General features: G+C 64.9%; 47 protein-coding genes and 1 riboswitch (2 of these 48 cut by a window edge). Of the genes, 17 read left to right on the top strand and 30 right to left on the bottom strand.

The window, feature by feature from the left end:
* From BM193_RS21230 to BM193_RS21210, 6 genes are all read right to left on the bottom strand, one after another.
* Positions 1 to 108: the 5' end (the start) of an MbnB/TglH/ChrH family RiPP precursor modification enzyme gene (locus BM193_RS21230; RefSeq protein WP_175533377.1), read on the bottom strand. 750 nt of this gene lie to the left of the window's left edge; only the first 108 of its 858 coding nucleotides appear in the window; the start codon lies at positions 106 to 108; its stop codon lies beyond the left edge, outside the window.
* Complete coding sequence (locus tag BM193_RS28860) at positions 98 to 1,021, bottom strand: TIGR04222 domain-containing membrane protein (protein WP_175533376.1); 924 nt, start codon at positions 1,019 to 1,021, stop codon at positions 98 to 100. Before BM193_RS28860 ends, BM193_RS21230 begins: the two co-directional genes overlap by 11 nt.
* Positions 1,018 to 1,746 (bottom strand): nucleotidyltransferase domain-containing protein, encoded by a 729-nt coding sequence (locus tag BM193_RS29300; RefSeq protein ID WP_175533375.1) that lies wholly within the window; start codon positions 1,744 to 1,746, stop codon positions 1,018 to 1,020. Before BM193_RS29300 ends, BM193_RS28860 begins: the two co-directional genes overlap by 4 nt.
* Positions 1,747 to 1,862: 116 nt before the next feature.
* Positions 1,863 to 2,705, bottom strand: a complete 843-nt coding sequence (gene serB, locus BM193_RS21220; protein WP_092800511.1) for a phosphoserine phosphatase SerB — start codon at positions 2,703 to 2,705, stop codon at positions 1,863 to 1,865.
* A 55-nt stretch (positions 2,706 to 2,760) separates the two neighbouring features.
* Positions 2,761 to 6,204 (bottom strand): transcription-repair coupling factor, encoded by a 3,444-nt coding sequence (mfd, locus tag BM193_RS21215; RefSeq protein ID WP_092800068.1) that lies wholly within the window; start codon positions 6,202 to 6,204, stop codon positions 2,761 to 2,763.
* A gap of 231 nt (positions 6,205 to 6,435) precedes the next feature.
* The gene (locus BM193_RS21210) at positions 6,436 to 7,371 is read right to left on the bottom strand and encodes a 5'-nucleotidase (protein WP_092800070.1); all 936 of its coding nucleotides are present in this window, start codon (positions 7,369 to 7,371) and stop codon (positions 6,436 to 6,438) included.
* Between the two features lie 341 nt (positions 7,372 to 7,712).
* On the opposite strand from BM193_RS21210, the gene BM193_RS21205 reads away from it, so the two are divergent.
* Complete coding sequence (locus tag BM193_RS21205; protein WP_092800072.1) at positions 7,713 to 9,452, top strand: methyl-accepting chemotaxis protein; 1,740 nt, start codon at positions 7,713 to 7,715, stop codon at positions 9,450 to 9,452.
* 99 nt (positions 9,453 to 9,551) lie between these two features.
* Here the strand turns inward: BM193_RS21205 and BM193_RS28850 are convergent, their stop codons facing one another.
* The gene (locus BM193_RS28850; RefSeq protein ID WP_175533365.1) at positions 9,552 to 9,896 is read right to left on the bottom strand and encodes a hypothetical protein; all 345 of its coding nucleotides are present in this window, start codon (positions 9,894 to 9,896) and stop codon (positions 9,552 to 9,554) included.
* On the opposite strand from BM193_RS28850, the gene BM193_RS29295 reads away from it, so the two are divergent.
* From BM193_RS29295 to BM193_RS21190, 3 genes are all read left to right on the top strand, one after another.
* Positions 9,868 to 11,412 (top strand): methyl-accepting chemotaxis protein, encoded by a 1,545-nt coding sequence (locus BM193_RS29295; RefSeq protein WP_302847662.1) that lies wholly within the window; start codon positions 9,868 to 9,870, stop codon positions 11,410 to 11,412. The genes BM193_RS28850 and BM193_RS29295 overlap by 29 nt on opposite strands.
* A gap of 8 nt (positions 11,413 to 11,420) precedes the next feature.
* On the top strand, positions 11,421 to 13,403 hold the full coding sequence (locus BM193_RS21195) for a putative bifunctional diguanylate cyclase/phosphodiesterase (RefSeq protein ID WP_254786350.1): 1,983 nt from the start codon (positions 11,421 to 11,423) through the stop codon (positions 13,401 to 13,403).
* A 111-nt stretch (positions 13,404 to 13,514) separates the two neighbouring features.
* Entirely contained in the window at positions 13,515 to 16,292 is a 2,778-nt protein-coding gene (locus BM193_RS21190; RefSeq protein ID WP_092800075.1) for an ATP-binding protein, read from the top strand.
* A 3-nt stretch (positions 16,293 to 16,295) separates the two neighbouring features.
* On the opposite strand, the gene BM193_RS21185 is transcribed toward BM193_RS21190, so the two are convergent.
* Positions 16,296 to 17,216 carry a lipase secretion chaperone gene (locus BM193_RS21185; protein ID WP_092800077.1) on the bottom strand — a complete coding sequence of 307 codons (921 nt, stop codon included), beginning with the start codon at positions 17,214 to 17,216 and terminating at the stop codon, positions 16,296 to 16,298.
* A 10-nt stretch (positions 17,217 to 17,226) separates the two neighbouring features.
* Positions 17,227 to 18,141: a lipase family alpha/beta hydrolase gene (locus tag BM193_RS21180; protein ID WP_092800079.1), complete on the bottom strand. Its 915-nt coding sequence runs from the start codon at positions 18,139 to 18,141 to the stop codon at positions 17,227 to 17,229.
* A 363-nt stretch (positions 18,142 to 18,504) separates the two neighbouring features.
* Between BM193_RS21180 and BM193_RS21175 the strand changes: the two genes are divergently transcribed.
* The gene (locus tag BM193_RS21175) at positions 18,505 to 19,158 is read left to right on the top strand and encodes a TetR/AcrR family transcriptional regulator (RefSeq protein WP_254786349.1); all 654 of its coding nucleotides are present in this window, start codon (positions 18,505 to 18,507) and stop codon (positions 19,156 to 19,158) included.
* Positions 19,159 to 19,244: 86 nt separating this feature from the next.
* On the opposite strand, the gene BM193_RS21170 is transcribed toward BM193_RS21175, so the two are convergent.
* Positions 19,245 to 21,569, bottom strand: a complete 2,325-nt coding sequence (locus BM193_RS21170) for a penicillin-binding protein 1A (RefSeq protein ID WP_254786348.1) — start codon at positions 21,567 to 21,569, stop codon at positions 19,245 to 19,247.
* A 384-nt stretch (positions 21,570 to 21,953) separates the two neighbouring features.
* Between BM193_RS21170 and BM193_RS21165 the strand changes: the two genes are divergently transcribed.
* Positions 21,954 to 24,215, top strand: a complete 2,262-nt coding sequence (locus BM193_RS21165; protein WP_092800085.1) for an OPT family oligopeptide transporter — start codon at positions 21,954 to 21,956, stop codon at positions 24,213 to 24,215.
* 170 nt (positions 24,216 to 24,385) lie between these two features.
* Positions 24,386 to 27,217, top strand: coding sequence for a heparin/heparin-sulfate lyase HepB (hepB, locus tag BM193_RS21160; RefSeq protein ID WP_175533374.1), 2,832 nt, complete (start codon positions 24,386 to 24,388; stop codon positions 27,215 to 27,217).
* Between the two features lie 16 nt (positions 27,218 to 27,233).
* Here the strand turns inward: hepB and BM193_RS21155 are convergent, their stop codons facing one another.
* Entirely contained in the window at positions 27,234 to 28,181 is a 948-nt protein-coding gene (locus BM193_RS21155) for an AAC(3) family N-acetyltransferase (protein WP_092800089.1), read from the bottom strand.
* On the bottom strand, positions 28,174 to 29,355 hold the full coding sequence (locus BM193_RS21150; protein WP_139229971.1) for a prenyltransferase/squalene oxidase repeat-containing protein: 1,182 nt from the start codon (positions 29,353 to 29,355) through the stop codon (positions 28,174 to 28,176). Before BM193_RS21150 ends, BM193_RS21155 begins: the two co-directional genes overlap by 8 nt.
* Before the next feature lie 123 nt (positions 29,356 to 29,478).
* Between BM193_RS21150 and BM193_RS21145 the strand changes: the two genes are divergently transcribed.
* Positions 29,479 to 29,739 carry a hypothetical protein gene (locus BM193_RS21145; protein WP_139176253.1) on the top strand — a complete coding sequence of 87 codons (261 nt, stop codon included), beginning with the start codon at positions 29,479 to 29,481 and terminating at the stop codon, positions 29,737 to 29,739.
* An 8-nt stretch (positions 29,740 to 29,747) separates the two neighbouring features.
* On the opposite strand, the gene BM193_RS21140 is transcribed toward BM193_RS21145, so the two are convergent.
* The 4 genes from BM193_RS21140 to BM193_RS21125 form a co-directional block, all read right to left on the bottom strand.
* Positions 29,748 to 30,131: a hypothetical protein gene (locus tag BM193_RS21140; RefSeq protein ID WP_092800095.1), complete on the bottom strand. Its 384-nt coding sequence runs from the start codon at positions 30,129 to 30,131 to the stop codon at positions 29,748 to 29,750.
* A gap of 13 nt (positions 30,132 to 30,144) precedes the next feature.
* Complete coding sequence (locus BM193_RS21135; RefSeq protein WP_092800097.1) at positions 30,145 to 31,848, bottom strand: hypothetical protein; 1,704 nt, start codon at positions 31,846 to 31,848, stop codon at positions 30,145 to 30,147.
* A gap of 12 nt (positions 31,849 to 31,860) precedes the next feature.
* Entirely contained in the window at positions 31,861 to 32,538 is a 678-nt protein-coding gene (locus BM193_RS21130) for a UPF0149 family protein (RefSeq protein ID WP_092800099.1), read from the bottom strand.
* A gap of 131 nt (positions 32,539 to 32,669) precedes the next feature.
* Positions 32,670 to 34,175 carry a peptide MFS transporter gene (locus BM193_RS21125; RefSeq protein WP_092800101.1) on the bottom strand — a complete coding sequence of 502 codons (1,506 nt, stop codon included), beginning with the start codon at positions 34,173 to 34,175 and terminating at the stop codon, positions 32,670 to 32,672.
* Positions 34,176 to 34,488: 313 nt separating this feature from the next.
* On the opposite strand from BM193_RS21125, the gene ppnN reads away from it, so the two are divergent.
* Entirely contained in the window at positions 34,489 to 35,859 is a 1,371-nt protein-coding gene (ppnN, locus tag BM193_RS21120) for a nucleotide 5'-monophosphate nucleosidase PpnN (protein WP_092800103.1), read from the top strand.
* 243 nt (positions 35,860 to 36,102) lie between these two features.
* On the opposite strand, the gene lysS is transcribed toward ppnN, so the two are convergent.
* The 4 genes from lysS to BM193_RS28510 all read right to left on the bottom strand — a co-directional run bounded on the left by lysS (position 36,103) and on the right by BM193_RS28510 (position 39,662).
* Positions 36,103 to 37,632 carry a lysine--tRNA ligase gene (gene lysS, locus BM193_RS21115; protein ID WP_092800105.1) on the bottom strand — a complete coding sequence of 510 codons (1,530 nt, stop codon included), beginning with the start codon at positions 37,630 to 37,632 and terminating at the stop codon, positions 36,103 to 36,105.
* A gap of 18 nt (positions 37,633 to 37,650) precedes the next feature.
* Positions 37,651 to 38,352, bottom strand: coding sequence for an HAD family hydrolase (locus BM193_RS21110; protein WP_092800107.1), 702 nt, complete (start codon positions 38,350 to 38,352; stop codon positions 37,651 to 37,653).
* Positions 38,353 to 38,354: 2 nt separating this feature from the next.
* A protein-coding gene (prfB, locus tag BM193_RS21105; protein WP_139176255.1) for a peptide chain release factor 2 occupies positions 38,355 to 39,459 on the bottom strand; the annotation gives its coding sequence in 2 pieces (ribosomal slippage) (positions 38,355 to 39,377 and positions 39,379 to 39,459; 1,104 coding nt in all).
* 14 nt (positions 39,460 to 39,473) lie between these two features.
* Entirely contained in the window at positions 39,474 to 39,662 is a 189-nt protein-coding gene (locus tag BM193_RS28510) for a hypothetical protein (RefSeq protein WP_139176257.1), read from the bottom strand.
* On the opposite strand from BM193_RS28510, the gene BM193_RS21100 reads away from it, so the two are divergent.
* Positions 39,661 to 41,706, top strand: a complete 2,046-nt coding sequence (locus tag BM193_RS21100; RefSeq protein WP_092800109.1) for a bifunctional 2',3'-cyclic-nucleotide 2'-phosphodiesterase/3'-nucleotidase — start codon at positions 39,661 to 39,663, stop codon at positions 41,704 to 41,706. The two genes, BM193_RS28510 and BM193_RS21100, sit on opposite strands and share 2 nt — an antisense overlap.
* The gene (locus tag BM193_RS21095; RefSeq protein WP_092800111.1) at positions 41,703 to 42,197 is read left to right on the top strand and encodes a tetratricopeptide repeat protein; all 495 of its coding nucleotides are present in this window, start codon (positions 41,703 to 41,705) and stop codon (positions 42,195 to 42,197) included. Before BM193_RS21100 ends, BM193_RS21095 begins: the two co-directional genes overlap by 4 nt.
* A 413-nt stretch (positions 42,198 to 42,610) precedes the next feature.
* Here BM193_RS21095 and BM193_RS28845 read toward each other — a convergent pair whose 3' ends face one another.
* Complete coding sequence (locus BM193_RS28845; protein ID WP_175533373.1) at positions 42,611 to 42,952, bottom strand: hypothetical protein; 342 nt, start codon at positions 42,950 to 42,952, stop codon at positions 42,611 to 42,613.
* Positions 42,953 to 43,087: 135 nt separating this feature from the next.
* Here BM193_RS28845 and BM193_RS21090 point away from each other — a divergent pair, with 135 nt between their 5' ends.
* Positions 43,088 to 45,586, top strand: coding sequence for a heparinase II/III domain-containing protein (locus BM193_RS21090; protein WP_175533372.1), 2,499 nt, complete (start codon positions 43,088 to 43,090; stop codon positions 45,584 to 45,586).
* A gap of 21 nt (positions 45,587 to 45,607) precedes the next feature.
* Here BM193_RS21090 and BM193_RS21085 read toward each other — a convergent pair whose 3' ends face one another.
* Positions 45,608 to 46,021, bottom strand: coding sequence for a hypothetical protein (locus BM193_RS21085; protein ID WP_092800116.1), 414 nt, complete (start codon positions 46,019 to 46,021; stop codon positions 45,608 to 45,610).
* A 24-nt stretch (positions 46,022 to 46,045) separates the two neighbouring features.
* Positions 46,046 to 46,954 (bottom strand): hypothetical protein, encoded by a 909-nt coding sequence (locus BM193_RS21080; RefSeq protein WP_092800118.1) that lies wholly within the window; start codon positions 46,952 to 46,954, stop codon positions 46,046 to 46,048.
* A 27-nt stretch (positions 46,955 to 46,981) separates the two neighbouring features.
* Here BM193_RS21080 and BM193_RS28505 point away from each other — a divergent pair, with 27 nt between their 5' ends.
* From BM193_RS28505 to BM193_RS21060, 5 genes are all read left to right on the top strand, one after another.
* Entirely contained in the window at positions 46,982 to 47,233 is a 252-nt protein-coding gene (locus BM193_RS28505; protein WP_139176259.1) for a hypothetical protein, read from the top strand.
* Between the two features lie 88 nt (positions 47,234 to 47,321).
* Positions 47,322 to 48,479 (top strand): ABC transporter substrate-binding protein, encoded by a 1,158-nt coding sequence (locus BM193_RS21075; protein WP_092800120.1) that lies wholly within the window; start codon positions 47,322 to 47,324, stop codon positions 48,477 to 48,479.
* Between the two features lie 85 nt (positions 48,480 to 48,564).
* Positions 48,565 to 49,455, top strand: a complete 891-nt coding sequence (locus BM193_RS21070) for a branched-chain amino acid ABC transporter permease (RefSeq protein WP_092800122.1) — start codon at positions 48,565 to 48,567, stop codon at positions 49,453 to 49,455.
* A 7-nt stretch (positions 49,456 to 49,462) separates the two neighbouring features.
* Positions 49,463 to 51,406: a branched-chain amino acid ABC transporter ATP-binding protein/permease gene (locus BM193_RS21065; protein WP_092800124.1), complete on the top strand. Its 1,944-nt coding sequence runs from the start codon at positions 49,463 to 49,465 to the stop codon at positions 51,404 to 51,406.
* Positions 51,407 to 51,416: 10 nt separating this feature from the next.
* Complete coding sequence (locus BM193_RS21060) at positions 51,417 to 52,139, top strand: ABC transporter ATP-binding protein (RefSeq protein ID WP_092800125.1); 723 nt, start codon at positions 51,417 to 51,419, stop codon at positions 52,137 to 52,139.
* A 111-nt stretch (positions 52,140 to 52,250) separates the two neighbouring features.
* Here the strand turns inward: BM193_RS21060 and BM193_RS21055 are convergent, their stop codons facing one another.
* The 7 genes from BM193_RS21055 to fos form a co-directional block, all read right to left on the bottom strand.
* Positions 52,251 to 52,574, bottom strand: a complete 324-nt coding sequence (locus BM193_RS21055) for a type II toxin-antitoxin system RelE/ParE family toxin (RefSeq protein ID WP_092800127.1) — start codon at positions 52,572 to 52,574, stop codon at positions 52,251 to 52,253.
* Between the two features lie 8 nt (positions 52,575 to 52,582).
* Positions 52,583 to 52,855: a type II toxin-antitoxin system Phd/YefM family antitoxin gene (locus BM193_RS21050; protein ID WP_092800517.1), complete on the bottom strand. Its 273-nt coding sequence runs from the start codon at positions 52,853 to 52,855 to the stop codon at positions 52,583 to 52,585.
* Positions 52,856 to 52,957: 102 nt separating this feature from the next.
* Positions 52,958 to 53,278: a DUF2288 domain-containing protein gene (locus BM193_RS21045; RefSeq protein ID WP_092800129.1), complete on the bottom strand. Its 321-nt coding sequence runs from the start codon at positions 53,276 to 53,278 to the stop codon at positions 52,958 to 52,960.
* A gap of 41 nt (positions 53,279 to 53,319) precedes the next feature.
* The gene (locus BM193_RS21040) at positions 53,320 to 54,030 is read right to left on the bottom strand and encodes an RES family NAD+ phosphorylase (protein ID WP_254786347.1); all 711 of its coding nucleotides are present in this window, start codon (positions 54,028 to 54,030) and stop codon (positions 53,320 to 53,322) included.
* Positions 54,027 to 54,464, bottom strand: a complete 438-nt coding sequence (locus BM193_RS21035; RefSeq protein ID WP_092800131.1) for an MbcA/ParS/Xre antitoxin family protein — start codon at positions 54,462 to 54,464, stop codon at positions 54,027 to 54,029. Before BM193_RS21035 ends, BM193_RS21040 begins: the two co-directional genes overlap by 4 nt.
* Positions 54,465 to 54,594: 130 nt before the next feature.
* The gene (locus BM193_RS21030; RefSeq protein ID WP_092800523.1) at positions 54,595 to 57,222 is read right to left on the bottom strand and encodes a S53 family peptidase; all 2,628 of its coding nucleotides are present in this window, start codon (positions 57,220 to 57,222) and stop codon (positions 54,595 to 54,597) included.
* Between the two features lie 83 nt (positions 57,223 to 57,305).
* Positions 57,306 to 57,392, bottom strand: a riboswitch (cyclic di-GMP riboswitch).
* 274 nt (positions 57,393 to 57,666) lie between these two features.
* A protein-coding gene (gene fos / locus BM193_RS21025; protein WP_092800133.1) for a fosfomycin resistance glutathione transferase crosses the window boundary here: on the bottom strand, positions 57,667 to 57,671 show its 3' portion. 409 nt of this gene lie beyond the right edge of the window; only the last 5 of its 414 coding nucleotides appear in the window; its start codon lies beyond the right edge, outside the window — the gene reads right to left on this strand; it ends in the stop codon at positions 57,667 to 57,669.

Below are 57,671 nucleotides of genomic sequence, written 5' to 3'. Positions count from 1 at the left end.
CATTTCCAGCACGTCGATGTGCGCCAGGTTGGACAGGATGCCGCTGGCCAGTTCGCCGCGCCAGCCGAGACCCACGCGGTCGCGCGCGGCGCCGCTGCTAGCTGCCACAGCCGCCACCGCCGCAACCGCCACAGCCGCTGCCGCACGACGAGCCGCCGCCGTCGCCGCCCGATGACGAGCCGCCCGCGTCGCCCGTGCTGCTGGACGACGCGTCGCCGCCCGGGCTTTGCCGGGGCGCCGGGTACAGCGCGGCGACAAACGCATACACGGACAAGGGCAGGGCGCCGATGCCGAAGATGGCGGCCAGCAGGGCCATGTCGGCGCTGCCATCACCCGCCCGCAGGCGCGACGACCGCATGTTCAGCCGGCCAAACAGCATGCGCAGGTCGGTCAGCAGCCGCTGCGCGCTCCAGCTGGGCGCGCGCGTGAGCAGGCTGCGCAAGGCCAGCAGGAAGACGGCCAGCAGCACGGCCAGGAACAGGAGGTTGTCATGGCCGTTGCCGATGGCGACGATGGCCTTGATGGCGGCCACCGCCAGCAGCAGGTAGTGCGCGATCCTGGTGATGCGCTCGCGCCGGCGCAGCAGCGGCGGGCCGACCAGCAATTCCTGCTGCGTCAAGGACTCCTGATAGGCGCGGCACGCCGGCAGCTTGTCTGCCTGCACGGCCAGTTCTTTGCTGTGGCCCTGGCGGCCCAGGTACAGCCGCAGCACGTCGCGTTCGATGTCGTGGCTGGCGAAGCGCAGGCTGTCGGCGCTGGCCGCTTCCAGCAGCGGGCCGTCGGCGCGCAGCAAGCCGCGGTCGACCAGCACGATGGCGGCGATCTTCACGGCTTCGAGGGCGCCGCCGCGCAGGAAGGCGATGCGGTACGGGTCGTCGGCGAGCGACAGGCGGGCGTGCGGATTGCGCAATTCCTGGCGGATCAGCAGCTCGCGCACGCCGTAGTACACGAGCGCGCCGAAGATCAGGTAGGCAAGCAGGAACCACGGCCCGCTCCAGTCGAACGGATTGACGCCGTTCACCGCATCTGCTCCGCGTGCTCGCGCAGGCGCTCGGTCATCGCCATCAGGCTGGTGAAGGCGGGCAGGGCTTGCCCCGGCGCCAGGCGTGCCGTCTCGCGCGCCGCCGACATGGCTTGCAGGGCAGCGTGCAGGGCCGGTTCGCCCAGCCGGTCGACAAACGCTTCGAGCGCCTGCTTGCCGGACAGTGGCGCCCGGCCTTCCAGTTGCGCCAGCGACGCGGCGGCCGCGCGCAAGGGGCCTGCCGCGTCGGCGATGGCGCCGGCCAGCTGTTCCTCGTTCAGGCTGAGGAGCAGGTAGCGTTCGCGCATGCGCACCTGCTGGTTCAGCAGCACTTGCCGCAGGCGCCGCAGCATGGCCTCGCGGCTGGTGCGCAGGCTGGCGAAAGGATCGTTGCCCAGCAGGACCCGGTGGCGCGCGATGATATCGGCGAACTTGACGGCGAAGGCATCGGCCGCATCCGTCAATTCGCTCTCCAGCAGGAACATCACCTGCAAGTCGATGGCGGCATGCGCCATGCGCAAGGGGCCGCGCAGCGCATCGGCCGTGGCCGGCGCAAAGCGCTTGAGCAGCAACAGCAGGTTGACGTCGGACGTGGCGCGCAGCTGGCCGTCCGCGGCCGAGCCAAACAGCACGGCGGCGGCCAGGTCGGCGCCGAAGGCCGTTTGCGCGGCGGCGACGAATACATCCAGGTGGCGTTGTATCTCTTCTGGCAGCGGTGGCGGCATGGGGCTACTTTCACGGTGGGCTGGCTGGGCGGTCACAAGTTTGCAATATAGCAAAAATATGCCGCCCTGCGCGCACCGCCTGGCGCCGCCTCAGGCCACCTCAGGCCGGCGCCAGGTCAGCGCAATACGTTCAGCAGGCCATCGAGGCCGACAAAGTTCAGCGCCACGTCCGCCTGCGAGCGCACCACGGGCTTGGCGCGGAAGGCCACCGACAGGCCGGCGATGCCCATCATCTTCAAATCGTTGGCGCCATCGCCCATGACGATGGCCTCGGACGGGGAAATGCCCATCTCCTTGCACACGCGCTCCACCGTGCGCTGCTTTTCCTCGGCGTCGACGATGCCGCCCAACACCCGGCCCGTCAGCTTGCCGTCGACGATTTCCAGCTCGTTGGCGTGCGTGTAGTCCAGGCCCAGGCGCGCTTTCAGGCGCTCGGTGAAGAAAGTAAAACCGCCCGATACCAGCAGCGTTTTCAGGCCGGCCTTTTGTACCGCCGCCAGCATGGTTTCCGCGCCGGGCGAGAGTTTTAAACGTTCGTCGTAGACGCGCTGCAGGGCCGATGCATCGAGGCCTTCGAGCAGGGCCACGCGCTGCTGCAGGCTGGAGCTGAAATCGAGTTCGCCGCGCATGGCCGCTTCCGTGATGGCCGCCACCTGCGGCTTCAGGCCCTGCATGTCGGCGATTTCATCGATGCACTCGATGGTGATCAGGGTCGAATCCATGTCCATCGCCACCAGCTTGAACTCGCTCAGATCGCGCTGGCCCATCATGTAGGTGGCGTCCAGCTGCGCCGCCTGCGCCGCCACTTCGATGGTGGGGCGCAACGCGGGCGAATAGGCGATCTGTTCGCAGCGCACGGCGTTCGGTCCCAGGCGCGTGATGGAGGTGGGCGCGGCCAGCGCGGCGATGCGCTCGAGGCGGGCGCTATCGCCGTCCAGGCCCTGCAGGATCAGATTCATGGTGATGGTCTTGGTATTGGTCATGGGTCAGCCCTGCATAGATGATATGAATAGTCTAAACCGTCAATTGCTTGATGGTGGTCTTGATCTGCGTCACGCGCGCGGCCAGGTCCGGCATGGCGGCCGTGATTTTCAGCTTGTCCTGGCCATGCAGCTTGATGTGGCGGTTCTTCTGGATCAGGTCGATGATGCGCATCGGGTCGATGGGCGGCTTGGCCATGAATTGCAGCGTGGCCGCTTCGCCATGCACGTCGATCTTGACGATGCCCACGGTTTTCGCCGCGATGCGCAGGCGGTGCGTCTCGATTAGCGCCTTCACGGGATCGGGCAGCTTGCCGAAGCGGTCGATCAGCTCTTCCTGGATATCGTCGATTTTCTCTTGCGTGGCGCAGTTGGCCAGGCGTTTGTAGATCGACAGGCGCTCGTGCACGTCGCCGCAGAAATCGGCCGGCAGCAGGGCCGGCACGTGCAGGTTGATCTCGGTGGTCGAGGCCAGCGGCGCCGCCAGGTCCGGCTCCTTGCCGGCCTTCAGCGAGCGCACGGCTTCGTTGAGCATGTCCGAATACAGCTGGAAGCCGATCTCCGTCATCTCGCCCGACTGGCTCTCGCCCAGCACCTCGCCGGCGCCGCGGATTTCCAGGTCGTGCATGGCCAGGTAAAAGCCGCTGCCCAGTTCTTCCATCTGCTGGATGGCGTCCAGGCGGCGCTGCGCCAGTTTCGTCAGGCCTTGCACGTCGTGCACCAGCAGGTAGGCGTAGGCCTGGTGATGCGAACGTCCCACCCTGCCGCGCAGCTGGTGCAGCTGCGCCAGGCCGAACTTGTCGGCGCGGTGCATGATGATGGTGTTCGCCGTCGGCACGTCGATGCCCGTTTCAATGATCGTCGTGCACAGCAAAATATTGAAGCGCTGGGCGACGAAGTCGCGCATGACCTTTTCCAGGTCGCGCTCGTGCATCTGGCCGTGCGCCACGGCGATGCGCGCCTCGGGCAGTAGCTCCGTCAGCATGGCCAGGCGGTTCTGGATGGTTTCCACTTCGTTGTGCAGGAAGTAGATCTGGCCGCCCCGTTTGAGTTCGCGCAGGCAGGCCTCGCGGATGATGGCTTCGCCTTCGCTGCGCACGAACGTCTTGATGGCCAGGCGCTTTTGCGGCGCCGTGGCGATGATGGAAAAGTCGCGCAAGCCTTCCAGCGCCATGCCCAGGGTGCGCGGGATCGGCGTGGCCGTCAGGGTCAGCACGTCCACTTCCGCGCGCAGTGCCTTCAAGGCTTCCTTCTGGCGCACGCCGAAGCGGTGTTCCTCGTCGATGATGACCAGGCCCAGGCGGGTAAACTTCACGTCGTCCGACAGCAGCTTGTGCGTGCCGATGACGATGTCGATGGTGCCGTCGGCCATGCCCTTGAACGCCTGCGTGATCTCCTTGCCGGTGCGGAAGCGCGACAGCTCGGCGATGCGCACGGGCCAGTCGGCGAAGCGGTCGGCGAAGGTTTGCGCATGCTGCTCGGCCAGCAGGGTGGTGGGCGCCAGGATGGCCGCCTGCTTGCCGCCCATGACGGCGATGAAGGCGGCGCGCAGGGCCACTTCCGTCTTGCCGAAGCCGACGTCGCCGCACACCAGGCGGTCCATCGGTTTGCCGGACGTCATGTCCTTGATGACGTTGTGGATGGCCTCGGCCTGGTCCGGCGTCTCGTCGAAGCCGAAGCTGTCGGCGAAGCGCTGGTAGTCGTGCGACGAGAATTCAAACGCATGGCCCTGGCGCAGCGCGCGGCGCGCGTACAGGTTGAGCAGCTCGGCGGCCGTGTCGCGCACCTGTTCTGCCGCGCGTTTTTTCGCTTTTTCCCACTGGCCCGAACCGAGCGAGTGCAGCGGCGCGTCCTCCGGCGACGCGCCCGAATAGCGCGAAATCACATGCAGCTGCGAGACGGGCACGTACAGCTTGGTGTCCTTGGCGTACTCGAGGTGCAGAAATTCCGTCTCGCCTTCGCCCAGGTCCATGCTGGTCAGGCCCATGTAGCGCCCGATGCCGTGGTTGATGTGCACCACGGGGTCGCCGATCTTCAGCTCCGACAGGTCGCGCACCATCGACTCGACCTGCGTCACGCCTTCCTGCTTCCTGGTGCCGACCCGGCGGCCGGAACCGGCATACAGCTCCGTCTCCGTGATGAAGGCCAGATTGCCGTCCGGTGTAAACAGTTCGAAACCCGCATGCAGCGGCGCCACGCCCAGCATCAGCTTGGCGTCGGACTGCAAGAAGCCGTCGCAGCCTTCCACCGGCGTCAGGTGCAGGTCGTATTCCGTGAAGTACTGCTGCAGGGTTTCGCGGCGGCCGTTCGTTTCGGCGCAGATCATCACGCGGCGCCCAGGCTGCAGCAGGTAGCTGCGCAGGTTGGCCAGCGGATCGTCGGCGCGGCGGTTGACGGCGATGTTCGGAATCGGCGCCGACAGCTCGGACGCCAGTGCATCGTTCGACTTGGCGATCGCCAGGCGCGGATACGGCTTGGCCAGGCCGAAGAACTGCTCGTCGGACAGGAACAGCGCTTCGGGCGGCAGGATCGGCCGCTCGCGGTCCGCCTTCAAAAAGCGGTAGCGCGACTGCGTATCGGTCCAGAAGCGGCCGATGGCGGCGTCGATGTCGCCCACCAGGGCCAGCGCGGCATCTTCAGGCAGGTAGTCGAACAGGGTCGCCGTCTGCTCGAAGAACAGGGGCAGATAATATTCGATGCCGGCCGAGGCGATGCCGCTGCTGATGTCCTTGTACACCACCGAGCGCGAGGGATCGCCCTCGAACTGTTCGCGCCAGCGGTTGCGGAAGGTGGTGCGCGCCGCTTCGTCCATGGGGAATTCGCGGCCCGGCAGCAGCCGCACTTCGTGCACGGGATACAGCGAGCGCTGGGTGTCGGCGTCAAACGTGCGGATGGTCTCGATGGTGTCGCCGAACAGGTCCAGCCGGTAGGGCAGGGCGGAACCCATGGGGAACAGGTCGAGCAGGCCGCCGCGCACCGAGTATTCGCCGGGCGACATCACTTGCGAGACGTGGCTGTAGCCGGCCAGGGTCAGCTGCGACTTCAGGCGCGCCTCGTCGAGCTTTTCGCCCTTCTTGAAGAAGAAGGTGTAGGCGGCCAGGAACGACGGCGGCGCCAGGCGCACGAGCGCCGTGGTGGCCGGCACGATCAGCACGTCGCACTGGCGCGTCTGGATTTCGTGCAGGGTGGCCAGGCGCTCGGAAACGAGGTCCTGGTGCGGCGAAAACGCGTCGTAGGGCAGGGTTTCCCAGTCCGGCAGCAGGTGGCAGCGCAATGCCTTCCCGCCAAACCACGGTATTTCATCGAGCAGGCGCTGGCCGTCGCTGGCTTGCGCCACGACCACGGCCAGCATCTGCCCGCGCGCCTTCAATTCCAGAGCGGCCAGTGCCAGGGCATAGGCGTCGGATGAACCATACAGGGCGGGCAGCGCGAAGCGGCTGCCGGGTTTGGGGAGGGATTTTCTTAAGTCTAAGGACATGCAGGCGACGACGCTAGTGGCAGAGGCAGTTGAATGGAACAGCTGTGGTACGCGCCGCGCCGCCAGTGACGGCGCTGACAGGCGAGATTATAGACCATCGCCCCCATCTCCGCGCTTGGGAAAACCGTCGCGAGCGGCAGCGAGGCCCGGCGCGCCCTGGTGCTCAGGGAGCGCAACCGTGCCTGACTACGGTGCGCATCGCAGGCCGCAAGGCGCGACGCGCAGCAGGTTTTATCCTGCGCGCACATTGGCGATGCCGAACGGGACATGCACCATCGGTATCGTGCCGCCCACGGATTTCAAATGGCTCAGCTGGTCGTCGAAGAAGATATGCGGCTTGAACACGGCCAGCACGCGCGACTTGTCCATGCCGCCCAGGAAAAACGTCTCGTCGGCCGCCACGCCCCAGCTTTTCAGGGTCGTCACGACGCGCTCGTGCGAGGGCGCGTTGCGCGCCGTGATGATGGCGATGCGCAGGATCTTCCGGTAGGCGGGATCCTTCCGCTGGGCTTTTTCTTCCAGGCGCTGCATGGCGGCCAGCTTCTGGAACAGGCCGGCCAGCGGGCCGGGACGGTGCGGCGTGCCCACGTTCAGGGTTTCGTGGGCGTGGAATTCATCGACGTCGTTATTGCGCTTGAAGACGGTTTCCGCCTCGTCGTCGGCGATCACGCCGTCGAAGTCGAAGGCCACGCGCAGTTCCTCGTCGCTTTCATCGTCTTCCGTGCGCGATGGCAGCACCAGCCCGGCCGGATAGTCGCAGGCCAGGGCGCTGCGCACGTCGTCTTCATTCGCGCTGAGGAACAGCGAGGCGTTGAAGGCGGGCAGGTAGGGATACGGCGGCTTGCCCGTCATGAAGGCGGCGCGCGAGATATCCAGGCCGTAGTGGGCGATCGAATGCATGACGCGCAAGCCCGTTTCCGGCGAATTGCGCGAAAACAGCACCACTTCCACGGGCGACTGGCGCGGATAGTGCTTGTTGATGGCCAGGAAACGGCGGATGAAGGGGAATGCCACGCCGCGCGGCAGCACCGTATCGATATGCGTTTCCTGGTACTTGCGGTATTCCTCGGGGCCGCTGTCGAGGTAGACCTGATGCGATTCGGACAGGTCGAACAGCGCGCTGGACGCGACGCCGATCACCAGTTTGTGTTCGATAGGATAAGCCATGGTGTGCCTGTTGTTTGCTTGTTGACCATCTTATACGACTATTAACTGCGCAGCCAATAGCGGCATGCGGCATTTTTTTTGCACCAAATGGGGGAAACCGCCCGTTCTTGTCGGCAGTTTTACAACGGCCGCCACAGTAAAGAAATAAATCTTGTTTTGTATCAAGTATGTATCAGCCAGAAACATATTTTTCCTCTATGCTTCTTATTATGAAATCTCGCCAATTGTAACGAAGCGTACGCCCCATCCCCGCCACCTTTATACAAGTGTCAGCTGTTTTACTCGAACATGCCAGCCTCAACCTCGCCAGCAGTCGTCGTGACTTTATAAGGGACCTAGCCATGTTTAAGAATTTACTGATCAAATGGAAGCTGGCGACGCTCGTCGCCGTGATGATGCTGGCCTTGCTGGTGGTGGGCATCAGCGGCTATACGGGCATCGCCACCGTGGGCGGCGCCGTCAATGAAATCGGCGTGGTGCGCCTGCCCTCGATCCAGGGCTTGCTGATGATAAACGAAGGCCAGACGGCCGTCGCCGCCGCCACCCTGACGGCGGCCATCTATGAAAACAACTACCAGTCGCAAGACAAGTTCGCCGAAGCGCTGCAGCTGCGCACCAGGGCCTGGAACAATATCGAGGCGGGCCGCAAGCTGTACGAGCCGCTGCCGCAAACGCCGCAGGAAGCCGTGCTGTGGCAGCGCTTCCAGGGCGAGTGGGCGGCGTGGAAGGTCGATGACGACAAGGTGCGGGCCATCCTGCGCCAGCTGGCCGATAACCGCGACGAGCCGCGCCAGAAAGAGCTGTTCGTCGCGTTCTACAAGCAGTACCAGGATTCGCGCATCCCGTTCGGCAAGGCCGAGGCCACGCTCAACGAGATCATCAAGCTCAATAACGGCGTGGCCGATGCCAGCGTCAAGGAGGGCGGCGCCGCCGTGATCCGCTCGGAAAGCCTGATGGTCATCCTGGGCTTGCTGGCTTCGGCCATGGGCATCGGCTGCGCCGCCTACATCACGCGCGCCATCACGCAGCCCATCAATTCAGCCGTGAAAGTGGCGCAGACGGTGGCCTCGGGCGACCTGACCAGCCACATCGAAGTGCATACGACGGAAGAAACGGGCCAGCTGCTGCAGGCCCTGAAGGACATGAACACCAGCCTGGTGAACATCGTCGGCCAGGTGCGCGGCGGCACGGAGACCATCGCCACGGCGTCGTCGCAGATCGCCAGCGGCAACCTGGACCTGTCTTCGCGCACGGAAGAGCAGGCCAGTTCGCTGGAAGAGACGGCGTCGTCGATGGAGGAACTGACGTCGACCGTGCGGCAAAACGCCGACAATGCCCAGCAGGCCAACCAGCTGGCGCTCTCCGCCTCGGGCGTGGCCGTGAAGGGCGGCGAGGTGGTGGGCAAGGTGGTGCAGACCATGGATGCCATCAACGATTCCTCGCGCAAGATCGTCGACATCATTTCCGTCATCGACGGCATCGCCTTCCAGACGAATATCCTGGCCCTGAACGCGGCCGTGGAAGCGGCGCGCGCGGGCGAGCAGGGACGCGGCTTCGCCGTCGTCGCCACGGAAGTGCGCAACCTGGCGCAACGCTCGGCGGCGGCGGCCAAGGAAATCAAGACCCTGATCGGCGACTCCGTGGTGGCGGTGGACGCGGGCAGCAAGCTGGTGGCCGAGGCGGGCAGCACGATGGCCGAAATCGTCTCCAGCGTGCAGCGCGTGACGGACATCATGGCGGAAATCAGCCTGGCGACGCAGGAGCAAAGCTCGGGCATCGACCAGATCAACCAGGCCATCGGCCAGATGGACCAGGTGACGCAGCAGAACGCGGCCCTGGTGGAGGAGGCGGCCGCCGCGGCCGAATCCTTGCAGGAGCAGTCGGGCCAGCTGGCCGAGGTGGTCAGCGTCTTCAAGCTCGATGGCGCGCAGGTGGTGCGCGCGGTGGCCAGCCAGGCGCGCCGGGCCGCGCCCGCCCATCCTGCCCGTCCTGTCACGCCAGTCAAGGCGCGGCCCGTGCTGCGCGCCGTGCCGTCGACGCGCAAGAGCGCGCCGCGCGAGGACGAGTGGGAAGTATTCTGATGCGTTAACCATGCAAGGGGAGTTCCCCCGACGCAAAACGGCCGCCTGCTGCGGCCGTTTTGCGTGGCGCGCCGCCCGGTGTATTGTGGTTTCTACTTACTAAAAAAACAGTGTTATAAAAATAGCTGTTTTGCCATCTAAGCAAATCTTTGCAAAACTTAACGCGACATTGCCTGTGAGATAACTCACACTGGCCGCCGTAGCACCCCAAGCTCCCGCCTCTGCCTTGTCCAGGCTGACCCCTCCGCCCGCTGCGCCCGGCCTTCCATGGCCGCTGGCGGCGCCAGCCATTGCCGTCAGCCTTGCATCGGGGCCTGGCGCGATGACCGATGCACCACACTGAAGGATGCGAATGAAGATGGCGAATATGAATATTGGGACCCGCTTGCGCTGGTCCTTTGCTTTGTTGACCTTGATGTTGCTGGGCACTGCCACGCTGGGCATGCTGCGCCTGGCCAGCCTGGAACTGCGCATGCGTGACGTGATCGACGACAAATACCCGAAGACGGTGCTGGCCAATGACATCATCAAGAACGTCAACGTCATCGCGCGCTCGTCGCGCAACCTGCTGCTGATGACGGAACCGCAGCAGCTGGCGCAGGAGCGCGAGAGCATCGCCAAGGCGGGCGCGGACACGGAGCAGCGCCTGGCCCAGCTCGAACGCATCGTGCTGTCGCAGCAGGGACGCGCGCTGATGGCGGCCGTGACGCAGGCGCGCGCCACCTTCAACGCGGGCCGTGACCAGGTCCTGGCCCTGCTCGACGCCGATGCGCGCGACGCGGCGGCGGAGCTGCTGCTGGGGACGGTGCGCGGCGACCAGCTGCGCTACATGGCGGCGCTGGAAGCGCTGATCACGCACCAGCATGACCGGATGGAAGAGGCGGGCGCCCAGGTGCATGCGGAATACCTGTCGGCGCGCACCATGATGCTGGCGCTGAGCGCCCTGGCCATCGCTTTTTCGCTGGTGACGGCCTGGCTGGTCACGCGCAGCATCGTCGCGCCGCTGCAGTACGCCTTGGGCGTGGCGCAGACGGTGGCCGCCGGCGACCTGACGTCGCGCTTTGGCCGGCATGGCCGCGACGAGACGGGCAAGCTGCTCGACGCGCTGTCCATCATGAATGGCAACCTGCTCGACATCGTGCAGCGCGTGCGCAGCGGCACCGACACCATCGCCACGGCCTCGACGCAGATCGCCGCCGGTAATGTCGACCTGTCGGCGCGCACGGAAGAACAAGCCAGTTCGCTGGAACAGACGGCCTCCGCCATGGAGGAACTGAGTTCCACCGTGCAGCAGAACGCGGACAATGCGCGCCACGCCAGCGCGCTGGCCGCCGAGGCGGCGAAGATCGCCGGCGACGGCGGCCAGGCCGTGGGGCAGGTGATCCATACCATGGAAGCGATCAGCGCGTCGTCGGCGCAGATCGCCGACATCATCGGCGTGATTGACATGCTGGCCTTCCAGACGAATATCCTGGCCCTGAATGCGGCCGTGGAAGCGGCGCGCGCGGGCGAGCAGGGACGCGGCTTCGCCGTCGTCGCCACCGAAGTGCGCAGCCTGGCGCAGCGCAGCGCCGCCGCCGCGCGCGATATCCGCGCGTTGATCGCCAACTCCACGCAGCAGGTGGACGCGGGCGCGGCGCTGGTGGCGCAGGCCGGCGCCACCATGCAGGACGTGGTGGCGGCCGTGGGGCGCGTGCGCCAGATGGTGGCCGACATCACGGCGGCCAGCGCCGAGCAAAGCACGGGCATCGGCCAGATCAGCCAGGCCGTGGTGCAGATGGATGAAGTGACGCAGCAGAATGCGGCGCTGGTGGAGGAAGCCGCGGCGGCCTCGCAGTCGCTCGAAGGCGAGGCGGCGAACCTGCTGCAGGTGGTCAGCGTGTTTCGCCTGCAACCGGCGCCGGCGACCTTGCCGGGCCGTCCTGCGCCGGCCCACGCCCTGCCGCGCCTGACCGCGTAGTGGCCTGAGTGGAGCAGCCTGTCATCGGGGTGCGCCGCCCTGCCGCGCGGCGCTGGCTGGACGCGGCCAGGCACGGCCAGGCGGCCGGCACGGCCCTGTGCGCCGTGCTGGCCGCCTGCCTGCTGCTGTGCATCTGGGGCTATACGGCCGTGCGCCTCGACGACGAGGCCCGCCAGGCGCTGGACCGCGCGCGCATCGAAAACCGCGACGTCGCCTCGATCCTCGCGGCGCAGCTGGACGACGCCCTGGGACCGCTGCCCGAGCTGCCGGCCGACCTGGCGTATTTCCTGCGCCCCTACCGCGAAATCAGCCGCAAGGCGCATGGCCGCATTGAGATCGCCGGTGCGGCGGGCGCCGTGCTGGCGGCGCTGCAGGATGGCTTGCCGGCCAGCGGCGCGGGGCAGGCGGCGAAGGCGGCCTGCCTGCTCGAAGTGCGCACCTTGCTGCGCCATGGCTTGCAGGTGCGCGTCAGCCAGGAGCATGAGCGCGTGCTGGCGCAGCTCGACGGCTTGCGCTGGCGCCTGGTGGCGCAGGCGGCGCTGATGTCGCTGGCCGTGCTGTCGCTGGGCGGCGCCGTGGTGTGGGCCGCGCGGCGCCGGCTGCGCGCGCAGCGGCGCCTGGCGGAAGGCGCGCACATCACCCTGAGCCTGCAGCTGGCGCGCGAACGGAGCCGCGCCGAGCAGCTGGCCACCTGCGACGAACTGACGGGCGTGGCCAACCGCCGCCGCTTTTACGACAGTGCCGGCGCCAAGCTGCTGCAGGCGCGCCACAGCCGCAACCACTATGCGCTGCTGCTGGTCGACATGGACCGTTTCAAGCAGGTCAACGAGCGCCTGGGCCACCTGGCGGGCGATGCCCTGCTGCGGGAGGCGGCGCGGCGCCTGCGCCACGTGCTGCGCGACGGCGACCTGCTGGCGCGCTTCGGCGGCGATGAATTCGTGCTGCTGCTGTGCGAAGTGGCCAGCGAGGAGCGCCTGGCGGCCGTCGCCGGCATGCTGCTCGATGCGCTGCGCCAGCCATTCACCCCGCCCGGCGGCGCCGCCATCCTGGCCACGGCCAGCATCGGCATCGCCCTGTATCCGCGCGACGGGCAAAGCGTCGACGCCTTGCTGTCGGGCGCCGGCAGCGCCATGGATGGCGCCAAGGCGGCGCACGACAGCTACCGGTTCTATGACATGGCGCTGAACCTGTCGTCGGCGCGCGGCCTGGAATTGCAGGGGCGCTTCGGGCTGGCCATGCGCGACGATGAATTTTGCCTGCATTACCAGGGCAAGTTCGACACGGCGCGGCGGCACATCGTCGGCCTGGAGGCGCTGCTGCGCTGGGATCACCCGCAGCATGGCCTGATCTTCCCGAATGAATTCATCGGCCTGGCCGAGGAAACGCAGGCCATCCTGGCGCTGGGCAACTGGAGCATCGCCGCCGCCTGCCGCCAGCTGGCGCAGTGGCGCCAGGCAGGGCTGGATCTGGTGCCCGTGGCGATCAATATCTCGGCGCGCCAGCTACGCGACCCGCGGCTGCTGGCCACCGTCACGCGCTGCCTCGACACGCACGGGCTGGCGCCGGGCCTGCTGGAGCTGGAGGTCACGGAAAGCTGCTTCATCGACGATATCTCGCAGGCCAAGGACGTGCTGGTGCGCCTGCGCGCCCTGGGGCTGACGATTTCGCTCGATGATTACGGCACCGGCTATTCGGGCCTGAGCCATATCAAGATGCTGCCGATCCATACGCTGAAGATCGACCGCTCTTTTATTCGCGACATCGCCATCGACAGGAATGACGCCATGATCGTCGCCTCGACCATCGCCCTGGCGCGCGGCCTGGGCTTGCAGGTGGTGGCCGAAGGGGTGGAAAGCGGCGAGCAGCTGGAACGGCTGCGCCGTCTGGGCTGCCAGCAGGTGCAGGGCTTTTATCTGCATCGCCCGGCGCCGGCGGCGGCCGTGGCCGCGCTGCTGGCGCACGCCCGTTCCGCCCTGGCGCCGGCCATGTGAGCGGGCTCTGTAACAGGACGCATACATGACGCCATGTGGCGCGGCGCCGATGCTCAGTAGAATACTGTCACCGCGCGCCGTTTGCTTTTACACTTTCCCCATGCAACAACTATGAACAGCTCCATTCCGGCCTTTGTCTTCGGCCCGTTTCGCCTATTGCCGCTCGAGCGCCTGCTGTTCGATGGCGAGCGCGCGCTGCGCCTGGGGAGCCGTGCCATGGATTTGCTGCTGGCGCTGCTGGAGCGGGCCGGCGAGATCGTCGACAAGAATGAATTGCTGGCCATCGTCTGGCCGCATGCCGTCGTCGACGACGCCACCTTGCGCGTGCACCTGGCCGCGCTGCGCAAGGTGCTTGGCGACGGCCGCGACGGCCAGCGCTACATCACCACCATTCCGGGGCGCGGCTACGGTTTCCTGGCGCCCCTGTCATACACGGGGCAGGCGGTGGCGGCCGGTCCGCCCAGCGCCGAGCCGCAGCACAACCTGCCCGTGCTGCTGACGCGCATGGTGGGGCGCGCCGAAACGCTGCAGGCGATGGCCAACCAGCTGCTGCAACTGCGCTTGCTGTGCATCGTCGGCCCGGGCGGCATCGGCAAGACCACGGTGGCCGTGGCGCTGGCGTCGCGCGTGCTGCGCCGCTATGCGGACGGCGTCTGCTTCGTCGACCTGGCGCCGCTGGGCGAAGGCCGGCTGGTGCCGCTGGCGCTGGCCACGGCGCTGGGCGTGGCCGTGCCGGCCGGCGATCCCATGCCGTCCCTGCTGGCCTACCTGCGCCAGCGCCACATGCTGATCGTGCTCGATAACTGCGAACACGTGATCGGCGCGGCCGCCTTGCTGGCCGATGCCCTGCTCAAGGGCGCGCCGCTGCTGCACCTGCTGGCCACCAGCCGCGAACCGCTGCGCATCAGCAGCGAACATCTGCAGCGGCTGCCCGCACTGGGCTTGCCGCCGGCCGACGTTGTGCCCGATGCGCAGGCGGCCCGGCATTTCGCCGCGGTGCAGCTGTTTTGCGAGCGCTGCGCGGCCGCCGACGACAGTTTCGTGCTGGCCGATGCCGACGTGCCCGTGGTGGCGGAGATCTGCCGCCGGCTCGACGGCATCCCGCTGGCGCTGGAGCTGGCGGCCGGACGCATCGGCCACTTCGGCATCCACGAATTGCGGCGCCAGCTCGACGACCGTTTCCGTTTGCTCACGCGCGGGCCGCGCAACGTGCCGCTGCGCCACCAGACCCTGCGCGCCACGCTGGACTGGAGCTACGGCTTGCTGGACGCCGAGGAGCGCGAGGTGCTGCAGGTGCTGAGCGTGTTCAGGAGCCGTTTCCGCATGCAGTCCGCCGCCGCCGTGGCGGGGCGCGAAGTGTTCGACACGGTGGCCGACCTGGCTGCCAAGTCCCTCGTCAGCATCGAATTTTGCTGTGAACACGTGTATTACCGGCTGCTGGAGACGACGCGCGCCTACGCGGCCACGCAGCTGCAGGCGAGCGGCCAGGGCGACGCCGTGTTCCTGCGCCATGCGCACCACTGCCTGGCGCTGGCCGAACGCGTCGCCGCCGACTGGGAGCGCATGTCGTTCGCCAGCTGGAGCGCCTGCTATGGCCGTCACGTGGACGACCTGCGCGCCGCCATCGACTGGGCCTTCGGCGAGGCGGCCGATGCGGCGCTGGGCATCGCCCTGACCCTGGCGGCGCAAACCCTGTTCTACCAGCTGTCGCTGATGGATGAGTACCGCGTGCGCGTGGAGCGCGCGCTGGAGCAGATGGCGTTGCATGCCATCGTCGATGCGGACAGCGAAATGCAGCTGCATGCCTCGCTGGCGCACCTGCTGATGCACACGCAGGGCGTGACGGGCGCCATGCTGCTGTCGTTCCGGCACGGCTACGCGCTGGCCATGCGCACGGAGGATGCGGTGCGCCGCGCCGAAGCGATCTGCGGCATGTGGATCTGCAGCATGGCGCTGGCCGATTTCACGGGCGCCGGCACCTATGTGGCCCAGCTTGGCGAGTTGTGCCAGGCCAGCGGCAGCACGGCGATGCGGCTGGTACAGGCGCGCATGCGCTCGGCTGGCGAGCACTTGCAGGGACGCCACGGGGAATCGGCGGCGCTGGCGCGCATGGTGCTCGCGCATCCCGATGGCGCCGGCCAGCTGACCTTGAACAATGCCTTGCTGGCCGACCACCAGGTATGCTTGCGCGGCAACCTGTCGCGCTGCCTGTGGCTGCTGGGGCGCCCCGACGAGGCCCTGCACATCGCGCGCGAGGCGGTGATGCTGGGTTTTGAACACAATGGCGCCTCGCTGTGCGTGGCGCTGGCCTTCAGCGCTATCCCCGTCGCCCTGTGGTGCGGCCAGCACGGCCTGGCGCGCGCCTGGAATTGCCTGCTGCGCGAGCATGCGGCCCGCTACGGCCTGCTGTACTGGAGCGCCTGGGGCGCCGGCTACCAGCAGCTGCTCGACGCGGGCGAACGGATCAGCGAGTTTTCCTGGCCCACGGTGCGCAGCTGGCCCATGCAGATCGATGTCATGGCCACCCTGCACGACGCCGCCGCCGATACGCAGGCGGTGCAGCGCGCGCGCACGGGCCTGGCGCCGTGGAGCATGCCCGAAGTGCTGCGCCGCGCCGCGCACCGCCACTGGCGCACCCTGGACGACGACGACCACGCGGGACTGGCGGCGGTGGAGGCGCAGCTGCAGGAGGCGCTGGCGCTGGCCCGTGAGCAGGGCGTGCCGGGCTGGGAACTGCGCTGCGCCACCAGCCTGGCGACCTTGCTGCGCACGCAGGGACGCGGCCTTGAAGGGCAGGCGCTGCTGGCGCCCGTGCATGCGCGCTACGCGCAGGGACTGGGCAGCGCCGACGTGCTGGCGGCGGCGGCCCTGCTGGCGCTGCCGGCGTAGCCCCTACTCGTAGGCGCCCAGGCGGCGCTGTTCCTCCGGCGTGAAGCTGGCGTCGCGCAGCCGCTGCAGCGCCGCCGCGTCCTGCGCGCCGCCGGGCAGGCCGGCCTGCTGTGCCTTGAGCGCTTGATAGGCGATGATGCGCTGCTGCCACTGCGATTCCTCGCGGTCCAGCTCCGCCAGGCGCGCCGCGGCCGCCGGCGTGAAGGTGCTGGCGCGCAGGCGGTAGACTTCATTCTCGCCGCCGCCCTGGGCGCGCAGCGCCCGCACCGATTCATCCAGCCTGGCCACCTGCAGCGGCGCGTCGCGCGCGGCGCGCTGGGCCGGCGACAGCCGCTGGTCCAGCGCGGCCAGTTGCGCCTGGCGCTGCGCTTCGTCGAGCGTGGCGTCGCCGAGTATCGCCATGCGCGCCACGGCATCGTCGTCATGCGCGTCGCTGGCGCCGAACAGGCCCGCGCTTTCTTCGGGCGTGAAGTAATTGCCGCGCAAGGCGCGCATGGCTTGCAGCCGCGCGCGCGCCGCCACGGCGGCATCGGCTTGCGCGGGCAGCGCCTGTTCCGCGCCGGCCAGCGCCTGCTTGTAGGCGAGGTAGGCGCCCAGCAGGCGCTTGGCTTCGCGCGCCGGGACGGGCGCCAGGCGCTTGTCCAGTTCCGCCTCGATCTGGCTGCGGATGGCGGCCAGCGGCTTTTCGCCCAGGCCCGCCAGGTAGTAGTCGAACAGGTGGCCCAGTTCCGCGTCGACCACCAGCTGGTCGCCGGCGGCCACCGTCACGTTGCCATCGGGCCGCGTGCCTTGCATCGAGCGCACGAACGCGAACAGGTCCGGCTCCGGCTTTTCTGGCGGCGGGACGGGCGGCTCGCCCGGCCGCAGCACCAGGTACAGGGCCAGGGCCGCCAGGGCGCCACCGACGATCCATTTCGCGTGCATGCGCTTCTCCTTACAGTCCCAGGCCTTGCAGGCGGTTGGCCTGCTGGCGGAAGACGGTGACGGGGTTCGTCTCGAACAGGTTGACGATGCCGACGAACTGGTTGACTTCATCGAGGTGGTTCATGGCGTAGTCGTCGCGGATCACCTTGCCCAGGTGGCTGGAGCAGCTGCTGACCAGGCCATCGTTCTTCGCGCCGCCGAAGGCCAGGCTGATGGCCGCCAGCAGCGGGTCGCCCACATCGAGCACGTTGGTGTACGGCTGCGCGCCGCTCCATGAAAAGTAATGCACGCCTTGCACCTGGTAGGCGCCTTCGCCGCAGGCGCTGGTGGGGATGCCTTGCGGATGGCGGCTGTTGAAGGCCAGCGACCCGGCCGTGGACAGGGAGGCGAGCGAGGCGCCCGCGTTCTGCGGCAAGCCCTTGTTGCCCGACAATATGCCGATCAGGGAGGCGAGCGCGTTGCCCAGCGCGCCGCTGGTATTGGGAATGGCGCCGCTGAGGATATCGGCCACCTTGGAACCCTTGTTCACGCCGGCCACGCTGGTGACGGACGCCACCAGGTCGGGGCGCACGGAAGCGACATAGCGGGCCGTGGGGCCGCCATGGCTATGGCCGATCAGGTTGACCTTGGCGGCCCCCGTGGCGGCGAGGATTTGCCGCACCTGCGACAGCAGCTGCTCGCCGCGCACTTCGGTGCTGTTGGCGGCCGAGACGGTGGTGACATACACTTGCGCGCCGCCGCTGCGCAAGGCGTCGGGAATGCCGTAAAAGTATTCGACGGGCCCCAGCTTGTCGAAGCCGAACAGGCCGTGCACGAGCACGATCGGGTATCTGGTTTGCGTGTAGCCGGCGGCGCTGGCGCTGCCGGGCAGGAGGGCGAGCGTGAGAAGCAGGGAGGAAAGCAGTTGCCAGAAGCGAGTCTTCATTTTGTCTCCGATATTTTAATATGGTGGAAATGTCGATGCTGTCGCGATTACCGCGTGCTGGCCGCACATTCTATTGATGGCTTAAATATAGCGAGCGCTCGGTTTCTGAAATGTAGCACTGCTGAATTGAAAATGCATGGGAATTGCATGATGCAGCGCAATAACTGTGCGCATTGATCGTTGCTTATACGCTCATTGCATAGTTGAAAAGTCAAATAGTTGTTTTCCTGAGCTATAATCGGCCCGAAATCCGCAGTCCCGCCGTCTTGCAGGGCCATTTTCCGGCGCTGTATTTACACCGCTCATAACCGTTACTTGGGAATGCACTTGTCGACCCATTTTAATTTTGAACAGTTTCAGCAGATGACGCCGTTAAATGGCGAAAATATCTGGGAATATATTCTTGACCGCCATGCGGGCCGTATCGGCGTCAAGCGCCGCAAGCCGGCACTGGAAAATCTCGAACGCATCTTCGGCGCCACTTTCCGCCTGGCCAATGACGTGGGTTTTCGCGCCATGAGCTTGCGCGACCTGTGCCGCGAGACGGGCTTGTCGATGGGCGGCCTGTATGGCTACATCACCAGCAAGGACCAGTTGGCCGAGATGATCGAGGACGTGGTGCGCCACGCCACGCAAGCCTTGCCGCTGCTGTTCGCCGACGTGAAGTCGCCGCTGGACCGCCTCGAGGCGATGATACGCTCGTCGATCTACCTGTCCGAGGTGCTGCAGCCGTGGTTTTATTTCGTCTTCATGGATTCGCGCGTGCTGCAGGTGGAGCAGCGCAGCATGGCGAAAAACTCGGAATTGTTCGTGCAGACCCTGATCGCCGCCACCATCGCGGAAATCGAGCCGAAGCCGCAAGGCGATCCCACCTTGCTGTCCGCGCATTGCCTGGCCCTGTTCCAGGACTGGTACGTGAAGCGCTGGAAGTACCGCGCGGCGAAAGTCAACGTGGACGATTTCGCCGACAGCGTCATCAGCACGGTGCGCGGGTATTTGAGCATGAGCAGCGTTTAGTTCGAGGTGTCAACCCCAGAGCAAAATCTGGGGTCGGACCTTCAGTGTCTGACCCCGGCCCTTCGTTTGGGGCCTGATTTTTCAAGCTAGTTCGTCTCAACCGGCAGCGTCTCCGGCAGCGCCGCCGGATCCGTCGGCGTTTCCACTTCCATATCCAGCGTCTTGACGCCATTCATGTCGATGAATTCGTCGTACAGCCATTCGCCATCGACCTGGCTCAGGCCTGCCGGCACGGCGCGCGTGACTTGCGGGCGCGTTGCCAGGGCCGTGCGCATGTAGTCGATCCAGATCGGCATGGCCAGGGTGGCGCCGAATTCGCGTCCGCCCAGCGATTTCGGATCGTCATAACCCATCCACGCCACCGCTACGATGCCGCCGCCATAGCCGGCGAACCAGCCGTCGACGGCGTCGCTGGTGGTGCCCGTCTTGCCGGCGATGTCATTGCGGCCCAGTTTTTTCGTCGCCGCCGCGCCCGTGCCGGTGCGCGCCACTTCGCGCAGCATGCTGTCCATGACGAAGGCGTTGCGCGGGTCCAGCGCCAGGGTCTTGTCGTCGTTTGGCTCCGGTGGCTTGGTCTGCATCAGCACCACGCCCCTGGCGTCGACGACGCGGTCGATCAGGTACGGCTCCACCTGGTGGCCGCCATTGGCGAACAGGGCGTAGGCGCCCGCCATCTGCACGGGCGTGACGGAACCCGTGCCCAGCGCCATGGTCAGGTTGCTGGGCTGGCGCTTTGGATCGAAACCGAATTTCTCCAGGAAGTCATGCGTGTACGCGATGCCCAGCGCGCGCAGGATGCGCACCGAGGCCACGTTCTTCGACTGCGCCAGCGCATAGCGCATGGTGATCGGGCCATCGAACTTGAAGTCGTCGTTCTGCGGCGCCCACACCTTGCCGCCCGCCTGCATTTCCAGTGGCGCGTCGTTGATCAGGGTGGCCGGCGAAAAGCCTTTTTCCAGCGCCGCCGAATACACGAAGGGCTTCATGGCCGAACCGGGCTGGCGCCACGCCTGCGTGACGTGGTTGAATTTTTGCAGGTTGTAGTCGAAGCCGCCCACCATGGCGTGGTAGGCGCCCGTGTCGGCGTCCAGTGAAACAAAGGCGGCGGCCACCAGCGGCACTTGCGTGATGGCCCAGTTGCCCTTGGCGTCCTGGCTGATGCGGATCACGGCGCCCGGGCGCAGCTTGATGCCGGCGCCGGCCTTGGCGGAGAGGGCAGGGGCGGCGAAGCGCAGGCCGTCGCCCGTGATGGCCTTGGCGTCGCCGTCGCCGATGTCGGCCAATACCTTGCCGCTGGCGACGTCCGTGACGACGGCGGCGATCAGGCCGTCGCTGTCCGGGCGTTTTTGCAGCGCCGCGTCGATGGCGTCGTCGCGCTGCTCCGGGTCGGCCGGCAGGTCGATGAAGGTTTCCGGGCCACGGTAGCCGTGGCGCTGGTCGTAGGCGATGACGTTGCGGCGCGTCGAGGCGTAGGCCGCGTCCTGGTCGGCCTTCAGGATCGTCGTGTAGACGCTGATGCCCTTGGTGTAGCTGTCTTCCTTGAACTGCGCGTAGACGGCCTGGCGCGCCAGTTCGGCCACGTATTCGGCGTGCGTGTCGAAACCCTGCTTGCCGCGGCTGTTGATGTGCAGCGGCTGCGCCAGCGCCTGCCGGTACTGGCCTTCGCTGATGTAATCGAGTTCGCGCATGCGTTTCAATACCAGCTGCTGGCGCGCATGGGCCTTTTTCGGGTTGCTGATCGGGTTGTGGCGCGAGGGGTTTTGCGGCAGGCCGGCCAGCATGGCCATTTCCGCGATCGACAGTTCATTCAGCGGCTTGCCGAAATACGTCTGCGCCGCGCTGCCGAAGCCGAACGAGCGCTGGCCCAGGTACATCTGGTTCATGTACAGCTCGAGAATCTGTTCTTTTGAGAGGGCCGCTTCGATCTTCAGGGCCAGCATGATTTCATTGAGCTTGCGCGAGGCGACTTTTTCGCGCGTCAGGAAGAAGTTGCGCGCCACCTGCATGGTGATGGTGGAGCCGCCGCCATGGCCGAAGCCGTGGCGCAGGTTCGACAGCACGGCGCCGCCGGCGCGCACGAAGTCGATGCCGTGGTGTTCGTAAAAGCGGCTGTCCTCGATGGCCAGCAGGGCTTTCTTCATCATTTCCGGCACTTGGGCAATCGGCACGAAGTCGCGGTGCTCTTCGCCGAATTCGCCGATCAGCACATTGTCGGCCGTGTACACGCGCAGCGGGATCTTCGGCTGGTAGTCGGTGATGACGTCGAGTTCGGGCAGGCGCGGGCGCACGTACAGGAACAGCCAGGCGGCCAGCAGCAGGGCGCAGGCCAGCGCGGCGCAGGCGGCGATGATGAAGCCGCGCACGGTGGCGCGGCGCGAAGGCCAGGGAAATCCGGATCGTTTGGCAGTCAAGGCAGTCTCACATGAGCGTGCGGGGCACGGTGGCAGCGATTATAGACCAATGCGCCAGGCGCTCCGGCGTTGGCGGACACAGGACCCAAGCATCGGCAGCGGCTGCAAAAAACCTTTTCATCGAAACGCGGCTGTGCGATAGTCACGGCTTCAAGAAAATAGCCCGGGCCTAAGTAACCCCCAATAAATTATTGTGATTTCTGACTTCCATAACCGGCGCTCTGCAAGGTGGCCGACGAGGCTTGCTCACTGCTAGCAGTGCTCGCACTGCGTCGCAGTGAGCGCCTTGCATAGCATCCGCTTCTGTTCGTCATAAATTCACACTAATTTCCCGAGGGTTACTTAGATCCGGGCTGTTTATTTTACAAGACTAAGGAACTTTGTATGGCAAAAGATGCAACACCGAGCGCCATGAAGCCGTATATCCCGGCCGACGCGAAATTGCCCGAAATGACCTTCCGCGCCCTGTTCATGGGCGTCATCCTGGGCATGGTCTTTGGCGCCTCCTCGCTGTACCTGGTGCTGAAGGTGGGTCTGACCGTCAGCGCCTCGATCCCCGTCGCCGTGATCGCCATCACCCTGTTCGGCCTGGCCAAGAAGGTGGGCGGCAAGGATTCGTCGATCCTGGAAAACAGCATCACGCAGACGGCCGGTTCGGCCGGCGAATCGCTGGCCTTCGGCCTGGGCGTGACCATGCCCGCCATCCTGATCCTCGGCTTCGACCTGGAAATCTCGCGGGTCATGCTGGTCGGTATCCTCGGCGGCCTGCTGGGCATCCTGATGATGATTCCCATGCGCCGCACCATGATCGTCGACCAGCACAAGGAACTCAAATTCCCCGAGGGCACGGCGTGCGCCGAGGTGCTCAAGGCGGCCGCCACGGAAGAATCGCGCATCGCCGCCGGCGAAAGCATCGCCAAGGATTCGGCCGCCGCGCTGGACGCCAAGCGCCGCGCCAAGATCATCTTCGGCGGTTTCGCCGTGGGCTTGCTGTATAAAGTCTTCAATATCTCGTTCAAGGGCTGGAAGGATACGCCGGGCGTGGAATTTGCCGCGCCGCTGAAGGGCGGCTCCATCGGCGCCGAGATCTCCCCTGAATTGCTGGGCGTGGGCTACATCATCGGCCCGCGCATCGCCGCCACCATGGCGGCCGGCGGCGTGCTGTCGTACCTGCTCCTGATCCCGATGATCAAGTTCTTCGGCGACAGCCTGACCACCGTGCTCTCGCCGGGCACCAAGTTGATCAGCGAAATGGGCGCCGACGACGTGCGCAGCGCCTACGTGCTGTACATCGGCGCGGGCGCCGTGGCCGCCGGCGGCCTGATTTCGCTGGTGCGCGCCATGCCCATGATCTGGCGCAGCCTGTCGGCCGGCCTGAAAGGCATCGGCAAGGGCGTCAAGAGTGACTCCACCCTGCGCACCGACCAGGACATCCCCCTGAAATGGGTCGTCATCGGCTGCCTGTCCATCATCGCCGTGATCACCTTCGCCACGCCGCTGCACATGAACTTCCTCGGCGCGCTGCTGATCCTCGTCTTCGGCTTCCTGTTCGCCACCGTGTCGTCGCGCCTGACGGGCGAAATCGGTTCCTCGTCGAACCCGATCTCCGGCATGGCCGTGGCCACCTTGCTGTTCACTTGCCTGATCTTCCTCATCATGGGCTGGACCGGTGGCCGCTACTACGTCACCGCCTTGTCGGTGGGCGCCATCGTCTGCATCGCCGCCAGCAATGCGGGCACCACGTCGCAGGATTTGAAGACCGGCTATTTGGTGGGCGCCACGCCGCGCCTGCAGCAGTACGCGATTCTGGCGGGCGCCTTGTCGTCGGCCCTGATCCTCGGTCCCATCCTGCTGAAGCTGAACGAGGCGAGCACCGTCTACGTGCCGGCCGCCCAAGTGGCGCCTGGCCTGACGGTCGACGCGTCGAAGCTGACGGTGACGGGCGAGCTGCATGGTCCGCAAGCCGACTCCGACCACAATACATACAAAGTCTGGCAAAAGACCGATACCGTGGGCGGCCCGGCCGGCAAGTACTTCGTCAAGGACGATGGACAGCTGGCCTATCTGGTCGACCCGGGCATCAATGGCCATTACAACAAGCGTCCGGACGGCACGGAAGTGAAGAAATACGATGCGCCGAAGGCCGTGCTGATGTCCTACATCATCAAGGGCATCCTCGACCAGCAGCTGCCGTGGACCCTGGTGCTGTTTGGCGTGATGATCGCCGTGGTGCTGGAAATGGCCGGCATCCCGTCGCTGGCGTTTTCGGTGGGCGTGTACCTGCCGCTGTCGTCGACCTTGCCGATCTTCGTCGGCGGCCTGGTGCGCTGGCTGGCGGACCGCCGCAACAACAAGCTGGAACACAACGCGAAACTGAACGAGGAAGAGCGCCAGCTGGCGGGCGACCGCAGTTCGGGCGTGCTGCTGGCGTCCGGCTACATCGCCGGCGGCGCGCTGGCCGGCATCATCATCGCCATCACGGCCGGCGTGCTGACGCACTTCGACCAGATGATGGCTGACTGGGCCGAGCACGGCAACCCGTTCTACGCGGGCCTGCACTCGGATGCGCTGTCGCTGCTGCCGTATGCCGTCATCATCGTGCTGCTGTACATCGTGGCGCGCGAGAAGAAGGCCTCGCAGGCCTAGAGCGCGACCAATCCGCATTGCCAGCCAAAACCGCCCGGGTGTTACCGGGCGGTTTTTTTTTCGCCGTGCTGGCTGCGGCCGCCAGTATTTGTTGTAAGAATATAATCAAACAGGCTCAGGATGGTGTATTGTGGATGATATTTAAAATACAACAAACTGGAGTGCCATCCATGTCCACGCTGCGATGCCGTAACAAGTTGCAAGGTTTGATCCCTATTGTCTTGCTGGCGGCCGGTCCCGCCCTGCATGCAGCGCCTTTTCCCGTCGAGGCCATGTTTGAAGCGGAAGCGGCGGCTGGCGCGCCCTGGGTGGCGGAAAGCGGGGGCCGCAATGTGGTGTCCGGCGGCACGTATCTGCTCGCGCCGGCGGACCTGGCGCGCGCCGAGTCGCCGGGCGCGGCGGCGCAGTTGTCGTACACCGTGGCCGTGCCCCGCGACGGCAGCTACACGATCTGGCTGCGCGTGCTGGCGCCGGCGGCACCTGCCGCGTCGCTGTACCTTGCGCTCGACGATGGCGCCTATGCCAGCGTCTCCGTGCCGTTTGCCGCTGGCTCGCCAGCGCAGTGGACCTGGGTGCCCGTCACCCGCTGGCTGGCCGCCGGCGCGCGCGAACTGAAGCTCCAGTACCGCGAGGGCGGCCTGGGCATCGATTGCCTGCTGGTCACGGCGCTGGCCGATTTTGTGCCGCAAGGCTACGGCGTGTACCCGTTGCCTGCCGTGCTGCCGCCTCCAGGCGAGCATCCGCGCCTGTTTGCCAGGACAGGGGACCTGGCCGCGATACGCGGCCGTTTCGAGTCGGATGCGGAAGAGATGGCTACGCACCGCGCCGTCCTGCAGGCATTTATCCAGGCGCCGCCGGTGGTGGCGTTGCCGGTGTTCCTGCCAGGTGGTTCGGCCAGGACGAATCACCAGATCGATGTCGTGAGCAGGATCAAGGCAAAAGCGCTGTACTCCCTCCTGTATGAACGGGGCCTGGCGGCGCAGGCACTGCGCGGCCAGGAAGCCGTGCAAATGCTGCTGGACTACCTGGCGGCCGTGCAGTTTGCGCCTGGCTACAATCAGCCGAATGAAAAAGGCGAGGTCATCCTGGCCAGCGCCATGGTGTATGACTGGTGCTTCAATCTGATGACCGCGCAGCAGCGCGCCTACGTCGTCACGCGCTTTACGCAGCTGGCGGCCACGATGGAAATCGGCTTTCCGCCATCTCGGCAAGGCGCCGTCGTGGGCCATGGCAGCGACAACCAGCTGCTGCGCGACCAACTGTCCGCCGCCATCGCCTTTTATGACGAGGCGCCGCTGGTCTACAACATCGTTGCCGGCCGCTTCTTTGCCGACTATATCGCGCCACGCAACTACGCCTACGCCGCGCAAGCGTATCAGCAGGGTGCCTCTTACGGCACGGTGCGCTTCCTGGCGGACATGTACGCCGCATGGCTATTCCGGCGCATGGGCGCCGTCCCCGTGTTCGATCCCGTACAGCAGATGCTGCCGTATCACTGGCTGTACGCGCGCCGGCCCGATGGGCAATGGATGCGTGATGGCGACGTCTACCATTCCTCGTACACCAACAGCAGGCAATACTGGAGCGAACCGCTGGCGTTCATGCTGCCGGCGACCTACTACAACAATTCCACCTTGAAGCATGAGTATCTGAAACAGTCGCTGCAGCAATCGACCAGCTTCATTCATCCTCAAGACAGCATCTGGCCTGTGCTGCTTGGCAATACGACCATGGGCAGCACGCCCAGTCCGGCGACGTTACCGTTGACAAAATATTTTCCGGATCCCGCCGGCCTGATGATCGCCCGCACGGGCTGGACCGATGGTGAGCGCATTCAGGTGCAGTCGGGCAATGTGGTGGCGACGATGAAGTTCGGCGGCGACTGGTTCGGCAACCACGAGCATTATGACGCCGGGCATTTCCAGCTGTATTACAAGGGGGGCCTGGCCATCGATTCGGGCATCTACAGCGGCAGGGATCCCGCCGATCCCGCCACCTCGCTGGAATACGGCAGCGCGCACGACATGAATTACCACAAGCGCACGATCGCGCATAACACCATGCTGGTGTATGACCCGGACGAGAACTTTGACGGCTATGCCAATGACGGCGGCCAGCGCTTCCCCGGCGACGAGCCGGAATCGCTGGCGGAACTGGCGAACGGCTACAAGGTGGCCACGGTCCTGCGCCAGCAGCAGGTCGGCTCTGTGGCGGGGGCGCCCGACTTCAGCTACATCAAGGGCGACCTGACGGCGGCCTACAGCAGCAAGGTGCGCCAGTTCCAGCGCTCGTTCGTGTTCGTGAATTTCAAGGAGGCGAACCATCCGGCGGCCCTGATCGTGTTTGACAAGGTCAGCGCCCGCGACGCGGGCTTCAAGAAGACCTGGCTGCTGCACAGCCAGTCCGAACCGGAGATCAGCGGCGACACGGTGGTGATCCGGCGCACGGAATGGGACTACAACAGCAGCTACCAGTACAACGGCAAGCTGATCAACCGCACCGTGCTGCCGGCGCATGCCGTGCTGGCCAAGGTGGGCGGCAGCGGCAATGCATTCAGCGTCGGCGGGACGAACTATGCTATCGAGCCTGAAGCCGAGTATGCGACCGAGGAAGCGGGCGCATGGCGGCTGGAGGTGTCGCCGGCCGCCGCCAGCGAGACGGACCTGTTCCTGAACGTGATGCAGGTGATGGATGCCAGCAGTGCGCTGCCGGCGCTGCCGACGACGGCCATCGATTCGCCTTTGCTGGCCGGTGTGCAGATCAAGGACCGCGTGGTGCTGTTCTCGAAAAGCGGCATGCCGCTTGGCGGGACGGTCACTGTCACGCTGCCGGCGCAAAGCGCGTCCCTGCAGGTGCTGGTGGCGGACTTGCAGGAGGGGACATGGACGGTGCGCAAGCGCGGCACGGGTGGCCCCATCGAGGATGTGGTCAGTGCCGGCGGCGGCACCCTGTATTTTGTCGCCAGCGCGGGCGGTGTGTACGATCTGCAGCGCCAGCAGTAGCCGGCGTACCGCCGCCTCACCGCCCGTGCCGCACAGGGCCGTGCGCGACGGGCCGCGCCGCCAGCTGCGCCGCCGTGGCATAGATCGTCACGTCCTCGGCCGCCAGCCGCCGTAGGTGGTCATAAAACGCCTGCGCCGGTATCAGCCACGATGGCGCCTCGCCCACTTGTCCGCTGCTGCGCAGGCCGGCGGCGTCGAATTCGCGCGCAAAATAATCTCGCAAGTCGTCCCGGTCCGGGTGGTCGATGCGGCGCTGCGCGACCAGCGGATCGAAGGGCCGCACGGGCACCTCCCAGCGCTGGCCGCCGTGGTCGCGGCAGGCCAGCAGCTTGGTATCGTGTTCCCAGACAGGCACGGGGAAGGCGTCGCCCATGGCGTCTTCCAGCGCGTGATAAAACGTCACCGGCCCCATGGAGATGCCCAGGCCCAGCACTTTCGCCTGGTCGCAGCCAATGCAGCGCTGCCACGGCGAGCCGGCGCCGAAGATCGACGGCGCGCGGTGGTGGCCTTCCGTGAGCCAGGCCGCATGCCGGCCCCAGGCTGACACGGAATGGGTGGGATGGACACTGCGGTGAATGGCGCCGCTGGCCAGGAACGCTTCGGGCAGGCGCCCCATGTGCGTGCCGTGGCGGCGCGGGTCGAACACATAGCCGCGCATGGCGCAGGTGGCGCGCACGCTGCCGCCGGGCAGGTAGTAGGTGGGCAGCAGCAGGGTGCCTTGCGGGCCGACGGCATCCTGCAGGGCGCCGATCACGGCCAAGGGGCCGCCCTCGACATAGCCCAGGCTTTTCAGCGACGAGTGGACGAACAGGGTGTCGCCGGGCGCCACGCCGAGCCGCGCCAGGCCTGCCGACAGTTCGGCGCGCGTCACATGGCGCGCGTCCTGGCGCATGGCCTGGGCGCTGGCGGCACGGCGCCAGGTTTCCAGTGCGGCGCGGGCGATGCGCCTGGCCCGGTCAAGCATCGCTCGTTTCCAGTTCCAGCAGGTTGGCGTCGATGCAGAACTTGGCGGCCCAGTTCAGGTAAGCCCATTGGCCGTAATCGCCATCGACGGGAAACGAGCCCTTGACGCCGCCGCGCGCGTGTGGCTGACCGTCGATGCTGATCGTGCGCCGCACGTAACTATTCAGGCGGCGCGCCGCGTCGAGGTAGTGCCGCTCGCCCGTCAGCTGGTACAGCAGGAACAGGCAGTGCGCGTTTTGCGCGGAGCCGGTGAGGCAGGCGTAATCGGCGCCCGACCGGAAGTCCGGGCCCAGGCGGCCGGGCAGGTAGCCATCGGCCGCCGTGGCTGCGGCGATACTGGCGCCGGTGCGCACGGCGGCTTCCAGCAGGTCGGCGCGCTCCGCAAAGCGGTACGCCTCGATCACGCCGCGCAAGGCATAGCCGATGGTGTGGCTCAGGGGCAGGGCGGGATCGTCCAGGCAGTTTGCGGCGAACCAGCCGTTCGGCTGCTGCTTGCCGAGTGCCCAGGCGACCTGGCGCAAGCCGGCCGCGCCATAGCCATGGCCCGGCGCGATGCGGTCCGCCTCGAACAGGCCCCAGGCGACATGCGTTTCATAGGCCTTGTCGCCAGCCCTGGCAAACGGCGTCGGATGCCGGCGCCAGCAGCCATCCGCATCCTGGGTGTCGCGCAGCCATGATGCCGCGCGGTGCATGGCGTCCGCATACGCCGCGCCATAGGCCGCCACGCCGGCGGCCAGGCCCAGCAAAATCTGGCCCGTATTGAAGGTGACGGGCACGCGCGGCGTGGAATCGATCTTCCCGCCCTGGAAGCCGCCCTCCGGGAACTGGATCGCCACGCACCAGTCGAGCATGCGGCGCGCGCGCCCATGCAGCGCGGCGTTGCCCGTGCGCTGCGCCAGCGCGATCATGGTGGGGATGATGTAGCCCGTGGTCTCGGGATAGGAACTGGACCATCCCGTTTGCAGGCTGTAGTCGCGCGCCACGCCGCCGTCCGCCGACGCTGAATGGTCTTGCGCCGCGCATAGCCAGGCGGTGCAGGCGTCGATGACGGCGGCGGGACCGGGATCGCACGCCGGCAGGCCGCGCCGGTCCGCGCGGCGTTCGCCGCGCGCCGCTGGCGACAGCCTGGCGGGTCGGGTGAAGGTTTTCCTGATCGTTGCGAGGAGGGTGCGCATGGCGGCGGTGGCGTGTTGGTTGGCCCAGGCTACTGTAGCGCTGCCAGCCAGCGCGGCCATTGACCTGCCGCAAGCGCCGGCACGGTGCCATCGCCGCGTCGCGGCTGCGCGAAATGACGCATAATGGCCACCTCACCACCATCGACGGGGCCCGCCATGAACAGCGTCACGCTTGAATATTCGGTCGTCACCGATCCCGACGCCTTTGTCGGCTACAAATACTATGTCAAGGCGGGGCAGGCATTCGATGCCGATGATTTCGCCTATTCCTACAAGTTGAACCGCTCCGACCTTGACCCCGACAGCGTGCTGGCCACGCGCGAGGCGGCGACGAACCTGCAGCCGGGCGAGTGGCTGGTGGTGTCGCATTCGGTCGCGGCGTAGCAGGCCTCCTACGCCGGCGCGAACCACGCCCGCAGTTCCGCCTCGGCGCGCTGCGCCGTGTCCTGCGTCAAGGTCAGCACGATGATTTTTTCCCGCGCCGGGCGATGCTGGCCGTCGTCGCCGGCCAGTTCGATGGCTTGCTCGAAGCTCGTGTAGCCATGGCCATGTTCACGCGGACAGTGCTGCACGATGCGCGCCGCCTTGCCGGCGTGCCGGTCGGCCAGGTTGACGATGGGATTGCCGTCATAAAACGGCTGGCCGTTGGCAAAGCTGGTGCGCAGATATGGCGCGCACCGGCCGTCGAGGAAGGCCAGGCGCGTTTGCCAGTACGCCTGCAGTGCCGCATACGTGGCCTGGTCCTCGAGGAAATCGGCAAACAGGAAGTCGTGCATATGGTCTCTTCGGCTAGATGCCGAACACTTTCAAGATCGCGTCGGTAAATCCCTCGAACCAGCTGCCCGCCTTGCCCGGCTGCTTGCCGTGGCGCGGGGTTTCTTCGTACAGGTAGACGCCGTTGTCGCCGTCGAAACGGTCGTTGAGCAAGGCTTGCTGGCCGCGCAGGTACGGGATGAAGGTCTCGCTGCGCAGGGTCGAGTACAGCACGTCGGTGGTGAACCCCAATGTGGCGGACTGGCTGATGCTGCGGCCCTGGCCCGCGCGTTCCAGGCGCACGCCGCGGCAGCCGCGCACGATCAGGGTGGCGGGGCCGCGAAAGACGATGAAGCGCAACTGCAGGGTGAGCCAGGCGTGCAGGCTGCCCAGGCGCCAGTGGCTGGACATCGCCAGCGGCTGGCCCGCGTCCAGGATCAGGCCGACCAGGCCCCGTGGCTGGAACACCAGGGCGCCGCCGGCGGGCAGCCGGACGACGGCGATTTCCATCAGCGGATCGTCGCTGGCGGAAATCGTCACGCACGCCGGTGCGCCGCTGTGCAGGCGCGTCAGCGCCACCATGCCGGCGGCCAGGCTGGTGAACGGGAAGCTCCAGTCCAGCAGCCACTGCGTGCGCTTGTGCGTGCTGACGGGCGACGATTGCAGGTATTCGGGATGGATCAGCATGCGCTGGCCGGGCTGCAGCTGCAGCGCCTGCGACACGGCGGAAATGCGCGATTCGCCATGCGGCGGCAGGGGCAGGGTGCTGCCCGCGACCTGCAGCTCGCGCGCGATCGACAGCGGCTTGACTCGCGCCGCGATGGGCGCCAGCACGAAGTAAAAGAAGGCCTTGATGGCGGCGGGCAGCGCGATGGCCGACAGCACCAGCAGGGCGGCCGTGGGCGCCACGTCCATGACGGGAGCGCGCCAGCGGCCGATCCAGTTGCGCGCCAGCTGCGCCTCGCCGGCCGCGATGGCCTGTTGGACGGGCGCCAGGGCGTTGGCCAAGCCTTGCTCGTCGATGGAGAATGGCGCGGGGCGTGCGGTGTGCGTGGCGTCGCTGGTGCGCGCGCGCTGCGCCAGCCAGGCGTTGTACGCTTGCTGGTTGCTCTCGCGCAGGCGCCTGCCTTCCGCTTCCAGGCGCGCCATCTGCGCGTAGGCGTCGCTGCCGGGCAGGTGCGCCGCCAGCGGATGCTGCGCTGCGAGCAGCTGGCGCTGGCGGACATTCTCCTGCAGCGCCGCATACGCCTGCACATGTTGCGCGTGCAGGCGGGCCAGGGTCTGGCGCGCATCGTCGGCATTCAGCACCGCCTGCAGGGCCAGCAGATAGCGCGCTTCCTGCGCCAGCACTTCGATCTCCACGCGGCGCGTGGCTTCGTCTTGCGCGTGACGGGCCAGCGCATCGGCATCGGGCAGGGGCAGGGTGAACAGCGAAGGCTGCCGCCGCGCGCGCAGGGCCGTCAGTTGCGCCTGCACTTGCGCCAGGCGCGCCGCGATGGCCGCGTGCGAGGCGTGGCGCAAGGCGTTCACCCTCGCCGTGGCCGTCCCGGCCAGGCTGGCGCCATGCTGGTCCGCCGCCACGGTGGCCTGGCGCAGCGCGGCCACGGCGTCGCTGCCGGCGCTGTAGGCGCGCCATTCGGCCAGCAGCAGGCGTCCGGCCAGCAGGATGACGATGAACAGCGCGAACTGCAGCGCGTGGCGCAGCACGAAGCGCAGCAGGGCCGTCAGCAGCTGGAGCAAGGAAAGAGGTCCTTAGCCGGCCGCGCTATCGGCGTCGGCGCAGCATTTCTTGTACTTCTTGCCGCTGCCGCAGTGGCACGGGTCGTTGCGGCCCGTCTTCGGCAGTTCGCGCAGCACCGTGGCGCCGGGCTGGCTTTGTTTCAGGTGGCGCTGGCGCGCCCAGGCCGCGTTGATGGCGATGACGGACGGCGTGACGCCGTCCATGGCCGTTTCGGCCGCTTCGTCATCGAGTTCGCTGGCCGTGGCCAGGTGCTGGAACGGCGCCAGGTACTCCGGGTGGCTGACGGCCAGGGCCGCCCACTGGGGCTTGTCCAGGGTGGTGCCCAGCAGGAAGCCGGCGCACCAGGCGGGCACGCTCCATTCGGGGCCGCATTCGTAGATCGGCTCGAAGCTGTCCGGGTCTTTTGCCAGCCATTCGACCATGTAGGCGTGGTGGCGCTGCGCCAGGCTGGCGGCCCGCTCGCTGTCCGCGCCTGGCGCGGCTGCCGCGCTGCCGGCGGCCTTGTCCCACACCCACGGCAGCCACTGCTCGGGCGTGATCTGTTTCGGGCTCAGCGCGACGGCCGTCAGAAATCCTTCCAGCATCGACACGTCCATGGCGCGCCCCTCCAGGGCGGGTGCGGCCAGCAGGGTGTCGAGTTCGGCGTATTCGTCGTCGGAGAGGGGCGAGGTGGTGGAGATGCTGGACATGGGATTCTTTGTATAGGTTGGTCGTGTGGCCGGTGGCCCTGGCCGTATTGTACCGCCCGCCAAGGCAAGCACCGGCGCCGGAATGAAAAACGGCGGCCCGCAGGCCGCCGTTGTGGTCTACCACAAGACGCTTACTTCACGCCGTGCATCAGTTTGTTGATCAGCGGTGCGATCAGGAACAGCACGACACCGGCGCCCAGCAGGGACCAGAAGCCGAAGGTGTAGCCGGACAGGGCCGATTGCACCGACATGCCGCTTTCGCCGCTGACGTAGCTGGCGAAGATGCCCGACAGATTGTTGCCGATACCGGTGGACAGGAACCAGCCGCCCATGCCCATGCCGACCAGGCGTACCGGCGCCAGCTTGGTGACCATCGACAGGCCGATAGGCGACAGGCACAGTTCGCCGATCGATTGCAGCACGTAGACGGTGGTCAGGGTCCAGAACGGGATCTTGTTGTCGGCGCCAACCAGGCTCGACAGTGCAAAGATCAGCAAGCCGAAGGCCAGGGCGTTGCCCAGCAGGCCCAGGCCGAATTTGCGCGGGATCGATGGATTGACGTTGTGGCGCGCCAGGAAGACCCAGATGGCGGCGATGATCGGCGCGAAAACGATGATGGCCACCGAGTTGACGGTCTGGAAGTAGGCGGTCGGGAAGATCCAGAAGCCCAGGTCGCGGTTGACGATCTTGTCCGCCAGGAAGGTAAACGAGCTGCCAGCCTGTTCGAAGAACATCCAGAACAGGATGTTGAAGACGAAGATCAGCAGCATGGCGATGACGCGGTCGCGCGCCACCTTGCCGTTGCGGATACCTTCGACCATCAGCATCACGGCCAGGCCGATGAACAGCACGGTCAGGACGATTTGCAGCTTTTCAGCGCCGACCGTCAGCAGGAAGTACATCAACGGGATCACGCACAGGCAGCCCAGGGCGACCCAGACGACGCGCATCGGATTGCCGGAGCCGGCTTCCGGTGCGCCGATGCCCTTCAGGGCGCGGCGGCCGATGGCGAACCATACCAGGCTGATCAGCATGCCGAAGCCGGAGGCCATGAAGACCATCTTGTACGAAGGCATGGCGCTGGTGCCGAAGATCGACTCGGCCAGCCACTGGGTGAAGACGGGCGCGACCATGGCGCCCATGTTGATACCCATGTAGAAGATCGTGAAGCCACTGTCGCGGCGCGGATCGGCGGCCGTGTACAGCTTGCCGACCATGGTCGAGATGTTCGGCTTGAACATGCCGTTACCGACGATCATGGTGGCCAGGCCCAGGTTGAAGATGTCCTGGTTCGGCACCGAGATGCAGAACAGGCCGGCGGCCATGAAGACGGCGCCCAGCAGGATGGAACGCTGGTAGCCGATGATGCGGTCGGCGAGGTAGCCGCCGAACAGGGCGCCGGCATACACCAGCGCGAGGAAGGAACCGTAGGTCAGGTTGGCCGCTGCCTGTCCCGAACCGTCGCCAGCGTGGAACTGGGCCACGATGTACAGTACCAGCGCCCAGCGAACTCCGTAGAACGCGAAGCGTTCCCAGAATTCAGTCATGAACAACATCCACAATGGGCTTGGATGGCCCATAATCTGCTTGAACTCGGGAATAACGGCTTCCTTGTTGGGCGTAGTCGCACCGCTCATGCGGTTCCTCCTGAAAATTATTATAGTCAATCGATAAAACAAACTTATGGAAGCCTGCCGGGCTGTGGGCACTCTCATGAAGAACCGACCACACGGGAATTCCAATAGGCTGGCATTCTAATCTACAAATTGCGCTGAGCGAAGGTTTCCATTCGCATTAGCAAGAATGACTGTTTCATATTGGTCAAACCGGTTTGCGGCCCGGGGGAGGGCGGAGGCGATTTTGCGGCGCTACAGCACAACTTGCCTGACTTGTCGTATATTGGTGCTGCAAGACATTCGAGGATCGATTTTTAAAGGGATTTTTCGCATTATGGAACACGACGTTATCGATACTCTGGTTTCACCGGAAGGCCGCCTGGACGTGCTCTCCAAGACTGAAGTCAACAAACTGCTCGATACCAGCCAGGGCGGCCTGTACAGCACTTTCCGCCGCTGCGCGCTGGCGGTCTTGAATTGCGGCAGCACCGTCGACGATGGGCGCGCCTTGCTTGAGCGCTACCAATCCTTCGAGATTTCCATCATCCAGCGCGAGCGTGGCATCAAGCTCGACATCAAGGGCGCGCCGGCCATCGCCTTCGTCGACGGCAAGATGATCAAGGGCATCCACGAACACCTGTTCGCCGTCCTGCGCGACATCATCTTTGTCAGCGACGAAGTCACGGGCAATCCGAAATTCGACTTGCACAGCACGGAAGGCGTGACGGACGCCGTCTTCCACATCCTGCGCAACGCCAATGTGCTGCAAACCCAGCTGAACCCGAACCTGGTGGTGTGCTGGGGCGGCCATTCGATCAACCGCGCCGAATACAATTATTCGAAGGAAGTGGGCTACCAGCTGGGCTTGCGCGGCCTCGATATCTGCACCGGCTGCGGCCCGGGCGCCATGAAGGGCCCCATGAAGGGCGCCACCATCGGCCATGCCAAGCAGCGCCTGCACAATGGCCGCTACCTGGGCATCACGGAGCCGGGCATCATCGCGGCCGAATCGCCGAACCCCATCGTCAACGACCTGGTGATCATGCCGGACATCGAAAAGCGCCTGGAGGCCTTCGTGCGCGCGGGCCACGGCATCGTCGTGTTCCCCGGCGGCGCCGGCACGGCCGAGGAGATCCTGTATATCCTCGGCATCTTGCTGCACCCGGACAATGCCGAGATTCCGTTCCCACTGATCTTCACGGGGCCGGAAACGTCGCGCGAGTATTTCGTGCAGATCAACCAGTTCATCCACGATACCCTGGGCCCGGAAGCGCAGCAGCGCTACAAGATCATCATTGACGATCCGGAACTGGTGGCGCGCGAAATGCTCGAAGGCATCCGCCAGGTGCGCGAATTCCGCAAGGCGCACAGCGACGCGTATTACTTCAATTGGCTCTTGAAGATCGACCACGAATTCCAGAAGCCGTTCCACCCCACGCATGACAACATGCGCAACCTGAGCCTGCACAAGAACCAGCCCACGCACTTGCTGGCGGCCCAGCTGCGCCGCGCGTTCTCGGGCGTGGTGGCCGGCAACGTCAAGGACGACGGCATCCGCTCGATCGAGGAACACGGCAACTTCGAGATCCACGGCGACAAGGCCATCATGGGCCCGATGGATGCGCTGCTGGCGTCGTTCGTGGCGCAGCACCGCATGAAATTGGCGGGCACGGCGTATGTGCCGTGCTATACGGTTGTGCAGTAAGCTGACTGCCGGGGTCAGACCCGGCGGGTCTGACCCCGGGTTTTGCCGTTGGGGTTAAAAAAAGCCGCCTGATCTTGCGATCAGGCGGCTTTTTTTGCCTTGAAGCATAGAACGTCTGAAAAATCGTAGCGAGCGGATGGGCGTTGCGGCTGGGAAGCGCAACTGTCCTGGGCACGGGGCCGCAGAGGCAGTGAGCATCGCAGGCCGCAAATCGCGACGCGCAGTAGATTTTTCAGGTGTTCATCATTCTTCGCGGCGCAGGTGCGGGAACAGCAGCACGTCGCGGATGTTCGGCGAATCCGTGATGATCATCATCAGGCGGTCGATGCCGATGCCGCAACCGCCGGCTGGCGGCATGCCGTATTCCAGCGCGCGGATGTAGTCGGCGTCGTAGAACATCGCCTCTTCATCGCCGGCGTCCTTGGCGGCCACTTGCGCCAGGAAGCGTGCCGACTGGTCTTCCGCATCGTTCAACTCGGAGAAGCCGTTGGCGATTTCGCGGCCCACCATGAACAGCTCGAAGCGTTCGGTGATGCCGGCCACCGTGTCGGAAGCGCGCGCCAGCGGCGACACTTCGACCGGATAGTCGATGATGTAGGTCGGTTCCCACAGCTGCGCTTCAGCCGTCTCTTCGAACAGCGCCAGTTGCAGCGCGCCCAGGCCGGCCGTGGCGAACGGCTTGACGCCGAACTTCTTCAGCTCTTCCTTGATGAAGTCCGCATCGTTCAGCTGCTCCGGCGTGTAGCCCGGCGCGTACTTGTTGATCGCTTCGACGATGGTCAGGCGGTGGAACGGTTTTGCCAGATCGAGTTCGCGGCCGCCGTAGGTCAGGGTGGCGGTGCCGTGCGCGTCGATGGCGGCCTGGCGGATGACGGCTTCCGTGAAGTCCATCAGCCATTTGTAGTCGGTATAGGCCGCGTAGAATTCCATCATCGTGAATTCCGGGTTGTGACGGATCGACACGCCTTCGTTGCGGAAGTTGCGGTTGATTTCGAACACGCGGTCAAAGCCGCCCACGACCAGGCGCTTCAGGTACAGCTCGGGCGCGATGCGCAGGAACATCTGCATGTCGAGCGCATTGTGATGCGTGATGAACGGTTTTGCCGCAGCGCCGCCGGGAATCGTGTGCAGCATCGGCGTTTCCACTTCCATGAACTCGTTCTTTTCCATGAAGCGGCGGATCGACGAGATGGCGGCGGTGCGCGCCTTGAAGGTGCGGCGCGTCTCTTCGTTCATGATCAGGTCGACGTAGCGCTGGCGGTACTTGGTTTCCTGGTCGGCCAGGCCGTGGAATTTGTCCGGCAGCGGGCGCAGCGACTTGGTGATCAAACGCAGTTCCGACACCTTGATGGTCAGTTCGTCCGTCTTGGTCTTGAACAGCGTACCTTGCACGCCCAGGATATCGCCCAGGTCATAGTGGTGCAGGGCGGCCATGGCCGCTTCGCCCGTGAGATCGAGCGTGGCGTAGATCTGGATGCGGCCGTCGGCCTTCGGGCCGGAGGCGTCCTGCAGGGTGGCGAAAGCGGCTTTCTTGCCCGCTTCGCGCTTGAGCATCATGCGGCCGGCCAGCACCACGTGTACGGGGTTCTCTTCCAGTTCTTCGCGCGACTTGCCGTCGTATTGCGCGTGCAGATCGGCCGCCTTGTGCTCGGGGCGGAAATCGTTCGGGAAGGCGACGCCCTGTTCGCGCAGTGCGGCCAGCTTGGCGCGGCGCTCGGCGATGATCTTGTTTTCATCGGGGGCGGCGGCTTGTTCTTGGATATCCGTAGTCATGATGTTCTTCGTTGTTGATTATTGATGATGTGGCGCCAGCGCTGGCGCCACGCTGGCAAACAGTGCGTCGACGTCGAGCGCGGAGAAATCCGGCACGATGGCAATCACGTTGTCGAAGGCGGCAAACGCCTCGGCCGGCAGGGTGGTGGTGAGCACCACGACGCGCATGCCGGCGCGGCGCGCCGCTTCCACGCCCAGGGGCGCGTCTTCGAAGACGATGCAGTGCCGCGGCAGCGCGCCGGCCAGCTGCGCGCCTTTCAGGAACACGTCCGGGTGCGGCTTGCCCCGTTCCACGTCGGCGGCGCCGACGATGGCGTCGAAGCGGTGGCGCAGGTCCAGGCCGTCGAGCGTGAAGGCGATATTCTCGTTTGGCGCGGCCGTGCCGACCACCAGCCCGACGCCAGCCTGGCGCGCGCTGGCGATCAGCCGGTCGAAGCCGGCGACCGTGGCCAGGTGCGGGCCATACAGTTCGCGGTAGACAACTTCCTTTTCCGCCAGCAGGGTGGCGTGGTCGGCGTCCTCGCCCAGGTACTTGGCGATGATTTCGCGGCCTTGCCGTCCCGCCGTGTCGCGGAAAAAGGCGTCCGCGTCCAGCGCATGGCCCTGGCGTTCAAAGAACGCCAGCCACGATTGCGTGTGGAAGGCCATGTTGTCGACGATCGTGCCATCCATGTCGAACAAAAAGGCACGCGGCGCCGGAGCCGGAGCGGAGGCATTCATCCTTACACGCCCTGTTTCAGCGAGGCGGAGATGAAGTCGTCGATGTCGCCATCGAGCACGCCCTTGGTATTGCCCGTCTCGAAGCCGGTGCGCAAGTCCTTGATGCGGGACTGGTCCAGCACGTAGGAGCGGATCTGGTGGCCCCAGCCCACGTCCGTCTTCGAGTCTTCCAGCTTCTGCTGCTCGCTCATGCGCTTGCGCAGCTCATGCTCGTACAGTTTGGCTTTCAGCATTTCCATCGCTTCGGCGCGGTTGCGGTGCTGCGAACGGTCGTTCTGGCACTGCACCACGATGCCGGTCGGCGCGTGGGTCATGCGGACGGCGGAGTCGGTTTTGTTGATGTGCTGACCACCGGCGCCCGACGCGCGGTAGGTGTCGACGCGGATGTCGGCCGGATTGACGTCGATCTCGATCGAATCGTCCACTTCCGGATACACGAACAGCGACGTAAACGAGGTATGGCGGCCGTTGGCCGAGTCGAATGGCGACTTGCGCACCAGGCGGTGCACGCCCGTTTCCGTGCGCAGGAAGCCGTAGGCGTGGTCGCCCTCGACCTTCAGCGTGGCCGTCTTGATGCCGGCCACCTCGCCGTCGGACTGTTCCAGGATCTCGACCTTGAAACCCTTGCGTTCGCAGTAGCGCAGGTACTGGCGCAGCAGCATCGAGGCCCAGTCCTGGGCTTCCGTGCCGCCGGCGCCGGCCTGGATGTCGATGAAGCAGTTGTTCGGGTCCATCGGATTGTTGAACATCCGGCGGAATTCCATGCTTTCGATGACCTTGCGGATTTCCTGCACGTCCTGCTCGATCGCTTCCAGCGTCTCGTCGTCGCCTTCTTCGCGGGCCATGTCGAACAGGTCGCGGGTGTCGCGCAGGTCGGCATCGGCCTTGGTCAGGGTAAAGACGATGGCTTCCAGCGCCTTCTTCTCCTTACCGAGGTCCTGGGCGCGCTTGGGATCGTTCCAGACGGTGGGGTCTTCCAGTTCTTCGTTGACTTGCTCTAGTTTCTCCGACTTGACAGTGAAGTCAAAGATACCTCCGAAGTTCGGCTTCGCGGACGGTCAGGTCGTTGAGCAGGGCGGAGATGGCGTTGATGCGTTCGGCTTCCATAATGTTCTGGTCTTCTATGGTGAAATCAAACCTTGAATTATACGCGAGCGCGCGCCGTTTCCCATGCCGGTGGCGCGCAATCGCTGGCGTTCGGGGCAATAAAATCGCTGTTTTGCTGCATTTGCGACAATATTTTTGCCTTGATAGCGATTGCCGTGCTGCGTATGATGCTGGCGATATTGTCTTTCCACAGGAATTCTCATGCGTCAGCCCCTGCGTCAACTTCCCCGTCTCGCCCTGTTACCGCTGCTGCTGGCCGGCTGCGGCAGCTTGCCGCCCGCCGCCACCGGACCGGTCCACCCGCTGGCCGCCGCGCCGGCCGGCAGCAGCGCCACCCTGGCCCTGCTGGAGACGACGGACTTGCACGCGAACGTGCTCAGTTATGACTATTACAAGCTGCAGGCGGAACCGTCGATCGGCCTGGAACGCACGGCGACCCTGATCGCGCAGGCGCGCGCCCAATTCCCGAACAATCTGCTGCTCGACAACGGCGACACCATCCAGGGCACGGCGCTGGCCGACTACCAGGCATTGGTCAAACCGCTGGCCTGCGACCAGACCCTGGCCATCTACAAGGCCATGAATCTGCTGAAGGTCGATGGCGGCGGCATCGGCAACCACGAATTCAATTACGGCCTGGCCTTTTTGAGCCAGGTGACGGGCAACCGCTTCGACGTCGACAGCGTGGACGCTTCCAAACCGCGCTGCGCCGGCCCCGCCTTCCCGCAAGTGCTGGCCAACGTCTACAGCGTCAAGACGGGCAAGCCGCTGTTAGCGCCCTACCATATCATCGACAAGCAGATCACGGCCACCGGCCCCGATGGCAAGGCCATCACCGCCAACGTGAAGGTCGGCATCATCAGCTTTGCGCCGCCCACCATCATGGCCTGGGACAAGCGCTGGCTGGAAGGGCGCGTCTACACCGAGGGCGTGCGCGAGACGGCGGAAAAATTCATCCCCGAGATGCGCGCCAAGGGCGCCGAGCTGGTGGTGGCCATTTCGCACGGCGGCCTCGATGACAGCCCGTACTCGCCGACCATGGAAAACGGCAATTACTACCTGTCGCAAGTGCCGGGCGTGGACGCCATGCTGATCGGCCATTCGCACCAGCTGTTCCCGAACGCGGCCAGCACGGTGCCGCAGTTTAATCTGCCCGGCGTCGACAAGGCCCGTGGCCTGGTGAACGGCGTGCCCACCGTGATGGCCAATTTGTGGGGCAAGCACCTGGGCGTCATCGGCCTGCGCCTGCGCCACGACGGCAAGCAGTGGGTCGTCGACAAGAACGCCACCACGGTGGAAGCGCGCGGCATCCAGAACGCGGACAAGAGTTACGTCCAACCCGATGCGGCCATCGCCACACTGGTGGCCGAGGAGCACGCGGCGACGATCGCCTACGTGCAGACGCCCTTGGGCAAGACGGACTTCCGCATGTCGACGTATTTCGCCGACGTGGGCGACGTCAGCGCCATCGAGGTGGTGAACCAGGCGCAGGCCGGCTACCTGGCCGCGTATGTCAAGGCGAATTTGCCGCAGTACGCGCACCTGCCCGTGCTGTCGATGTCCTCGCCGTTCAAGAGCGGCTCGGCCGGGGTGTCCGACTACACGGACGTCAAGGCGGGCAACGTGGCGCTGAATAACGCGGCCGATTTGTATCTGTATCCGAACGCGCTGTACGGCGTGAAGATGAACGGCGCGGAGCTGCAAGCCTGGCTGGAGCAGTCGGCGCGGCGCTTCAATACCATCGATGTCAACAAGAGCGAGCCGCAGGAACTGGTCAACACGGCGCACCCGAGCTACAACTTCGACGCCATCACCAGCGCCGACGTGCGCTACCAGATCGACGTCACGCAGCCGCCGGGCCGGCGCATCCAGGGCCTCACGTACAAGGGCAAGCCGGTCGATGCCAGCCAGGAATTTCTGATCGCGACGAATAACTACCGCGCCAGCGGCGGCGGCAATTTCCCCGGCCTCGACGGCAGCAAGACGGTGGTGGCCTCGCCCGACAACAACCGCGAACTGCTGATCGCCTACGTGACGCAGGAAAAAAACCTGACGCGCGCGAAAAACGGCGCGGCGCGCAGCTGGACCTTCGCCAAGGCCGCCACCAAAGGCCCGGTCGTGTTCCATTCGGCGCCGAACGTGATCGAGCTGGCCAAGGCGGCCGGCATCGGCAACGTGACGCAGCTGAAGGCTGATGATGGCGCGGGCAAGGGCTTTGCGCTGTACCAGCTCGATTTGTCGAAATGATGCTGGCGGCGTGGCTGCTGGCGGCCGCCCTGGCGACACCGGGGGCAGCCTCGCCGGCACCCGACCTCACGGCCCGGGCCAAGGTGCTGATGCGCGCCGGGCCTGCGTCCCAGCCGCAGGCGCGCGCCCTGTTCGAACAGGCGGCGGAGCAGGGCAGCGGTCCCGCCGCGTATTACCTGGGCCTGATGCTGAAGAACGGCATGGGCGGGCAGCAGGACGGCGTGGCCGCGTTGCGCTGGCTGGAACTGGCCGCGCAGCGCGGCGTGGCGCCGGCCATGTTCATCGTGGCGAACATGCTGCTCGATACGGACGACGCCCGGGCGCGTTTCTGGCTCGACGCCGCCTGCGACCTGGAATACCCGGAAGCGCTGCAGCAGAAATCCGTCGCCCTGGCCGAAGGGCGCATGGGCTATGCACACAACGAGGCGCAGGCGAACCTGTACCTGAAAATGGCCACGCATGCGATGGGGCACCGCGCGGGCGAGCCGTGAAGGCGCGCGGCGCGGCGCGCAAGAACAGGTGTTGGCAATGCCGCATTGAATGTGGTGTCATTGAAATATTAATAGATAAGCGGAATGTTTTCTTTTTAAAGGGTAATGGTAATTCCCGATAAAAACTGTGTGCCTTTATATTTTCTTTGAAAGTCGTTGAATCGCCAGTTAGTCGTTGATCATTATTATGTTTTTTTGCAAAAGAATGTGCCAGTATGGCCGAATATTTTGTCAACTTAATAATGATTGGAATGTCGATGAGAAATCAAAGGAAAGTCCCGGGAATCAGCCACCTGTCTGGCACCCGGCTGTTACAGAAGAAAAGCTGGTGCGCCGTCTTGAGCGCGTTTGGTATCATGTCGGCGCCCGCGCTGGCGCAATTGCCGGCCCCTATCAAACAGGGACATCCCCGCCTATTTCTTGATCAGGCCAGTTTCGATACGCTGAAACCGCAATTGCCGAATCTTCCCGCCGCTTTTCCTGCGGCGGGTGGTACGGTCAGCCTGGATTTGTTTGCCCAGGCTAAAGACGCGCGCGATCCCGTCGATCAGCCGATTTTTGGCCAGTTCGCTGAAAATCGTAATCACTTTTTTATTCGTCACGTTGATTCCTACGATAGCGCGGATGGGCAAAAGATCGGTTTGCAGCTTGGCTTCCAGGTCAATGGCTTGGACCGCTATCTTTCCGTTACCAGGCTCGATATCAACGCCAATGCCTGGTCCAATATTCAACTCTCGTGGAATAGTCAGACCCATAAAATCGCCATCAAGCTCAATGGCGTCGCGGTTCCTGCTGCCTGGAGAACCGTCGATGGCACGAGCGCCACCGCACCGATTGAGTGGCAGGCGAGTGACCAGGCCACCGGCATTGGCATGCGGCGCAATGAAACCATGCGCAATGTCCGTTTGCTCGACGCGGGCGGCAATGAGTTATGGAAGGCGCCAGCCATGGATGCAGCGCTCAACAAGGCCTGGTACAGTTTCATGGACGTGGTCAATGAGCGCATCGCGGTCATTGAAGCCTGCCCCCTGGTTCCTCCCGTCGCCGTTCCCCCTGTTCCTGTTCCCGAGTTATGCGATGTGACCAGCGGCAGCCGCCTGAAGATCTATGAAACGGCGCAGATGCTGGCCATGGCATACAAGCTGACTGGCAATGAAAAGTATTTGCATGGCGCCCTGAACTTTCTCGATAAAATGCTGGCCACGCCAGCCATTTCTGGTGGCGAATGGTCGATGGGCGGGCGCGTCGGCGCCATGGGCATCCTGTATGACTGGCTATTCGCGGAGTTGGGCGCGCGGTCCGTGCCCGATGCCGTCGGTTTTGGCAGCTATCGGGCCTTGACGGCGCAGCGTATCAAGGAAACGATCGCCGCGGACACGGGTGCCCTGGTGGATAACCTGTATTTCGCCATGTGTGGCCAGCAGTCGCTGTCCATTACCAGCACCAGTTTTGATTGCCAGAAAAAGCCCGTGTATGAAAACTGGGATCGCAGCGACTCCAAGCCATCGATCGCCAATTTCTATATCGGCGGCCACCCGTTCAGCGCGGTAAATAATGTCACGGTCGCCTTGCTGGCCATCGCCGATGAGCATCCGGACGTATTGCCGATGCTCGACACATCGTATGCGCATTATGAAAAGGGATTTCTGGCGGCCCGCGCGCGCATTTCGGTCGACGGCGGCCACCATATGGGATTTGCCTACGGCGTATCGAGCATCCCCGAGCGCCTGCTGCTGTGGCGCAGCGCGCTGGAACAGCCGGATGCGGTGCCCCTGCTGAAAGCGGACTGGCAGGCAAAGCTGATCTATCCGTATATTTACGGGCTGCGTCACAATGGCACGTTTCCCGCCAGTGGCGATGACTTCGACACGCCGCTCGGCAGCACCCTGATCGCGCAATTGGCGCTGGGCGCGGTCAGCGATGTCAACGATGGCGTGGCCGGCCAGTTCTATCGCGAACAGGTGCTGCCAGCGCGCGGTTCGCATGCCTCCCTGATACTGGAACGCTTGCTGTGGCCAGCGCCTTTGCCATCGGCACCGCAAGATACGCTGGAATTGTCGCGCCATTTCAGGACTGCGGGGCAGGTGCTGATGCGCGATTCCTGGGATTATGCCAATGCCACCCTGCTGGAGTTTAAATCGACGTCCTTCAGCGCGGAAAACCACCAGCATTTTGACCAGAACAGTTTCTCGCTCAATTACAAGGCGCCCCTGCTGCTTGACACGGGCCTGTACGAGGAATACGGCAGCAGTCACTGGTGGAATTACTACACGCGCAGCATTGCCCATAACACGCTGCTGATATTTGACAAGAGCGAACGTTTCGTCCGCGGCAGCAAGGAGTACAGCAATGATGGCGGCCAATGGTTCAGCGCGCCGGCACAGGCGTATCCGACCATCGAGGAAATCGGCCCTGCCGGACCGAATGCGCTCGACGGCATCATCCGTTATGAAAATACGCCGGAATATACCTATACCAGCGGCAATGCCAGCAAGGCTTATAGCGCCAAGAAGCTCGATGCGGCAAACGGCTTCGTGCGCAATGTGCTGTTCCTGCGCACGCCATCGTTCTGGCCCAAGCCAGTGACCGTGGTCTTTGACAGCGTGCGCAGCAAGCAGTCCTTGCCGGCCACCTTCCTGCTGCACACGGCAAATGATCCCGTTTCCGGCGCGCCAGGCACGACGGCACTGGGCAATGGCCAGTATCAGCTGGGTTTCACGGCGGGCCAGGAACGCATCCTGACCATACGCAATGGCGGCGGCATGCTGACGGCGCACACCATCCTGCCGCTCAATGCCAGCGTGCGCAAGGTGGGCGGCGCGCAGGAGGGCGGCAGCGGTTGCGCGCAAGCGCATATCGTCACCGGGGCGCAGCTCGCCAACGCACCGGACTGCCGTTTCACGGTGCGCCGGCGCCTGGACGGAGACAATTATGCATGGCGTAACCAGACGGCGGGGATCAGCAAACAGCAATCGTCAAGCAGCGACGTTGGTGGCTGGCGCCTGGAAGTGACCGCGCCTGCCGTGCCCGCGCCGAACGCTCCCGAATATTTCCTGCACGTGCTGGCCGTCGCCGACAATGACGGCGCCACCGCGCCGGCCAGCGCACCGGGCGCCGTGCGTTTGGCGGCGACTGGCGGCACGGAAGCTTTGTTGCTGGGTGAGCAATTCCAGGTGCTGTTCAACCGCGAAGTGGCGCCCGCCGCCCGCATGGACTGGAGTTCGCCCCTGGTTGGTGGCGCCATCCTGGCCACGGGCCTGAAGCCGGGCGCCCACTATGCGCTGACGTCGACCCCGGCAGGCAGCGGCTTTGCCAGGACCCTGGTCGAGACGCAAGAGGGGACGGGCACGCACCTGAGTTCGGACCAGGGCGTGCTCAGCATCGAGTAAGGCGCTTGCCTGCCGGCCGGGTCACGCCTGGTCTTCCTTCGCGGGCCTGGCCCGCAGGCTGGCTGCCGCTTCGCCGATGGCGAACGGGTCGCGCGACAGGATGGCGGCGCCCAGGTCGACCAGCCTGGCGGCGGTGCCGATGGCCGCCTTGACGTCGGCGATGCGCTTGAGCTGCAGCTTGCCCTTGGCGATGGCGCCCTCGATCTCGCCGCGCGCCTGTTCCGCGCCTTCGGCGATCAGATAGATGCCATAGGCGCGGAACAGGGCCACCATCTGGTCCAGGTGGTTTTCATATTGCTCCAGCAGCGCGCGCTCGTCCGGCGCCAGCGTGTCGCGTTGGCGGATGCGCAATTCCAGCACCAGGCTCGATGCCTGCGCCAGGCCGTCGGCGATGGCGTAGGCCTGGTCCTTTGTCAGTTCGGTCAGTTGGGCCATGATGGTCTCCGGTTATGCCTGCGCTTACCAGCGGGCGGGCGCGTAGTAGGCGGCCTGTTTTTGCAGCGCGCCGACGTGGCTGGAGAACTGCGCCAGCTGCTGTTCCAGTTCGGGCGCCTGCAGGCTGTCCAGGTTGGCCCGCAGCACGGCCACGCTGGCTTGCAGCCCGTCGACGGCGCTGACATACGCGGCAACGATTTTTTCCCTTTCCTGCAATTGCCGGCTTTCCAGGTGCAAGCGCGTGCGGATGTAGTTGGCGGCCAGCGGTTCGCGCTGCGCGGCCCCGTCGATGGCGCCGCGCAGCAGGGCCAGGTCGCGCAATTCGTCCTGCAAGCCGGCGCGGTAGTTGCGCTGCGCATAGTCCTTCAATGCATTGCTGACGATGGTCACGGCTTCCTGCTCGTCGAGCAGTTCGCGCAGGGCCGATTTCTGCAGCCGCTGCGTGGCCAGCCGGCTCAGGTGTTCACTGAGCTTGACGACCTTGGACAGCTTGTCCGCATCGAGCAGCGGCGCGCCGCCGCCCGGTTGCGCCAGTCCGGCCAGCGCGTCGCCCAGCGCCGTGAATTCTTCCTTGTGCACGGGCAGCTTGTCGTCCGCCACGGCCGCCAGGGTCTGCGCATAGCGCAATAGCACCTCGTTGAGCTTGCCAATCGCCACGCTCGCCCGGGCGATCGGCGCGCAATCGGCGCGTGCCGCCTGCTCACTGGCTTGCGCATCGAAACGCTCGGCCAGGATCAGGCGCTTGCGCAAGGCATTGTCGGTACAGCTGTTGAACGTGCCGGCCAGCATGGGATCGAAACTGCTGGACAGCTTGTGCGTCTGCTCGGCAAAGGTGCGCACGGGCGCCAGGTTGGTGGCACAGCCGGCCAGCAGCAGGCAGGCAAGCGAACTCAGGAGCAAGGTGTGGCAGGGGAACGTCGATGGGCGCTGCATATCGCCTCCATGCGGTGGGAATGCTGGATGAACCTGCGCGCGGGCGCCGGTATGGCCGAACTTAGCATGGCGGACAGCGGCCGCATTGCGCCGGATCAGCTCGCCTTCAATCGCCCAGCTTGCTTGCAAGGCGCTGTCCCGTTTTGCCACAATGCTGTTGCGCGATGGCGCAGGCTGCGCCAATTTGCGCCATATTTTTCTTACAAAAGGCTGACAATCGGGTCTTTTTTACATGCTGCGACGCGTCATATGTTGTTGTTGCTGGTGCATGTTTACTAACCTACAATGATTTATCGATGGGGCGGTTATCCAGCGTACGACTATAAAAATAAGTAGCATTAAAAACGTTGTATTAGAGGAGATGACAATGAATTTGAAACAGAAATTGCTCGTGGCAAGTTTGGTTTTGGGTTTCTCGCAAGCGGCAGTCGCAGCCGACCCCATCAAGATCGGCGTGTCCGGTCCGTTCACGGGCGGCTCCGCGCCGATGGGCGTGTCGATGCGGGACGGCGTGAAACTGGCCGTCGCGGAAATCAATGCCAAGGGCGGCGTCATGGGCCGTTCGCTGTTGCTGATCGAGCGCGACGACGAAGCCAAGAACGAACGCGGCGTGCAAATCGCCCAGGAGCTGATCAACAAGGAAAAGGTCGCCGCCACCGTCGGCTACATCAACACGGGCGTGGCGCTCGCTTCGCAGCGTTTCTACCAGGAAGCCAAGATTCCGGTGATTAACAACGTGGCGACCGGTTCCATCGTCACCAAGCAGTTCGCCGACCAGCCGGAAAACTATATCTTCCGCAATGCCGCCAACGACCAGATCCAGTCGCACATGATCGTCGAGGAAGCCGTCGACCGCCGCAAGTTCAAGAAAGTGGCGATCCTGGCCGACTCCACCAACTACGGCCAGCTGGGCCGCGCCGACCTGGAAAAGGCGCTCGACGCGAAAGGCATCAAGCCCGTCGCCGTGGAGAAATACAATATCAAGGACGTCGACATGACGGCCCAGTTGCTGAAAGCCAAGCAGGCGGGCGCGGAAGTCGTGCTGACCTACGGCATCGGCCCGGAACTGGCGCAGATCGCCAACGGCATGGAAAAACTGGGCTGGAAAGTGCCGCTGATCGGCAGCTGGACCCTGGCCATGGGTAACTTCATCGATAACGCGGGCAAGAACGGCGACGGCACGCGCATGCCGCAGACCTTCATCCAGGAGCCGAGCACGCCGAAGCGCAAGGCTTTCATCGACGCCTATGTAAACGCGTATAAACCGTCGGGCGGACGCATGCCGTCGGCCGTCTCGGCCGCGCAAGGCTACGATTCCATCTACCTGCTGGCTGCGGCCTTCAAGCAGGCGGGCGGCACGGATGGCCCGAAAGTGCGCGCCGCGCTGGAAAATCTGACGGAAAAAGTCGATGGCGCCGTCACCACCTACAACAAGCCATTCAGCAAGACCAACCATGAAGCGATCACGGCCGACCTGACGGTCTTCGGTGAAGTCAAGGACGGCAAGGTCATCCTCGCCAAATAAGCCTGGCGGACGTTTGTCGCGCAGTGGCCAGCCTTGAGGAATCAGGACTGGCCATTTTTTTATCTTCCGTCCTTCGGGGAATACCATGGAAATCTTCCTGCAGCTTGTCTTCAGCGGCGTCGCGCTGGGCATGATCTATGCCGTCATCGCCTTCGGCTACCAGCTGACCTTTGCCACGTCCGGCACCCTCAACTTCGGCCAGGGCGAGTCCCTGATGCTGGGCGCGCTGGTGGGCCTGTCGCTGGTGGGCACCATCCACGGCGGCCCCTACATGAGCTATTTGCTGATGATCCCCATCGTCATCGCCTTCGGCGCCTTGCAGGGCGTGTTCGTCGAATGGATCGGCGTGCGGCCCGCCATCAAGATCAAGTCCGAATTCGGCTGGATCATGTCGACCATCGCGCTGGCCATCATTTTCAAGAATGTGGCGGAAAACATCTGGGGCAAGGATGACCTGATGTTCCCGTCGCCGCTGTCGGCCGCGCCATTCCAGGTATTCGGCGCCAACGTGCAGCAGATGCAGGTGGCCGTCATCGTCGGCGCGCTGGCCATCATGCTGGCCGTCGAAGTGTTCAACCGCAAGTCGATCTACGGCAAGGCCGTGGTGGCGACGGCCAACGACCGCGACGCGGCCGGCCTGATGGGCATCAACACGGGCATGGTCATCACGTTTTCGTATGCGCTGTCATCGGCCACGGCCGCTTTTGCGGGCGTGCTGGTGGCGCCGCTCACGTTGACGGGGGCCACCATGGGCGCCTCGCTGGGCTTGAAGGCATTCGCCGTGGCCATCATCGGCGGACTGACGTCGGGCGTGGGCGCCATCGTCGGCGGCCTGATCCTCGGCATCGCCGAGACCACCACCGGCTATTACATTTCCACCGGCTACAAGGAAGTGCCCGGCCTGTTGTTGCTGCTGCTGGTGCTGGCCATCAAGCCGTCGGGCCTGTTCGGCAAAGCCGCGATCAAGAAAGTCTGAGGGATTCATGAACAAGAAAATCACCATGCTGGCGCTGAGCGCGGCGGGACTGGCCGTGCTCGCGCTGTTCCCCGTCGTCATCCCGAATCCGTATTACATCCACCTGGCCGAAACCATCCTGATCTACGCCATCCTGCTGTTCGGCCTCGACATCGTCGTCGGCTACACGGGGCAGGTGTCGCTGGGCCACGCGGGCCTGTTCGGCATCGGCTCGTACGCCACGGGCGTGCTGGTGTTCAAGCTGGGCGCGCCGTTCTGGCTGGCCATTCCCGCAAGCATCCTCGGCGCGGCCCTGTTCGGCGCCATCCTGGCCCTGCCGGCCCTGCGCGTGACGGGACCGTACCTGGCCATGGTGACGCTGGCCTTCGGCACCATCGTGCAAATCCTGATCAATGAAATGAGCTTCCTGACGGAAGGGCCGATGGGCATCAAGATCCACAAGCCCGTCCTGTTCGGCCACAAATTGAGCGAAGTGGAGTACTACTACATGGTGGCCGCGCTGATGGTCATGTCGCTGCTGGTGGTGCACCGCATTTTAAAATCGAACCTGGGCCGCGCCTTCGAGGCGCTGCGCGACAGCCCCATCGCCTCGGACTGCATGGGCGTTTCCGTCTACCGTTATAAAGTCTACGCCTTCGTCATCAGCGCCGGATTCGCGGGCCTGGCCGGCAGCCTGTATGCGTATTCGGAAGAATATATCTCGCCCAATACCTACAATTTCGAGCTGACGATATTGTTCCTGCTGGCCGTCATCATGGGCGGACGCAAGACGCGGTCGGGCGCGCTGATCGGCGCCCTGATCGTCGTCATGCTGCCCAGCCTGCTGTCGGATATCGAATTGTTCCGCAAGATCGCCGTCGGCGCCGCCGTGCTGGGCGTGATCGGCTCGGCCGTCATGCTGGCGAAAAAACGTTCCACCGTGCGCGGCGTGATCGTGCCGCTGGTGGCCACCATCGGCCTGGCCGCGTTTTCCTACAAGCTCGATAACATGGTGGACTGGCGCCTGACCATCTTCGGCCTGATGACCCTGTTCGTCGTGTACTACCTGCAGGATGGCATCGTCGGTTTCCTGATGAGCTTTGTGGGCAAGGGCCGCCGCCACGTGAAAGCGGTGGCGTCCAGCGGCGTGGCGCCGTTCCACCACGCCGAGGGCGGCGCGCGCGGCGACATCCTGCTGCGCGTGGAGCAGGCCCTGATGCAGTTCGGCGGCCTGAAGGCGCTGAACCAGGTGGACCTGAACGTCACGCAAGGCTCCGTGCATGGCTTGATCGGGCCGAACGGCTCGGGCAAGAGCACCATGATGAACGTGCTGACGGGGATCTACAAGCCGACGGCGGGCAAGGTGGAATTCGCCGGCGTGGTCATTTCCGGGCGCACGCCGTCCGAGATCGCCCTGGGCGGCGTGGCGCGCACCTTCCAGAACGTGCAGCTGTTCGGCGAGATGACGGCGACGGAAAACGTGCTGGTCGGCCTGCACAATACCTTTCAATCGAACGTGCTGGACGTGATGCTGCAGACGCCCCGTTACCGGCGCGAAGAAAAGGCGGCGCGCGAGCGGGCCGCCAGCATCCTCGAATTCGTGGGACTGGCCGACCTGGCCGACGAGGAAGCGCGCAATCTGCCGTATGGCAAGCAGCGCTTGCTGGAAATCGGCCGCGCGCTGGGCCTGAACCCCCGTTTGCTGCTGCTCGACGAACCGGCGGCGGGCCTGACGGCGCCCGACATCAAGGAACTGATGGCCATCATCCGCAAGATCCGCGAACATGGCATCACCATCATCCTGATCGAGCACCACATGGATGTGGTGATGGCCCTGTCGGACGTGGTGACGGTGCTCGATTTTGGCCAGAAGATCGCCGAAGGCGCGCCCGCGCTTGTGCAAAGCGATCCGAAAGTGATCGAAGCCTACCTGGGCGGCAGCGCCGAGACCCTGAGCCCAGCGGCGCACTGAGAGGAAGACCATGCTGACCATTAACAATCTGCACGCCGCCTATGGCAAAGTCGAAGTCCTGCACGGCATTTCGCTCGATGTCCCGAAGGGCAAGCTGGTGACGCTGATCGGCTCGAACGGGGCCGGCAAGACCACCACCATGCGCGCCATCTCCGGCATGCTGAAGCCGAAATCTGGTACCGTCACCCTGGGCGGCAAGGATGTCACGGGCCTCGACTCGCACCGCATCGCGCGCGCCGGACTGGCCCATTCGCCGGAAGGCCGGCGCGTGTTCGCCTCGATGTCGGTGACGGACAATCTGCTGCTGGGCGCCTTCCCCCGCTTTACGCGGTCGCGCCCGAAAGGCGACATCAAGGGCGACCTGGACAAGGCCATGGAACTGTTCCCGCGCCTGAAGGAGCGGCGCGACCAGCTGGCCGGCACCTTGTCGGGCGGCGAGCAGCAGATGCTGGCCATGGCCCGCGCCGTGATGCTCAACCCGGAAGTGATCCTGCTGGACGAGCCATCGATGGGCCTGGCGCCGATCCTCGTGGAAGAAGTCTTCCGCATCATCACGCGCCTGAAGGCCGAAGGCGTGACCATGCTGCTGGTCGAGCAATTCGCCTCCGCCGCCCTGAACGTGGCCGATTACGGCTACGTGCTGGAAAACGGCAGCATTTCCGTGCACGGGCCGGCGGAAAGTTTAAAGACGGATCCGAAGGTGATTGCCGCGTATCTGGGGGGAGGGCACTGACGCGGGCTGGCAATGCGCTGACAATGCGCTTGCTGCGCATTGTCAACTCCTTCTCATTGCGTAATGTGGTGCCCTGCGGGTGCCCATCGCGCGGCTGGCAGGACGTACGGCTTACGAATTGAGCAAGCGACGGCGAATCAATGCTTCCAGGTCACGGCTGGTATGGGCAATCATATGGATATAAATGATGTCGTTATATCCATACTCGATGAGGATGCGATGCTGGCCAGCTAACAGTTGGCGGTGAGTCATCAAATGAAGGTCTTCAAGTTCAGGAACAAAGGTGCCTTTAATGTTCCGATCTTTGAGCGAATTGACTTCAGCCAGAATCTCTTGCGTCACCTTGCTGGCAAAAGCAAGGGATTCGTTCTGCTTCAGGTAGAAGCGAATGTCTTGCAAATCGTTCAAGGCGTACTGAGTCCAAATGATTTTCATTTGTGCAATCAATTGTCGTCGTCTTCAGCTTCCAGAAGGGCCACAACGTCATCATGAGCAATGATTTTACCTTCCTCAATCTGCTTACGGCCGAGAGCAAGGATGCGGAGCATGGCAAGCTGATCTTGAGTCTTTTGATAGCTAACAGGGTCTTGAACAATTGCCTGAACTCTGCCGTTCACCGTGATGGCGACCGGGTCATGCGTCTCAAGCACCTGTTTGACCACGTCGCTGGTGTTCGTCTTCAAGTAGCTAATTGGTTGAATATTTAGAAAGTTCATGCCGTCCTCCACAAGTTGCAGCCCCATGATAGCATCGGATAACTAAATTAAGTGCCAAATTTAGTTGACTGCACATTTGCCCTACGTCGAACGCAGCCAGCATCAGTGTTTGGTCGGCTTTTCCTGCTGCACCAGGATGAACGGGCTGACGACGACAGCCCACAGGGCCGCATCGGCGGCTTGCCAGTCCAGCGCCTGCTGGTCCGACACCTTGGCGAGCTTGCCGTCGACCATCCATTGCGTGATGGTGGCCTTGTCGTCGTGCGAGATGCGCACGGCCACTTCGACCAGGTCCAGCTCGTTGGCGACCCAGACGACATTGCCTTGGGCGAAGTGCTTTTCCAGTTCGCTCCAGGCCAGGCGGGCCGTTTCGCTGTTGACTTTGAGGCGCAGTTCGGTGTCTTTTTCAGGGTTGGTTTGCATGTGAGATCAGGTTGCGGTGAGTCGGCTGCCGCGCCGCGCGGCTATCCTTGCAGGATTTCCACGTGCGGCGTTGGCGTACCCCGCCATGTTAACCGATAGGCGGCGCCTTTGCGAACATTGCCCACCAGGGCGGGGCGGAAGCAGGCCAGGTTGGTGCCGCCGTCGCGCCGCACGCTGGGGAAGATGACGCCCATGGAACCGGCGTCGAGCAGGATGGCGGCCAGGTCTTGCGAGGCGATGTAGCTGGCCGGGTCCAGGCAAGCCTGGTAGCGCTGCTGGCCGCGCAAGTCGTGGAAGCTGGCGGAGAAATCGGCCAGCAGCGACTGGTAGCTGACGCTGTCGTCGAAATAATCGATTTCCTGGTATTCCACGGTCTTGTGGAAAATGATCTCGGCCAGCGCCGTTTTCATGTCGAAGGCGCAATACCAAGCGCCCCGTTCGCCATCGTTGAAACGCGCCCCTTCCGGCCGGGCATACGTGTAGGCGGCGTTGATGATGCGAAAATGCGGCACGCCAAACACCAGCTCGTCCACGCCGATGCCTGGCGCGCCGCCGTACTCGGCCACCAGGCGCGCATTCGTCGCGTTGTCCAGCTCGAACAGCTCGCGCAGGTGGCTGTCGTCCTCGGCCAGCGGCGCCAGCACGGAATCTTCCATGTCGGCGAAGCGCGACGGGATCAGGCGGCAGGTGTCGATCTGGCGCAGCGCGGCCAGCGGCGGCAGGGGATCAAGGCAGGCGGGCGGCAAGATCACAGCCCTCCGCGCCGCGCATCGAGCAGCTTGCGCACCGTCTGCATGGCCAGCAAGCCGCCGGCCAGCATCTGCGACAACGGCGTGCGGCCGCCAAACACGGGGTTCTTGTTGGGCAGGCTGACCCATTCATCGGCCAGCTTGTCGCCGTACAGGATGTGCAGCGCTTTATAGATGCCCAGCAGATAGGAAATGCGCGTGATGCGGTCCACTTCCAGCACGCGGTCCGGGTGCTTTTTCCACTCGTACCAGGCGCTGCTGGACAGGCCGCCCAGCAATTCGCGCGCATCGTCGTCGCGCAGCTTCCAGGCGGCGGCCAGCTTGAAGAAGCCTTTCAGGGCCGCCTGCGACAAGCGTTCGCGTTCGGCCCTGGCATTCAGGTCGACAAGCACCGCCGGCTCGAAGCGGCTCTTGGGGTAGGCATAGGCGAGATTCATGCGATCTCCTTGTGTAAAAAATCCATATATGGACTATGTATACTCCTTTTCTGGATTTGCTGCAACGAGCGCGCATGAAAAACGGGGCGGCACCTTGCGTGTCGCCCCGCTGCCAGCCTGCCGCGCCAGCCTATCTTGCCGTGACCGTGACGGGCACTTTCACCTGCGCCGTCAAGCCATTGTTATCGACCGCCACGATCGTCAATGCATAGCTGCCCGCCAACGGCAGGGGCCAGGTGGCGCTGATCGTCATGCCGCTCATGGAAAACTGCATGCCCAGTGGCGCGCCGACGATAGTGACGCGCAGCGAGGTGGCGCCCGGTGCCGTCAGGACGATGCTGCCGCCCATGGGCTTGCCGGCCACGCCCGTCATGGCGGCGGCGCTGATGGTCGGGCCCGTGGCGGCGATTTTCACCGTCGCCACGGCCTGGCCGGCCAGGCCCGTCTTGCTGTCCCTGGCGATGACGGTCACGCTGTAGGTGCCCGCCACAGGGTTGGCCCAGCTGACGATGCCTGCCGCGTTGATGGCCATGCCCGCCGGTGCGCCCGACAGGCTGTAGGTGAGGGGATTCGGCGCGACCGCCGTGACAGCGAACGACAGGGCCACGCCCGGCTTGCCGCTGATGCTGGCCGCCGTCACGACGGGTGCCAGCGGCGCGGCGATGGCCACCGTGTACAGGCCCTTGCCGCTCAGGCCAGTCTTGCTGTCCGTGGCCGTCACCGTGACGGCGTAGGTGCCGGCCACGGGCGCGGCCCAGCTGACCAGGCCGGCGGCGCTGATGGCCATGCCGGCCGGCGCGCCGCTCAGCGCATAGCTGACGGGATTGGCGGCGGTGACGCCGGCATTGAACGCCAGCGCCGTGCCTACCTTGCCCGTGATGGCGCCGGCCGCGACGACGGGCGGCGCGACAGGCGCGATGCTGATGGCGTACACGGCCTGGCCGCTCAAGCCGCTCACGCTATCCCTGGCCACCATGGTCACGGCATACGTGCCGGCGATGGGCGCCGGCCAGCTGACCACGCCCGTGGCGGCGATGCTCATGCCCGCTGGCGCGCCCAGCATGGCGTAGCCGAGCGGGTTGGCTGCGCTGGCCGACACCGTGAACGACAGCGGCTTGCCGGCCGCGCCGCTGATGCTGGCGGGCGCCACCACGGGCGCGACGGGCGCCAGCGGCGTGCCGGCCAGGTTGGCCAGCAGGTTTTTCACGTTCGGCGTGCCCAGTCCGCCCAGCGGGTCATAACCGACCCTGGCCGTGCACACGCCGCACGTGCCATTGCTGCCCTGCGTGATATCGGCAAAACTGCTGGCAAAGGTGCCGGGCACGGCGGCGATCTGGCCGTACAGCACGCCGTGCGGCAAGCCGAGCGCGCTCTTGGCCTGCAGCGCGCGGCTGGCGTTGGCGATGGCCAGCAAGCCGGCCCACTGCGGCGTGGACAGGCTGGTGCCGCCCACGCTGAACCAGCTGGCGGCACTGCTGCCGGGCGTCATCACGGCCACGTATTGGCCCGAGGCGGGATCGGCATTGAACGCCACGTCGGCCACATTGCGCCGCAGCAGATTGCTCAGGCCAGCCACGTTGGCCGTCTGGTAGGAGGGCAGCGCCGTGTAGGCGCTGACACCGCCACCCGTGCCGGACCAGGCCGCCTCGCTGCGCGCGCCGCTACCGCTGTAGCTGAGCGTGGTGCCGCCCACGGCCAGCACGTTGCTCGACACGGACGGCCAGGAGACGCCGCTGCCCGAATCGCCCGTGGCGGCCAGATAGCTCATGTTCTTGCCCGTGAAGGCGCTGTCGACGGAGGCCGTCCAGTTGCCTTCCGCGGCGCCAAAGCTCATCGAGACGACGCCCGGCCCCATCTGGTTGGCCAGGCGCACGGCGCCCAGCAGGCTGTTGAGGGAGGCGTCGGGGGCCTCGATCAGCACGATGCGCGCCAGTGGCGCCGTGGCGTGCGCCCATTGCACGTCGAGCGTGATTTCCATGGCCCAGCCGGAATTGTAGGCGGGCGCGGTGGCCGTCATGCCGCTCGCTGGCGTGTTGTAGACCACGGAGAATTCGCAGCCGCCGGCCGGTGCCGGCGGCAAGGGCAGGGCGGCGGTCGTGGCGATCGGTTTGGTGGTGCAGCCAGGCAAGCCGAACTTCTGGTTGAAGGCGGCCAGCTCGGCCACCACGTTCGGATCGTGCATGGCGTCGACGATGTAGATGGTTTGCCCGGCGCCCAGTTGCGCGGCCTGGGCCGGCGTCAGCGCCGTGCCCGCCGCCGGCAGCGGCGGCAGATCATAGGCGGCGCGGATCTGCGCGGGCGAATACGTGGCCACCACGCTGCCGCCGGCCATGGGGGTGGCGACGGCATCCATGCCGCCCGACTGCAGCGGCGCGATGTCCTGTGCCGCCTGTTCCGCGGCGGCGATTTTCTGTGCCGTCAGGCGGCGCGTGGCCATGCCCGCCAGGGCGACGGGCACGCGCTGCAAATGGGGACGCCAGTGGGCCGAGCCGCTGCTGTTGGCGTTGTCGCGCCCGTCAGGCGCGTCGAGCATGGCCGGGGCGGTATGGAACATCGGCTGCGCCACCAGCGCACCGACCGCGGCCGGGATGGCCGGCACCTCGACCTGGAATTCGGTCGCGGCCGTGGCGAGGATGGCGGGCGGCGCGGCGGCTTCCTGGCCCGGGCCGCAAGCGCCCAGCAGGATGGCGGTGGCAGTGCCCAGCAGCAGGCGCGCATGCCGTGGTTGCGGGGCACGCAGTGGAATGGATTTTGTCATGGCAAGATTCTCCGAGTTGGGCGAGGGCCACATCTCGACAATGCATCGCGCCTGGCGCCGCGTGTGCGCGGTCCCGGCCCTGCATTGGCAGCCCCGCTGCCATGGCGCTTGCGCGCGGTAGGCCGGTGGCTTTGCGTCCCCGCCTTTCGACGGGTTTGCCCTCAGAACTGATCAAGCATCATCAGGAATTGGCTGATGCGTTATCGATTCTAGCGAATCTGCCAAATAAGTGTTAACTATTTTCAATCAATATTTGCATTTATGCATTAAAATGTCGCATATTCCTCCATTTTTCGATGCAATCTTGTTCGCTTGATTAGGTCTTAAAAACAAGATTATCAGCGGGATATCGAAGCATAACGGCGTTATTCTATTGCAACAATGCAATGCATTTTCATGGATTAATGAATTTAACGAATTCAATAATTTGTGGGCTGTCAAGTATCAGT

Source organism: Janthinobacterium sp. 344, assembly GCF_900112025.1.
Lineage (GTDB): Bacteria > Pseudomonadota > Gammaproteobacteria > Burkholderiales > Burkholderiaceae_D > Janthinobacterium.
The sequence above is the reverse complement of the archived record's forward strand: the minus strand, read 5'-3'. Positions and strand labels throughout refer to the sequence as shown.

Excerpts from the sequence above, each read along its gene's own strand:
- serB (WP_092800511.1), bottom strand. The coding sequence starts at position 2,705 with ATGAATCTGATCCTGCAGGGCCTGGACGGCGATAGCGCCCGCCTCGAG.
- BM193_RS21205 (WP_092800072.1), top strand. The coding sequence starts at position 7,713 with ATGTTTAAGAATTTACTGATCAAATGGAAGCTGGCGACGCTCGTCGCC.
- BM193_RS21055 (WP_092800127.1), bottom strand. The coding sequence starts at position 52,574 with ATGAAAATCATTTGGACTCAGTACGCCTTGAACGATTTGCAAGACATT.
- ppnN (WP_092800103.1), top strand. The coding sequence starts at position 34,489 with ATGGAACACGACGTTATCGATACTCTGGTTTCACCGGAAGGCCGCCTG.
- BM193_RS21150 (WP_139229971.1), bottom strand. The coding sequence starts at position 29,355 with ATGCGCACCCTCCTCGCAACGATCAGGAAAACCTTCACCCGACCCGCC.
- BM193_RS21110 (WP_092800107.1), bottom strand. The coding sequence starts at position 38,352 with ATGAATGCCTCCGCTCCGGCTCCGGCGCCGCGTGCCTTTTTGTTCGAC.
- BM193_RS28505 (WP_139176259.1), top strand. The coding sequence starts at position 46,982 with ATGAACCTGCGCGCGGGCGCCGGTATGGCCGAACTTAGCATGGCGGAC.
- BM193_RS21125 (WP_092800101.1), bottom strand. The coding sequence starts at position 34,175 with ATGAGCGGTGCGACTACGCCCAACAAGGAAGCCGTTATTCCCGAGTTC.
- BM193_RS21190 (WP_092800075.1), top strand. The coding sequence starts at position 13,515 with ATGAACAGCTCCATTCCGGCCTTTGTCTTCGGCCCGTTTCGCCTATTG.
- BM193_RS21095 (WP_092800111.1), top strand. The coding sequence starts at position 41,703 with ATGATGCTGGCGGCGTGGCTGCTGGCGGCCGCCCTGGCGACACCGGGG.
- BM193_RS21050 (WP_092800517.1), bottom strand. The coding sequence starts at position 52,855 with ATGAACTTTCTAAATATTCAACCAATTAGCTACTTGAAGACGAACACC.
- BM193_RS21145 (WP_139176253.1), top strand. The coding sequence starts at position 29,479 with ATGGCCACCTCACCACCATCGACGGGGCCCGCCATGAACAGCGTCACG.
- BM193_RS21030 (WP_092800523.1), bottom strand. The coding sequence starts at position 57,222 with ATGACAAAATCCATTCCACTGCGTGCCCCGCAACCACGGCATGCGCGC.
- mfd (WP_092800068.1), bottom strand. The coding sequence starts at position 6,204 with ATGTCCTTAGACTTAAGAAAATCCCTCCCCAAACCCGGCAGCCGCTTC.
- BM193_RS21100 (WP_092800109.1), top strand. The coding sequence starts at position 39,661 with ATGCGTCAGCCCCTGCGTCAACTTCCCCGTCTCGCCCTGTTACCGCTG.
- BM193_RS21085 (WP_092800116.1), bottom strand. The coding sequence starts at position 46,021 with ATGGCCCAACTGACCGAACTGACAAAGGACCAGGCCTACGCCATCGCC.
- BM193_RS21185 (WP_092800077.1), bottom strand. The coding sequence starts at position 17,216 with ATGCACGCGAAATGGATCGTCGGTGGCGCCCTGGCGGCCCTGGCCCTG.
- lysS (WP_092800105.1), bottom strand. The coding sequence starts at position 37,632 with ATGACTACGGATATCCAAGAACAAGCCGCCGCCCCCGATGAAAACAAG.
- BM193_RS21130 (WP_092800099.1), bottom strand. The coding sequence starts at position 32,538 with ATGTCCAGCATCTCCACCACCTCGCCCCTCTCCGACGACGAATACGCC.
- BM193_RS28510 (WP_139176257.1), bottom strand. The coding sequence starts at position 39,662 with ATGAGAATTCCTGTGGAAAGACAATATCGCCAGCATCATACGCAGCAC.
- BM193_RS21210 (WP_092800070.1), bottom strand. The coding sequence starts at position 7,371 with ATGGCTTATCCTATCGAACACAAACTGGTGATCGGCGTCGCGTCCAGC.
- BM193_RS21140 (WP_092800095.1), bottom strand. The coding sequence starts at position 30,131 with ATGCACGACTTCCTGTTTGCCGATTTCCTCGAGGACCAGGCCACGTAT.
- BM193_RS21075 (WP_092800120.1), top strand. The coding sequence starts at position 47,322 with ATGAATTTGAAACAGAAATTGCTCGTGGCAAGTTTGGTTTTGGGTTTC.
- BM193_RS29295 (WP_302847662.1), top strand. The coding sequence starts at position 9,868 with ATGTTGCTGGGCACTGCCACGCTGGGCATGCTGCGCCTGGCCAGCCTG.
- BM193_RS21070 (WP_092800122.1), top strand. The coding sequence starts at position 48,565 with ATGGAAATCTTCCTGCAGCTTGTCTTCAGCGGCGTCGCGCTGGGCATG.
- BM193_RS28845 (WP_175533373.1), bottom strand. The coding sequence starts at position 42,952 with ATGGGTCTGACTATTCCACGAGAGTTGAATATTGGACCAGGCATTGGC.
- BM193_RS21090 (WP_175533372.1), top strand. The coding sequence starts at position 43,088 with ATGCGCAATGTCCGTTTGCTCGACGCGGGCGGCAATGAGTTATGGAAG.
- BM193_RS29300 (WP_175533375.1), bottom strand. The coding sequence starts at position 1,746 with ATGCCGCCACCGCTGCCAGAAGAGATACAACGCCACCTGGATGTATTC.
- BM193_RS21180 (WP_092800079.1), bottom strand. The coding sequence starts at position 18,141 with ATGAAGACTCGCTTCTGGCAACTGCTTTCCTCCCTGCTTCTCACGCTC.
- BM193_RS21065 (WP_092800124.1), top strand. The coding sequence starts at position 49,463 with ATGAACAAGAAAATCACCATGCTGGCGCTGAGCGCGGCGGGACTGGCC.
- hepB (WP_175533374.1), top strand. The coding sequence starts at position 24,386 with ATGTCCACGCTGCGATGCCGTAACAAGTTGCAAGGTTTGATCCCTATT.
- BM193_RS21165 (WP_092800085.1), top strand. The coding sequence starts at position 21,954 with ATGGCAAAAGATGCAACACCGAGCGCCATGAAGCCGTATATCCCGGCC.
- BM193_RS21060 (WP_092800125.1), top strand. The coding sequence starts at position 51,417 with ATGCTGACCATTAACAATCTGCACGCCGCCTATGGCAAAGTCGAAGTC.
- BM193_RS21175 (WP_254786349.1), top strand. The coding sequence starts at position 18,505 with ATGACGCCGTTAAATGGCGAAAATATCTGGGAATATATTCTTGACCGC.
- BM193_RS21155 (WP_092800089.1), bottom strand. The coding sequence starts at position 28,181 with ATGCTTGACCGGGCCAGGCGCATCGCCCGCGCCGCACTGGAAACCTGG.
- BM193_RS21080 (WP_092800118.1), bottom strand. The coding sequence starts at position 46,954 with ATGCAGCGCCCATCGACGTTCCCCTGCCACACCTTGCTCCTGAGTTCG.
- BM193_RS21045 (WP_092800129.1), bottom strand. The coding sequence starts at position 53,278 with ATGCAAACCAACCCTGAAAAAGACACCGAACTGCGCCTCAAAGTCAAC.
- BM193_RS28850 (WP_175533365.1), bottom strand. The coding sequence starts at position 9,896 with ATGCCCAGCGTGGCAGTGCCCAGCAACATCAAGGTCAACAAAGCAAAG.
- BM193_RS21035 (WP_092800131.1), bottom strand. The coding sequence starts at position 54,464 with ATGAATCTCGCCTATGCCTACCCCAAGAGCCGCTTCGAGCCGGCGGTG.